Origin of the sequence: Mesorhizobium sp. B3-1-8, assembly GCF_006439495.1 — a bacterium.
In the GTDB taxonomy this organism is placed as follows: Bacteria; Pseudomonadota; Alphaproteobacteria; order Rhizobiales; family Rhizobiaceae; genus Mesorhizobium.
The window spans coordinates 1-41,340 of sequence record NZ_VFTK01000049.1 but is presented as its reverse complement, the minus strand read 5'-3'; the positions used below and the strand labels follow the sequence as shown (position 1 = coordinate 41,340).

Sequence of the window (41,340 nt, the reverse complement as noted above, 5' to 3'; positions counted from 1 at the left end):
TACGTCGACGCCAAGAAGCGCATCACTGTCGCATTTCTAACTGGCTGGCGGTGTCGCGTCTCTAAATCGCTTTGACAGCTCTTGTAGACGCAAAGTTAAAATGTCCCACTTCTGCAAAGTAGGAATGTCGCTTCCGCTTTGCTTGATGCCATTCTCTCAGGCGCTGCTTTTGAGGGACACAGCTGAGCGAACGCGAGCTTCAACGCATAGAGGTGCTGTCGACAGCCGCTGATCGACGGATGAGGACCATCGCAACGTCACATCTGCTTGGTTTGACCAGGCGCCAGGTGCAGAGTTTTTGAAGACGCTTCAGGTCGACGCAGCTTCGGGACTACGCCACAAGGCGCGCGGTGCGGCAGGATCAGCGGGCGTCGGGCGAGTTGTTTCGACAGGTCCGCGATGAGCCATTCATGCCAGATGAGTTCAGTTGATCAACCTCGACGGTCGTGTCGCCGCAAAGCTTCGAAATGTAGTCGCCTGTCTCGGAATCGTTGATGGCGGCGAACGATATCCATGACGCGTTTTCGAACCATTTCGACGAGGCATTCCCCGCCGTCGGTTCTCACGCATTTGGCCGATAGACTGGAACAGCATCAGCAGGCTGATACCATATTTGCGGCCGGCATCGCGTGCGGTCTCCAGAATGCGCATGAAGCAGAGGCGGCCACCTCGTCGAGCAGGAACCGCGCCCGGTCTTTCACATCGCCATTGCGATTGCAGATCGAGTTCATCAGCGCGCCGATGACGAAGCTGGCGAGGCCGGGATGACTTTCCAGGGTCTTCAGGTCGAGATTGGCGAAGATGTCGGTGTTGCCGGAGGCAAGTTCGCCGGTTGTGAAGGTGGTACCCGACACCAGCGCGGCGCAATTTCGTAGAATAGCCAATGCGTTTCCTTCGATGCGGCACCGTAGACGCCGGAGAAGGTTTCCGACGTCATGTTGATGAACGGCGCGACATTCTCGCGGGCGAATGCGCTTGCGCGGGCGACCCGATCGTCTGGCAGCCGCTGGCGCCCTTCCTGCACGGCGTGCTCCATTTCGGGTGTAGGACAGAAGGTGGAGGTCACTACAGCGCCCGTAGTGATCGCAGCCGCCTTCGCCATCTGGCGGCGGGTGCTTAGTTCAGGTGCTGGATATAAGCGAGGATCTGCACCCGCGCGGCGATCCTATCGAGACTTTGCACATGACAACAGATGAACCTTCACCTGTGGGAACGATCATCATCGAGCGGTCCCTCCGCTTCTGATGCTTTCGGACGGCGTCCGACTCGTAGCTGACTTTCCCAGCATCAATACTCCTGACAAGTTAGAACGCAGCCTCGCCGGCTGGCGTAGCCCGGGGAGCGCCGCTGTTCGGGGTTTGGACCGCCGTGGCTCCTCAATCACCGCTACGTACGTTCGCTGATCATTTGCTCTTCGTGCCGTTCCTCATCGAACGCTTGCTTTCCCTTCGCAGCCCATAGGTCGCGCGCATGCCCGCTTTCATGGCTCTGAAGCTTGGCCGCGATCCAGAGGAGCGCGCCGTAGATTGTGGTGCGATCATCGGCCGTGAGCTCGACGATGCCCGCCTTGACGACGAGGCCGCCGAGTTCGATCAGATGTCGGGTGCGCTTGCGGCGCTCGACCTGCCACGTGCGCATGTCATGACGAGCCCGAGCCGCTTCCCGGCGATTGTGGGCTGCCCGGTTGCGCTTGAGCTTGACGCAGGTTTCGCCCAGTTGTCGGAGCAGTTCGCCGGGACCGGACATCGAAAAACATCGCCCCACGCTTGGCCCATGCCTCACGCTTTGCGGCGTCTTTCGTTTCAGCGATTGCAATCAGTGCGCCGGCCAGTTCTTCGGTGGTGATTTGATCGGCGCCGGTGGCGATCACCAGTTCGCCGAGTTGCTGCACCTTTCGCGTTTTGAGTTCTCGCGCCTTGTCTTCCAGTGCCTTCAGTTCCGCGTCGAAGTCGCGTGGTTTACGCATGGCTGTCTCCATCAATTGTCGATGCGGCGATGATAGGCGAGCCTCCGCTGGAAGGCTTCACGGTTGCCGAGACAGCCCGGGACGGGCTGGTCCATCCCGAGAATTTTTCGAGGGAGGGCGCGCTTATACGTCGTGCCGACGTGGGCTTTGTCGTGCAAATGATCCCGTCGCGATGGCGATCTATCATCTTCACGTCAAGGTCATTGGCCGCAAGGCTGGAAGCAGTGCCGTGGCGTCGGCCGCCTACCGCTCGGCCTCGCGATTGCGCGACGAGCGGCTCGACCGCAGCCATGATTTTTCGGCCAAACGCGGTGTCGTCCATTCCGAGGTGATGTTGCCGATGGACGCACCCGAAGTATGGCGCGACCGCGAACGGTTGTGGAACGACGTCGAGGCGTTCGAAGTGCGCAAGGATGCGCAGCTTGCCCGCGAAGTCGAGTTTGCGCTGCCACGTGAACTCAACCAGGCGCAGGGCATCGAACTGGCGCGCGACTTCGTTCAGGCCGAGTTTGTCAGCCGGGGCATGGTCGCCGATCTCAATGTGCATTGGGACAGGGCAGAGGATGGCAGTCCAAAACCGCATGCCCATGTCATGCTCACCATGCGCTCTGTGGACGAGAACGGTTTTGGTGCCAAGGTTCGAGACTGGAACAGCACCGAGCTGGTCGAGCGCTGGCGCGAGCGATGGGCCGAGCTTGCCAATGAGCGGCTTGCCGACCTCGATATCGACGCCCGCATCGATCATCGCAGTCTGGAAGCGCAAGGCATTGCCCTGGAGCCGCAAACCCAGATTGGTGCACCGGCTCAACGCATCGAGGGCAACGGGCTTGCTGCCGGCGACAGTGAAGCCGATCGCGCTGAAATGCACCGCGAGATTGCGCGCAACAATAGCGCGCGCATCATTGCGGATCCGTCCGTGGCGCTGGATGCCATCACACATCAGCAATCGACCTTCACCCGAAAGGACATTGCGAAGTTCTCGCATCGACACAGCGACGGAATGGAGCAGTTCAATGAGGTCGTGGCAGCCATCGGCAACGCACCCGATCTGGTCGAACTCGGTAAGGACAGGCGCGGCGAATACCGCTTCACCACAAGGCAGATGATCGAGACCGAACAGCGCCTTCACCGCGCGGCGGAGCGTATCGATTTGGACGAGCGCCATGCGGTGAGTGACGCACATCGCGAGGCAGCGCTGGCGCGCGCTGTGCAACGCGGGCTTATCATTTCGGGCGAGCAGATCGATGCGCTTGCGCACATCACCGATGGTCGCGGTCTTGGTGTCGTCGTCGGCTTTGCCGGAACGGGCAAGAGCGCCATGCTGGGCGTTGCGCGGCAGGCATGGGCAGCGGCGGGCTTCGAGGTTCGAGGTGCCGCACTCTCCGGCATTGCCGCCGAGAATCTTGAAGGCGGATCAGGCATCCCGTCTCGAACCATCGCCAGTATGGAGCATGGCTGGGGACAGGGCAGGGATCTGCTCAAAGCACGCGATGTCCTGGTGATCGATGAGGCAGGCATGGTCGGCACGCGCCAGTTGGAGCGCGTGCTCTCCCATGCGGCGGACGTTGGCGCGAAAGTCGTCCTCGTCGGCGATCCGCAGCAGTTACAGGCAATCGAAGCCGGCGCTGCATTCCGCTCGATTCATGAGCGTCACGGCGGCGTCGAAATCGCTCAGGTGCGTCGGCAGCGCGAGGACTGGCAGCGCGATGCCACGCGCGATCTGGCAACCGGCAGGATAGGCGCCGCAATCAGCGCCTACGACGCGCAAGGCATGGTGCATCAGGCTGCAACGCGCAATGAGGCGCGAGGTGAACTCGTCGAGCGCTGGGATCGCGACAGGCAGACGCATCCAGGGGCAAGCCGGATCATCCTAACCCACACGAACGACGAAGTGCGCGCGCTGAACCAGGCAGCGCGCGAGCGCATGCGCGCTGCTGGAGATCTCGGCGATGATGTCCAGGTGAATGTGGAACGCGGAGCAAGGACCTTTGCCGGCGGCGATCGCGTCATGTTCCTGCGCAACGAGCGGTCGCTCGGCGTCAAGAACGGCACGCTCGGTGTGATCGAAAAGGTCAGCACACAAAGCATGGCCGTGCGTACCCACGATGGCAGGTCGGTGCGCGTTGACCTCAAAGACTATACCCACGTTGACCACGGCTATGCCGCGACCATCCACAAAGCCCAGGGCATGACAGTCGACCGCGCCCATGTGCTGGCAACGCCGGGCATGGACGCCCATGGCAGCTACGTCGCCCTGTCGCGGCATCGGAATAGGATGGACCTGCATTACGGCAGCGACGACTTTTCTACACGGAATAGGCTGGTCCGCTCTCTGTCACGCGACCGCGCCAAGGACATGGCGTCGGATTACGAGCAGGTCGACCCGGCACAGAGCTATGCCGAGCGACGCGGCATTACCTTCCGTAAGCGTGTGGTCGAGATCGTGCGCCGGATTATTCCGGAGAAACTGCGCGACAGGATCGACGAGTTGCTAGACGGGTTGCGCTCGCCCGGAGACTTCGAGCCCGGCCAGGACCGTCGGAGCAGCCCGGAAAGAGGAGACGGTGGAGGGCAAAACGGCGATGCCGGCGCCACACCAGGACGAGAAGCTTCCGCCAGAGGAACACAGCGCGATACGGATTCGCCGGTGGATGCGGAAGCGGCGCTACGCCGCGCTCGCACGAAGGCGCTTGTGCGCCACGCGCGCGCGCTTGACGCCATCCTGCGCACGGGGAAATGCGGTCGGGCAGGGCAGTCCCGAGCAGATGCGCGAATTGAAAGATGCGCGCAACGCTTTTGAGAAGGTTCGGCCCCATGGCTGGCGCGATGCCGAAGCGGCCTACGCGAAAAATCCCGAGCTTGTCCGTGAGGCGGGCGGTGGCCGGGTCAACCGTATCGTGCTGGCTCTCCAGCTTGAGACGGAAGTCCGCGCCGGCCTGGATACCGATCCCGGCCGCCGCGCCGACCGTTTCGTGGAACGCTGGCAAAAGCTCGACCGGACAAGCCAAGGTCAATACCAGGCCGGCGACATGTCAGGCTACAAGTCGACCCGTTTGGCCATGTCCAACATGGCCAAGAGTCTCGAACGTGATCCGCAGCTTGAATCCCTGCTTGCCAATCATAAAAAGGCGCTTGGTATCCAGGTCGAATCCGGCCGGCGCCTAGGTGTGGAACTCGCCTTCAACCACGGCATTGGCAGCGGGCGTGGCATAGGAATCTAAACACTCCTATTTGCCGCCGTTTCCACGCCGCAGGCGGATGAGACGACAAACCTTATTGCGCCCAGCATCGGTTCGTCCTGTCTGTCCCAGCAGATATCAGCAACAACCAGTGAGGTGCAGGCAAGCTATGTCCGAGCCGGATCGCATCATTCGCCTAAAAACCGTCCTTGCCCGGACCCGCCTGTCCCGCTCTACTATCTATCGCAAGATCGCCGAAGGCACGTTCCCGGCTCAGATCAAGATCAGCATAAACGGGGCGGGTTGGAGAGAATCCGATATCAATCGATGGATCGGCAATCCGGCTGCGTGGCGAACAGAGCGTCAGGTCTGATTGCGAGACAAACGCACGCCAGGGCCGCCGCCATTCTCTGGAATGAACTCTATCCCAGCGGCTTCAAATGTGTTCCGCAGTGCTGCGACGGTAATTCCCTTTAGCTGTTCTCCTGGCACCTTCCGCTCGTGGTCGCGAAGGACGATGTTCGGAGCCTTTGAGGGCTCCGACACATCATGATTTCAGAGCTTACGCCGAGACGGGCGTGGCGGTGATCCCGCGCGTTGAAGATGACATCGTGATCGGGCCGAGGGGTTCGGTTAAGGTGATGGTCGCGACGAGGCCGGTGGACTTCCGAAAGCGCGCAGAGGGGGCGCCATGGTGCGCGAGAGATGGGTTAGGCGGGGCCAGCCTATGGCACCAGGGCGGCAGTTCAAACCGAACTTGCCTAATCTAGGCGCTCTTCGATCTGTCGTTGGTCAGGGTCGCCGCAATCTGACGCCCGGATGATTGCCGTTCGTGAATTCCACCCCCTCCGCCTCAAGAACGGCACGGATTTTGTCCTGGGTTTCAGCAGACACTGCAGCGACGTGCTCACTGTCGCTCTCACAGCGTTTTACAGTAGGAATAGAAACGCCAGCCCGCGTGGCAAGCTCCGATTGTGATAGGCTGATCAAAGCTCGGGCCGCCCGCATTTGTGCTGCTGTCACCAATTTCTGTTGATCCCTTTAGATCATTGCGCTATGATCCAAAGGTATCAGTGGATACCCTTGGCCGGTTGTCGAGGGTGCGGCTAGACGCAGTGTTGACGCACCGTGCCTAGCCTGACCACGCCAAAGCTGTCTGGAGCTCGGATCATGGCTGATTCCGACAATACCACGACTTTGCCTTTCGTCATCGACCGGCAAGGCGATAAGCCGAACGGTCCCGAACGGCAAGCAATAGACGCGGCTTTAGGCCTCTGGAGCGAGTGGCGACAAGCTCGATATGCCTCATTGCTATTGTGTCGGGTGCAGCAACGTTTGGAGGCACGAATGATGGCCAATACCGGAATTCCGGTATTGACCTCAGGCAAATCCTTGTCTTGGCGGATGTCGGTGGCCGCGCCGGGGGGGAGTGCCGAGTATGCGGTGGCTCGCGAGGCAGAGGTGTTTGCCATGACCGAGGCACTCAAATTTCAGGATGCTATCCCCGGCGTTGCAGCTCTGTCGCTCGCTGGGATCATCGCAAAGCTGGAGATGATTGTTGGCGCCGACCGGGACATCGGCGACCCGACGGATTTCCCATGGCCGCACATTGCGTCCGTATTGCGCGACCTCACGGCACTTGCGGGCGATCTGCCAGCCTATCGACCGGACCGCACCATTACCCGTGCTGACGTGACGCGACATTGGAACGAAGCCATCAAGCTCGTGACGGCGCTTTCGGACGAGGATTCCCAGCGGAATGCGCCAGTTTTGTGAACTTCTCGTGACGTGCTCCCCGTCTTGTCCGCGTCTATAAGTTAGCCCCGTTCACGTTGTGATCCTTGACGGATCGGGTTGCATATTCACGCGGGATGAGCCCATCGAGGCTCGTGTGTGGGCGATTCACATTGTAGTCGATCCTCCATTCTTCAATGCTGTTGCGGGCGTGCCGATAGCTGGTGAAGAGCCGTTCGTTGAGGCACTCATCGCGTCGCCGACCATTGAAGCTTTCCGCGAAGCCATTCTGCATCGGCTTGCCCGGTGCGATGTAGTGCCATTCGATATGGGGGTCTTCCTGCCACGCCAGGATGGCATTCGAGGTCAGCTCGGTGCCATTGTCCGACACCATCATGCAGGGGTAGCCGCGATGCTCGGCGATGATGTCGAGTTTCCCGGGCGACACACGTCACCCGAGATCGAGTTGTCGACGACGGTCGCCAGGCACTCCCTGCTGAAGTCGTCGATGACGCACAGAATCCGGAAGCGGCGGCCATCGGTCAGCGTGTCGGAGACGAAGTTGAGGCTCCAGCGCTGGTTGGCGCCCTGCGGTATCGCCATCGGCGCCCTGGTGCCCAATACCCGCTTGCTTCCACCGCGCTTGCGCACCGTCAGCGGCTCCTCGCGATAGAGGCGATAGAGTTTCTTCCAGTTCACCGCCACACCTTCGCGCTTCAGGAGAAGGTGCAGCCGACGGTAGCCAAAGCGCCGGCGTTCAGCGGCCAATTCCCGCAGCCGCTTGCGCAGGCCTGCATCGTCCGGCCGGCTCGAACGGTAGCGGTAAACCCGCGGCTCCATGCCGACGAGCCCGCAAGCCAGGCTCTGCGAATAGCCCTTGTTCTCGATCGCCCAGGTCACGGCAGTCCTCCTCGATCCGGGCGTCGGAAGTTTTTTCCGAGCATCTCGCGCAAGGTCGAGACGTCGAGCATGGCGTCGGCCAGCAGACGCTTCCGCTTGCCGTTCTCGTCTTCGAGGCTCTTCAGCCGCTTCGCTTCCGATACGTCCATGCCGCCATACTTCGAGCGCCACTTATGGAAGGTCGCGTCGCTCACACCGTATTTGCGGCAAAGTTCCGTCGCCGAAAGCCCAGCCTGATGCTCCTTCAAAATGCCGATGATCTGCTCGTCGGAAAATGTCGATCGCTTCATTGCCTGTCCCCTCATCCGAGAAACAGGCTAACCTCAAACCATGGACAATTCAGGGGAGCACGTCAGACGACACGGAACAATAAGGGACGATTTTGATTTTCACTCAGGAAGAAGTCAATAAAATCAATATCTATAGGATGTCATCCGGGCCCACTTACCCCTTTGGGGGATAAAGAATGTCAGCTTGGCCCGAGGTAACGACCCAGAACATTCAAGGCGATTCTACATTGCGTAAGGACGTTGCTCGGGCCAGACAGTGGCCATGAACGTGATACCTATTGTGATACCTATTGTGATACAAATCAAGCACGGAAGAAGAAAAAATACAACAAAACCAATATCTTAAATGGTCTGCTGATCCCAGCCAACGGTACCATCGGGCTATTCGCTAAATCGCTTATTTTGCTGACGAATTTCCGATTGTCGCTTCTGTCCACCTTCCAACGTTTACCGCTCCTCGACCTGGCTTCCCCACACATAGCTCCGTTACATGAGGCCGGAATGCCTGCGATCGATGCATGCGGTAAACGGCGGCAACGGCGTGCATACAGGACGGTTTGCGGATCAGATCACCGCTTCGAGCTTTTTGCAGCCGTCAAACGGTTGTCGCTCGTTCAGTTGATACGGCAATTTCAATAGCCGGCGGGTTAAGGGGCGGCCCAGCAGGCGCGGGGGTGACTTGGACAGCCGCTGGGCCTGACCAGCGTTTTGGGCGGCGCTGGCTAGAACGACCTTTAGTCCCCATTCATGAAATTGCTAATTTAGCCAAAAGGATGCTTTGTTGTGTCAGTCTCGGCTCGGCCAAGGCTACTTGAATTCCTGCGCAAACAATGAGCGCCAGCAGCCAAGGTTTGTGCCTTGGATTACGTCTGACTAATGCGTGTCGCGCAAAAGTGTGCAGCGGTTTTGCGATAACGACATGCATGAAAACAAAGCCCTAAAGCGCGTCGCCTGAATCCGCTTCAGCGCGACGCACTTTTAAGTCGCGTCCTGCCTATATCGCCGTGCACGCAGCGTGGGCAATGCGTTCTCTGACAAATAGACCAGAGCCGACCCAGCGATCCATTGTCACGGCCAAGCTACCCGCCGCGTTCCGCATGACGAGGGAACCGTCAAGTCAGGCGTAGACCTGCCTAAGCGAGGACTTGCCTACTTCCGAAACCGGCAGCGGGAAAGCTTCGACCTGTCCCCCGGTCTTGTCCAGATACTGCATCAACGCCGTGACCAGGTGGTAGAAGATGCTCGCGGGGACCTCCGTCGCCACTGACCTTCCGCGCTCATCAATCCTGTCGACCCATAAGCCAAGCGGTGCGGGATCGATATGCCATCTGAAGAGCCGGGCGACGCGCGCTTCGATCTCGGGTTTCAAATCAGGCCCGCCAATACCATCAAGGGCAACTGCCGCCTTGATCGCCTCGCATTGCGGCCAGCTTCGCGAAAGCCGGTCGAGGGGCAGTCCGTGGCGCGAGACGGCTGCATAGGCCAGACCCGTGGCCCGGTTCAAACCGCTGGCAACCGCCGAGGAATAGAGCTTTCTCGCATATGCTACCAAGTCCTTCTGGCCGCTCGCCCGCGCGAAATCGACGAGGAGAGAGGCCCATTCGAAATGGTGCCCTGGTTCGGTCCACTGTCCATCGTCCCCCGGCAACGGCAGCCAATCGACGTCGAAGCGTTCTCCAACTGTCCAGCTCTCCTGGTCGAAGAAATGGCATCGGAAGAGATCGATGACGCGTGCCGCGCGACGCAGATATGCGCGCTCGCCCGTGACCCCATGCCAGGCAAGGAAGGATTCCAGCATGTGCATGTGCGGGTTCGAGAACCGCGCCCCGCTCCAGACGGGGCTCTCGAGGAAGCCGTTCAGGCTGCCGTCCTCGAGATGCGTGTCGATGAAATGAAATGTCTCTTGTGCAAGCCGCAGGGCGTCCTGGTGGCCGCATCGATGAGCATGGGCAAGCGCCAGCAGCACGCAGGCTTGGTCGTAGGCATCCTCCGCCGGGTCAGCCACGCTGCCGTTGCAATTTAGGGTGCGTACCCAGCCGCCGCGGTCGGTGCGACCGTATTTCGCGATGAAGTCGATTCCGTGGTTGATAAGTTTGTCGGCGGGTCCAGGCCAACCGCGTTCCTTGGCCACCGCGAAAGCGTAGATCTGACGAGCCATCGTCCGCGTGCGCTTGGGCTTGCGTAGCGGCCTCGCGTCAAAACCGAGCGACTCATGGAATCCGCCATACACGTCGTCAACGCCTGCAGTGGACCACACCGGCAGGGTTTCGTTGAAAAGCCAGTGCTCGACGCGCTTGCGCCATGACCCGCTGACGATGACCCGGTCTTCCGACGCTGTTAACTTGGTCTCGAGTCGTCCGCTCTTCTCCAACTGTTCGACAACCTTCTTGACGTTCTGACTGTGGCTGACGGGCGCGACGAATACCGCGTCTGGCGTTGCCACCACGGCCACATCCTTCATTCCAATGACGGTCAGCAGCCTGCCCTGGCTTCGAAGGTAGGAGCTGCTGCAGTCCATCGCGACGACGTCCCCCATCACGACGTTGCCGTCGCTGTCGGTCGGGCTGGCTTCGAGCAGCGACTGCCACGATCCAAGATCATTCCAGCGGAAGGAGGCCGTAACCATCGCGGTATCGTGGGCATGCTCCATGACGGCGTAGTCGATCGAGGTCGATGGGACAGCCGAGTAGAAACTCTGTGGCAGGTAGATGCCCGAAACGTCGTCCCGTGCGGTCTTATGGGCCCGTTCGGCGCTGTCCCAGATGTCTGGCCGGAACTCGAGAAATGCTCGCCGCATCGTGTCTGCTCGAAACAGGAAGATGCCGGCGTTCCAATAGAACCTTCCCGACGACGCATATTGGCGAGCTGTCTCGGCATTGGGCTTCTCGACAAAGCGCGCAACGGCGGCCACGCCGTCGGCATTTGCCGCAACCTCGATGTAGCCGTACCCGGTTTCCGGATGTGTCGGCTTGATGCCGAATATGACAAGGCGTCCTGACTCGGCCACAGGCCGGCCCACCTCGACCGTTTCCCAGAATTGCGCCTCGGTTGATATCTCATGATCGGAAGGGACCACGAGCACAAGCGCGTCGCCGCCATGCTCGAAGATCGTTTGCAGGGTGGCTATGGCGACTGCCGCGGCGGTATTGCGGCCAACCGGCTCGAAAATCGGTCTGCCGCCGTCCAAGCCGAGTGGACCGATGTCGGAAATAACGCGATCGGCATGCCGCTCGGACGCTATCAGGTAGATTGGGGTCTCACCTCCGGGCCGGGCCTTGAGACGCCGGACGGTCTTCGCAAGCATGGATCCGTCGCCGGAAAGGTCGTGGAATTGCTTGGGATTGTCTTCGCGCGAGAGCGGCCAAAGCCGTGAACCAACGCCCCCGCTCATGACAAAACATACGATCCGGCCCGGCATGGTCCAGTTCCTCTCAGAATGTCTGATTGTAGGCGCCGATTTCTGGATTGCGGCACAGGACGGAATCGAGAGCCCGGAACGCCACGGAATGACCGCGGAAGTCATGGACGATGTCAGGGCCTACGCCCATTCGATGGATCATGGTGCCGGGCCCCATGCCGAGCGCCTGTACCTCCATCAAGTTGCGCTCGGGCCCTTCCTCGGAGCCCGGATGCCCGAACCACCAACGCGCGTCGTATTCGCGGAAGCCAGTGGCCCTGATGAGAGCACTGGTTTCGAAAGCGACTATGTTCGACTTGGCCTGGCCGACTATGTTGAGCGTCACGGTTTCTGATCCGCAATTGCGTGCGGTACGATCCTAACATGCAGCCGGGCCCAGGCTCTCTTCATGAATTGGGGGTAGCCCAAATGCCCCGGTTCACACCCCCTCATACAATTGAAGCATGCCTGCCGACGGCCGCAAGGATGTCTCGTGCGCTTTTTAACGGTCTCGCAGCGCTTCCTGCTTGTATTTCGCCAGCGGCGAGAGAAAGTAGCCGATGATACTGCGCGCGCCGGTCTTGATCTCGATCGTCACCGCCATGCCCGGACCGAGCTTGACGAGCTTGTCGTCCACCTGCATGTACGCACGGTCAAGCGAAACGCGCGCGGCATATTCCAGTTCCTGACCCCTCGGCTCACTGTCGCTCTGCTCTGCGCCCGATACGCGGTCGTTCGAATCGCTCTGCCTCTCGCGAGGTATGGCGTCCGGTGACACGCTGAGCACTTCTCCATGAAGAAGCCCGTAGCGGGTGAAGTTGAATGTGTCGACCTTGATTTCCGTCTTCTGTCCCGGGTGGACGAATCCGATATCTCGGTTGGAGAGCATGGCTTCGATTTCGAGATGGCTCTCGCTCGGAACCACCACGGCCAGTGGCTGAGCAGGCGTAACCACGCCTCCCACCGTGTGAATGGCGAGTTGTTGCACGACGCCGTCGACCGGCGCGGTCAATCGTTGGAGCTTCGTGCGCTGCTCTGCCTTGATCTCCTCCTGCTCGGCACTCTCAACCCTTTGGTCGGCTTTCGCGAGTGCGTCATAGGTCGCGCGCCGATACTCCGCGGCGGTCTTTTCCTTCGTCTCCCTTAGCACCGCGATGGCTGCATCGGCTTCGCGCAGCCGGCTCTGCTGCAGGTTGAGATCCTGCTGAAGGCTGACCAACTCCTGATACTCGGAGAGATAGTCGACCTTCGAAGCAAGCGCGTTGTCGACGAGCTTCTTGCGAATGTCGACTCGCTCCTGCAGCACGGGCGTCGTCGCCTGGAGCTTCGCGACGCTTGCCAAGGTAGTCGATCGTTCTGCTTCCCTCTGATTCTGCTGGCGCTCGATCTCCGCGAGCTTGGCGTTCTGTTCGGCGACCTGACTGATCAGAAATTGACGATGCATCTCGATCTCCCCGGCGCCCGCGCCCTGCGGCGGCCGGAAGGCCGCGAGCGGATCCTCCGCGAGCGCCGCGCGCAGCCGGGCGACGTCGAGTTCGGCCGAAAGAAGATCGCTCTTCTGGCGCTCCTGGTCGGCTTCCGTCATGGTCGGGTCCAGCTCGATCAGCACGTCGCCGGCCTTCACGCTCTGTCCATCGCGTACGTTGATGGCGCGGACAACGCCCGTCTCGAATGGCTGAATCAGCTTGCTGCGCCCGTCTGGCACGATCTTGCCCGTTGCGGTTGCGACGATATCGATGCTGCCCAACGATGCCCACACCAGCGCGACGCAGAAGACAGCGACGATGCTCGCCGCGATCGCGCGGCCGATCGGTGACGGCGGCGTTTCGGTGATTTCGAGCGCTGCCGGCAGGAACGCAACTTCGTGCTCCCGGCGGCGAACTTGGGCTCTCGGAAATGGGACGATGTTTCGGCTAGCGGACGTCATGGATGCCAGCTTGCAGATAGTGGAGGTTTGCGTAGCGCCCGTTCGAGCGGATTAGGTCATCATGGGTGCCATCCTCGACGATGCGTCCATGCTCGATCGTGATGATCCGGTTCGCGTGGCGCACGGTCGAGAGCCGATGAGCGATGACGAAGACGGTTCGGCCGGCAGAAATTCGTTTCATGTTCTGCTGAATGGCGCGCTCGCTTTCGTAATCCAGGGCGCTGGTCGCCTCATCGAGGATGAGGATGCGCGGATCGGTAATGAGTGCCCGGGCGATTGCGACACGCTGGCGTTGCCCGCCGGAAAGACTGCTGCCGCGTTCGCCCACGATGGTGTCATAGCCCTCGGGCAGCTCCAGGATGAAATCGTGAGCGCCGGCAAGCGAGGCCGCTGCAATGACGCGCTCCATGGGCATAGCCGGATCAGCGAGCGCGATGTTCTCGCGAATGGATCGGTTGAAGAGCACGTTCTCTTGCAAGACTACGCCGATCTGGCGTCGAAGCCAGGTTAGGTCGACCATCGCCAGATCGACGCCATCGACCAGCACGCGTCCACTCTCCGGCACATAAAGCCGCTGTATCAGCTTGGCGATGGTGCTCTTGCCGGAGCCCGAGGAGCCCACGATGCCGATGACCTGACCGGACTCGACGCTGAACGATACATCGTGCAGCACCTCGGGGCCGTCGACTCGGTAGCGGAAAGTCGCGTGCTCGAATGTCACCTGCCCGCGGATCGCCGGCAGTGCGGCGCGGCCAGGATTGAAGCTTGGCTCGGGAATGGTGTTGAGGATATCGCCGAGACGATCGATCGACAGGCGGGCCTGATGGAAATCCTGCCAGATCTGCGCGAGCCGCAGCACAGGCATGCTCACGCGCGCGGCCAGCATATTGAATGCGACGAGTTCGCCGACGGTCAGGTCGCCGCCGATCACGAGCTTGGCGCCGAAGTAAAGGGTTGCGGCGACGACCAGCTTGTTGATCATCTGCACCGCCTGGCTCGCCGTATTGTTCAGGCTGAGCACGCGGAAGCTTGCGGTCACATAGGCGGCGAGCTGTTCCTCCCAGCGGCGCTGCATCTGCGGCTCGACCGCCATGGCCTTCAACGTCTCAACGCCCGTGACGGTCTCGACCAGGAAAGCTTGGTTCTCCGAGCCGCGATCGAACTTCTCATCAAGGCGCCGGCGAAACAGCGGCGCAGCTCCTGCGGAAATGCCGATGTAGAATGGGAACGACGACAGGACGATCAGCGTCAACGGAGTCGTGTAATAGAACATCACCGCAATGAAAACGACGGTGAAGACGAGATCGATGACAAGCGTGAGCGCCGAGCTCGTCAGGAACTGCCGGATATTCTCGAGCTCGCGGACGCGTGCGACCGAATCCCCGACGCGGCGTGTCTGGAAATATGCGATCGGCAACGCCATCAGGTGACGAAACAGCCGGGCGCCGAGTTCGACGTCGATGCGGTTCGTCGTGTGCGCGAACAGATAGACGCGCAGCGTGCCGAGAACAGTTTCGAAAACGGTCAGCGCGATAAGGCCCGCGACCAGGACGTCGAGCGTGCTCATGCTTCGATGCACGAGCACCTTGTCGATGACCACCTGGAAGAACAGCGGCGAGATGAGGGCAAAGATCTGAAGGAAGAATGACGCGATCAGCACTTCGCCGAGAAGATGGCGGTACTTGTGGACCGCGCCGAGAAACCAGCCGATGTCAAACCGCCGGGACAGGTCCGTCAGGGCTGCGCGCCGGGTCATCAGGATGATGTCGCCGTCCCAGATGGACTCAAGTTCGGCCCGGGTCATTGTAATGGGTTGCGGCGACGATGGGCGCTGAACGAGGAGCTTGTCGTCGACGACTTTGCCGAGGATCAGGAATCCACCGTCCCGAAGCACGGCGATTCCCGGCAGCGGAGTAATCGCAAGCCGATTCCAGCTCGTCCTCTGTGCCCGAGCCTTGAGTCCGAAATCTTTTGCACAGCGCAGGACTTCGGTAACACCCACTCGCGCCGCGCCCATGCGATGCCGGATTTGGTCAGGCTCGGCCGCGATGCCATGGCAACGCAGCAATATCGCCAAGGCGATGAGCCCTGAGTCATCGCCGCTCTCAGATGCAGTGCTCGCCGCCTGGGCGGCCTTATCGCCTTGATCGGCGAAACGAGCACGCATCAAGATATCGCAGGCGCGCCGTGCCAGATCACGCCCACGGCCAATAAGGGCATGAAGCGCCCGCTGCGCAATGCTCTGTGATCCAGCCAAGATCAAACGGCCGTCCCAAATTGCTTCGAATTCCGCGCGGGTGATCAGCTTCGCATTTGACGAGGGCGGATGCAGCACAACCGCGCCTTTGTCGCTGACCTTTCCGAGAAGCAGAAATCCGCCATCATGCAGTGAAGCGATGCCGGGCAACCGGATACCCGCAAGTTGTTTCCACCGTGTCTTGCGCGAACCGACCTTAAGCCCGAACTCTCGGGCGCAACGAAGCATCGCGCGGATGCCGATTGCACCGCCGCCGCCACAGCGATCGCGGATCTGGTCGGGCTTAGCGTTTACGCCATGAAAGCGAAGGAACAGAGCCAAGGCTCGAAATCCAAAGTCTGCGGCGTGGGCATTCTCGTTCTGCATCGCCATTCCGGCTTAACCCTTCGCGGATACGCGTCCGCGTTCGATGTTCCTTCTCAGCACAAACTTGACGGTGCCGCACCCAGGGGCTTCAGCCCCTGGGTGCGGAGGCGATCAATGTTGCGGTCTGGTCAGGTACGAGTCGTGATTCCAGTTGGCTCCATTCGACAAGGACGCCACGATCTGACCGGGGTCGACGTGGCCCGAGTGGCCGGCCAGGTACTGGTTCAGCACCGCAAAACTCTGGCTTGCCAGGGACGCCGTGGCTGTGCCGGTCGCAAGCGGATGATCCGCCATGGCACTGTTTCGCGGCGCAAAGGTCGTAGTGGGGCCGGCGACCAGGTTCTTATGCTCGTGCAGCAGCGCAAGGCCCCGGGTTGCCGAGGACCCTAGCGACGTAGCGGGAGCATGCTCATGATCCGTCTGGGCGATCACCCGCGGCGAAGTCGTGGTGGCCGCAGGCCGAGGATCCGTTACGGCGATGGTCCGCGGCGAGGCTGTCGCGACGGCGCCGGTGACCGGATCCTTCGCCGTTGCAGTCAGCGTGAGTGTCGCCACCGGATGAGCCGCGCCCTTATAGTTCGATTGCAGCGTCAATCCGCTGTCGACCTGCGCGGCCGTCAAGGTGATGTTCTTGCCGGCAAACGTCTTGCCGTCGAGTTTGTCGGTGATCCTCTCGTACCTCGGCAAGCCCGTCACCTTCACGGTCACGACATCGTTGGGGTCGGTCGTTGTCACCTTGACCCCTAGGTCGACCGTACCGCCCAGCCCGCTCACGTTGAGCGTGGGATCCGCGATGGTGAGGACCGGCGCGATCGATGGTGGTGTGGTTGGAGTGGCTGGGGTCGTTGGCGTCGTTGGCGTTGTGGTTGGGGTCGATGGGGCTGTCGATGACGTCGCGACATGGAGACCGGAGAACGTCTTCACCGCGCGCGCAAGATTAGCAGCGACACCGCTCGCGTCCTTGATGCTCGCACCGTTCGGCAGATTGACCCCGGTGATGGCGAGCGCCGAGGTATTGGTGTCCGTCGACGCGACAGTTGTGCGAAAGTTGAGCGCGCCCGTTCCGGAGCCGCCCACATAGGTGGCGGTCGCGCCATTGTTGAGAGATAGCGTCGGCGTGCCCGATACCGCCACTGCCTCGTTGAAGCCGAGTGTCAGCGTGACCGCGTCTCCAACGTGCTCGGTACCGGTTCCCGGCGAGGCTGTGGCCTGCGTCACCGCCGGCAAGACCGGATCGATCTGGAGACCGGAGAACGTCTTCACTGCGCCCGAGAGATTCGCCGCAATACCAGATGCATCCTTGATGCTCGCGCCGCTCGGAAGATTGACTCCGGTAATGGCGAGCGCCGAGGTATTCGTGTCCGTCGGCGCGACGGTGGTGCGGAAGGTGAGCGCGTTCGTGCCCGAGCCGCCGACATAGCTGGCCGTTCCGCCGTCATTGAGCGACAGTGCAGGCGTACCCGTGACGGTCACCGCCTTGTTAAAGCCGACCGTCAACGTGATGGCATCGCCGGTATGCTCGATCCCCGTTGCCGGTGAAGCGGCGACCTGCGTCACTGCCGGCTGCGTCACCGCCGGCTGGGTCACTGCCGGCTGCGTCACTGCCGGCTGGGTCGTTGACGGCGTCGTGGAGGTTGACGATATCGTCTGGGGACTGACATTGGCACCCGTGACGGTGTCGCCGCTGCCCGCTTTTTGATAGAGCTGGACCTGGTCGATCTGCATCTGCATCGACGAAGGGGTCGAGCTATCCAGCGCCGTATGCCATCCGGACGCGTTCGAATTCGCGACCCCATTGTTCATCATCAATTGCATCGGTTCATCCGGGATCGCGACCTGTGCGCTGGTCACTTGCGCCATCTGCTTCCCGTCGAGATACCAGGTGATCGATTTGCCAGGATCCCAGTAGATGCCGTAGGTGTGGAAGCCGGCCGTGAGGTCGATGCCGCTGTCGATGGTGTCGCCGACCCACCCTGACGGCCCGTGGAGGTGCCAGGAGAAATTCTGGTCCGCCGGTCCCGAACCGGTAAATCCACCCTCCTGTATATCGAGCTCGAAATTGTCGCCGCTGCCCGAGCCATTGCCGGGCATCAGCCAAAGGCCCGGCCATGCGCCGTCGCCGCTCGGCGCCTTCATACTGATCTGAAGGTAGCCCCCGTTGAATTCGAAGTTGCCGTAGCTGCTGACGGCGCCGGACGTGACCGGGAATGTCTGTGCCGTCCCCCCCTGATTGACACCGCTGATGGATTGTCGGATCGCCGTGAGATCCAAGGTCCCGTTGCTCACGGACACCTGGCTCGGCACATCGTAGTCGGCATTATACGGGCCGCCCGGCGTACTTCCTCCCGACCCGTTGGTATTCCATGGCCAGCCGTTGGCGGCTTTGCTTGTGATGTAGGTGTGCCAATCGCTGCCGAGCGCCGTACCGGAGAAGTTTTCCTGATAGACGAGGTCGCTAGAGGCAAAGCCTACGGGTGCGGAGAGAGCCATTCCGTGATCCTTCTTTGGCGTTGAAAACAGAGAATTCCACTGCCGCGCATCGCCAAGTGCGCGACATGTCGCATGTTCGCAGCTAGGCAACGAACTGATTTCAAGCTCGCAGCCAGGCAACGCGAACGGATTTCAAACTCGCAGCTAGACAACGCGGACTGATTACAAAGTAGCGGAGATTTGGATGTCCTCGCCCCAGACATCCTGGTCGAGCGAGCTCAACGTTGAACCCACCATCGAAGGCGACTTTTGTCGACGGAAATGCTCGTCAGGCGCTCGCCTTTGAGCCCATAAACGGTGTCGCTACCAACGCGCGAAAGGAGTTCAACGGTTTGAGCCGCAGCCGGATAAAAGTTGAGCGCATCCCTCTCGGCGGACGTGCCACCGAGCGTGCTATCTAGTATAAGCACAGCAGTTCCTTAGTTCATTGCGTCTTTTTTTGTTTTCATTCCACCCGCGCCCCTAAGCAAACACAGGCATTTCCGCATTCTAATTTACGCACGCACACCATCTGTACCAGCGTGAATTGATCACTTGAGGACGATGTACGTGACATGAGCGACCATACTACCATTTGCGGCGAGAATGAGGCTCGGTGCGGTATTGTTAACACATTCCTAATGTAACTTATAAACACATCCTAATATAGAAAGTGATCGAACGGCCGCACCGAGACAGCCTTCCGGACGCCCTACCAAAACCGTGTCCGTCCGCTGAGATGTCGCGCTCGCTGGGCGCCCGTTGGTTCGAGCGGGCCGTTCGCATTTGAGGTCGTCGAGAGGGGTGGGCGGGATTGTCTTCCGATGCTGCATGGCGGACGAGCCGTCGAGCCTATTGCTGGAGCTGCCGACCCGGATGTTCGACCACCGTTGGCGCGCCGATGCGCTTGGCCGAGGTCAGCCGTTGCGGCGTTGATCACGCTCCAGTCTCTACACGTGTTGCCGAGCGACGTCGCCAACACACAGCGGCGATGCCCGCGTCATCCGCTTTCAATGATCGAAGGCGGAATGCCTGGCACCGTTATCGGGCGCGGTCTCTATAGCGCTGGACAGCCGTTCAATCGCAACGCCAACGATGCCTCATCGACATCGTGTTTTTCAAGATCTGAACAGCGCCAAGACGTGCAACCGCATCCAAGGGGAGAGTGCGATCGCTTGGGTGGCTTGTTGAAATGGCTGGAACGTGGCGCTACGGCGCGAGGGCGCTTCGTCGCCCCGGGACCGCCCCGCGGATTGTCAAATTTGAACCGCGCAACCAATCGCCAAAGCTCCACCTCATGGCCCTCTGCTAACCGCCTGGCCTGCTCTTTCGCCGCAACGTCGTCTATGCAGGCAAGGTTGATCCCGCCCTTGAACTGGCCGCGTTCGTCCAGAACGTAGAGCCGATAGTGCTGCATCGCTTGTTCTCGATCAGGATTGCCAGTTCGTCTCGGCGCCAGTTCCATTTGTATTGAGACCTCCAGCAGCGCGGCGCTGTTGTCGCCGATCGCTCCACTTCTGTGTACTTGCAGAACAAAGACGCTGCATAACGACATGCCCGAACATAGAATGTATATCTTCCGCTAGTTGCATGTCATTCACATTGACCCAAACCACGTGTTGGGCGATCTGCCGGAGTGTTCCTCCGCCATATCCACAAAGCCCTAACGTAACTGCGCCATGATCATTGGCGTATCGAACAGCGCGCAAAACGTTTTCTGAGTTTCCGCTTCCCGAAATTGCGATAACCAGGTCGCCCTCGTTCAGGATGTTCTTCAGCTGCTCGACGAACACATCTTGGAAAGAAACATCGTTCGCGTACGCGAATGTGAGGCCCACATTGTCGACCAGCGTTCGGCCACGAAAAGGAAGCTTCGTAGAGAGATAGATGCTCTTATTCCAATCCGTAATGAAATGTAGCGCCGTGAGTGAACTGCCACCATTTCCAAGCGTGATTATCTGCTTGCCGTCCTCTTGTGCCTGCGCGACCAAGGCCACTGCATTATCGAAGCTTTGGTGGTCTAACGAAGCCAGGACGATCTCGAGTTTCTTGAAATAAGCTTGAGCGCTGCCGTCAAGATTTTTTGGGTTGGCTCGGATGTCGGTTGATTGAGCACTGCCGCCAAAATGTTTCATTGGGTGGCCTCCGATGTTGGTTGATAATGAACGATGCGACTACCGGCGAAGTCAAACTTCACAGGAAAGTGCTTTAGCTCCCCGAGAGCCACTTTGATTGCGTCGTGGCGGTCGAGAGGCGCGAAGAACAGGAGAAAACCTCCTGCGCCTGCTCCGAGTAGCTTGCCGCCCGTGGCACCTGCCCGTAACGCAGCTCGGTACCAGCCATCGATCGCATCGTTCGTGATTTCTTCGGAGAGGCTCTTTTTTAAGAGCCAGTTCTCGTGGAGGATTTCGCCGAAGGCGTTGAGGTTACATCGATGCAGTTCATCACGAAGGCGGTACGTGAGCTCGACCATCTGCCTCAGCGCTTTTCGCTTGTCCGGTGCCCTTGCGATGCCCTCCGATTGTCGGACGAGAATGTCTGACGCGCTGCGCGTCATGCCGGTGTAAAACACAAGAACTTGCTTCTCGATGGAAGCGATAAAATCACGTGGGCATATCAGCGGCGACACCGAGACGCGATCATCAGAGTGAAACTCGATAAGATTCAACCCGCCGAAGGCGGCGGCGTATTGATCTTGCCTTCCAATGGGCGCGCCACAAAGTTCGATCTCTATGCAACAACTGTCAGCACCGAGCTTTGCCTTCGAAACATACTGCCCCCGAAACGCGTTCAGCGCATGCAGAAGGCCAACAGTAAAAGAGCTCGATGATCCAAGTCCTGTTCCCATCGATGGAATATCGGCGATGGTTGTTATCTCGACACCTCCGCGAATCCCGAGGTATTCCATCGTAGCTCTTACAATTGGGTGCTGGATATTCTCGACGCTCTCTACCTCTTCTGTTTTTGAGTAGGCGATTCGAGTGCCGTTATCGAACTTACGGTTCACGTTAACGTAAACGTACTTGTCGATCGCAACGCTTAGGACGGCGCCACCCTCCTGCCGATAGAAGGCAGGAAGATCGCTGCCACCTCCCACAAAGCTGACTCGAAGTGGCGTCTGACTGATAATCATCCGACCGCCTCAATCAGCTCGATCGCCCGCAATCGGACGCAATGATTGGCACTCGTTCGCGATGCCAGCACGATCGGTGCCTCATCCTCCTGGCGCGAACGGTAGATACTCGCTGCAGCCTCTCGATCCACACCTCGCCGCGAGTATTCTCGCGTTACTCGGCACCTCCTCAGCTCCTCATCGATATCGACGAAGAACGTGTGTGCACGACTGGGCAAAACCACATCGGAGAGCGAGAGAGCGACGGCCCCTTCCACGATCAGGACGGTTTCCGGAGAAATGGTTATCTTTTCTGATTTCGGATGCGATATGCGGCCCAGCTTTTCGTAGTAGGGCAGATCGTGCGTCTCGCGAGAACGAACTCCCACCAAGCGGCTTAGAACCTTCCTGATCTCGCTCACATCATAGCGACCCATCACCGTTGGTTCGCGATTGGCGACGGACCGTATCCAGCGATCAAGAGCAACGACCTGCGCATCAAAGCCGCGCCCGCGAAGAACCTCCGCGATAGCGCTGGAAAGGACGCTCTTTCCGCTCCGGGAGAGGCCCCCCACGAAACAGACGTCCCCCGGCTTCACATGCGCGATCAGATCAGATGCTGTATCTATCAAGATCGGATGACCAGTGAGAATGAACTTGGCAGCCTCGAACAAGTCCGAGACGGTATAATCGGGCATTACATGATACTTGCTGTCCAACCCGCCTGCGCCCGTCTCGACTAGGATCGACCTGATGCCAGATCGTTTTGCGAGAGCAACGTCCGTAGAGGAATCGCCGATGATCCAGGACTGACTGCGATCGATATTGAATGTTTGGACCGCCTCATCAACCAACCCGGTAGAAGGTTTGCGGCAATTGCAGCGGACCTTCAGCGCTTCCACCTCACCGATGAAGCCGCGGTCTGGATGGTGCGGGCAGAAATAGATGGCATCGACAAAAGCTGCACGGCGGCCAAGCTCAGTCTCCATCTTGTTATGGATCATCCGCAAGTCTCGTACAGAGCAATCGCCCCTCGCCACAACGGGTTGGTTAGTGACGACGATTGTCCGGTATTCGGCCCGGTTGAAACTGGCGATCGCGGCCGCGGCCCCCTCAATCAGTTCGAAGCGTTCGGGACGATCGATGTGTCCATGGTCAACATTGATGCACCCGTCCCTGTCCAAAAAGACTGCTTTCTGCGGAGAGGTGAGTGAAGCCCGCGCTATGAGGCCCGATTCAAAGTCGGCGCAAACCTTGTCGAGTCTCGCCGGAGTTCCCGCGTCTTTTATGTACTCGGGGCTGCCATAGCTTCTGATTTCCGCGCCGGCCCGAAGCATTTCGGGAAACAGGTCCTTGCCGAAATCGAGCGGAGTTGCTGCCGCGCGCCAACGGAGAAGAGCTTGTTTTCGAATGTAGTAAAGAGCCGCGCTGACTTTGTTTGGATAATAGCAACCCGGGTCGCGTGGATATGGATGGAACGCGGTAACCACGCCGTCTTCCGACGTTTCTATCAGATCGGAATCATGCGGGTGATCATTCGGATGGGTGAAGACGGTTGCCGCCGCCTTGTGCTTTTCATGGAAGCACTTAAAGCGGGTCAGATCGATGTCGAGCATCGTGTCGCCGTAGATCGTAAGGAAGTCGTCGTCGAGCAGATCCAAAACGGCCAAAACTGCTCCAGCTGTCCCAAGCGGCGCACCGTCATCTATGCAACGAACGTCAATCCCCCAATTTTTGCGCTGATTGCAAAACTCCACGATTTGCTCGGCTGCGTGGTTCACCAGGATCAAGATCCTCTCAATCCCGTGTTGCTTGGCGAGGACGATTTGATGCTCAAGAAGTGGCTTGCCACCAATGTTGGCCAACGACTTAGGCAAATCACCTATCCGGCCCCTGAGCCGCGTCCCTCGACCACCCGCAAGTACAACGGCCTGGGCCTGCATCACGGGTGTCCTTCCTGCCGCACGATTTCTACGACGGCTTTTCGAACAGCGTCAGCCGAACCAAGCTGGGGCCGCCAACCGAGCGCACGGAGTTTTGCTATGTCATAGGAAAATCGGGGAACATCTCCCGTCCAACCGCGATCTTCAAATCCGTATTCGATCCCCGCGCCCGGTGCGACAGCCTCGACAGTCGTTTCCGCTATAAAGCTAACGGTTACCCCTTTGTCCTCAGGACCGATATTGTAGCAGCCAAGCCGCTCGGATGCGTTTGCACGCAAGTAGACAATCGCATCAATCAGATCATTGACATGAAGATATGCCTTCCGTTGCCGCCCCGATCCCAAAACATTCAGCTTGCTTGGTGAAACCCTTAACTTTCTGACGAAATCCAGAATGACACCATGTGTTGCTGGGACACCGATCACGTTCGGAAAGCGAAAGATCAACGCCCGAGCTAACCAGTTCTCGACGGCAGCGCTGATTAGCGCTTCCGACGCGAGCTTCATGGCACCGTAATTGGAAATCGGCAGCAGCGGCCCGACATCCTCTCTAATCGGAGCCTCCCCCAAATCGCCGTACACGGCTGAGCTGGATGCAAAAGCAAGGAACGGAACCCCCGCTTCCTTCATTGCGTCCAACACGTTGAACGTCGACAGAAAGGTATCGCGTAGATCAACAGAGGCATCGGCGATTCCCGCAGGAATGTCCGAATTGGCAGCCATGTGCCAGACTTCGGAAATCGGAATGCGTCTGTGACAATTCATAAAGCGGCTTCTCACCGCACCCGCGTCTGAGAGATCCACTTTCTCAAAAATAAACCTCTCATGCGTGAGAAGCTCGTTCAGGTTTTCGCGAGAACCGCGCGACAGGTTGTCAAAGCCAAAGACCGGATATCCACGATCAACAAAGATCTTTGCAAGCCTGCTTCCTACAAAGCCCGCAACTCCCGATACAAAAATAGCGCGCGATTCAGCCAATGGGATTGCGCCTTCCTCTAGTGCGCAAGCTTTCGCTGGGGCCGGGAGTTCGATCGAGCTGGGCGTTAAGCTCTTCGCTCGTCGTTAAGGTCATGCGTCTCATGCGTCTTTCTCAAGCATCGCATGGTTCTCTCCGATCCGCGATCATTCCTCAGGAGTAGCCCCATTTTGCAGATCCGGACTGAATCGCACCGCGCTTGCCTTTGCGGCGACGCCAACGACCATCCCAAGGACGGTCGAGGCGCTCTGTTCACGCGAAGCGCGTGCGCGGCAGTTCGCGCAGATGTCGACGCCGCGGATCCTTGCGATCGTGCCGAACCGCACAATTTCGCCGTCCGTGTCGCTGGCGCATCGAGACGGGTCTTCGATCAGGGATATCGACGCAACGTCCCTGATGAGGGTCGGTCGCGGCCCAGCGAGAAGCTCCGAAACTCGATTCCGAGCTGCTTGAGCTGTTCTACGCCGGGAACCTCCGCCGCCGGGTGAACAAGCCCAAGGATGGAGTCGGATCGGAAGGGCAGGGGGACATGCAGGGTCTCAGCTGCCTTTAGGACCCCACTGACGATCTGCCAGGGAACGGGAGCGGCGCGCAATGTTCTGCCTTGTGACGCTGCGATCTCTTGCATGAGCCTTCGAAACGGTACCGGTTCCGGATGGGCCAGCCCCACTGGTTCCGGCAGGGGCATGTCCGACTCGGCAATACGCACCATGGCGGCCGCCATATCCACTTCATGCACGGTGAACTGATGGGAACGTGCCCCGATGAGAGGTGTCATCGGCAGGTTGGTGAGCTTACGGAGCGCGCCTGCCATCCCGCCCCAACCGGGGCCGTACACCAGTCCGAGGCGGGTGGAGACACCTCCCAGGCCGCTGGCCGTGCGCTCGCAGGCCAGTTTCGCCTGACCGTACAACTGCCGGGTTCCCTTATACGCGGACATCGAGGAGATAAAAATGACCCGGCGAACCCCTGCGTCGGCGGCATTGCGGAGCAGGTGCTGCGAGCCGGACACATTGACACCCCACACTTCACCGGTGCTGACGAGAGTCAGGTCCCATGCACCGTGGATGAGCACATCCAGGTCGCTGAGAGCAGCCCCCGATGGCGGGCGCCTGATCTCGTATGGGCGCCACTCGGCGACGCCGGCGGCAGATTCGGAGGTCACCCGGTTCGAACGGGCGAAGCCGATGACCTCATGCCCTTCTTCGGCGAAGGCGGCGCGCAGGATGGTCCCGATATATCCGTTGGCTCCGGTGATACCGACCCGCATGGAACGCTCAACCCGTCAGCTGCATCGCTTCGCAGGCGATGCGATGGGAATTGGCCATCACAGTCAGGGTAAAGGTGGTAGCTGGAACATTCGGGAAAACCGATCCGTCGATGAGATGGATCCGGTCCCAGCGCGCCAGCCGCCCGAGGCGGTCTGTCGTCGCACGTCCGCAATCCGGCTCTCTGGCATGGGGAAAGCTGCCGCCAAAGTGGTAGCTCTTGGCCCCGCCCGACCACAGCATCTGCGGCGTGACTGGCCACAGGTCAAGGTAGGGTGCAGCCTTGCGGATCCGCTTAATTACGTCAGGCAGCATCGGAGGCACGTTCTTGCCCCTGACCTTGGCCTCGCTGAAGCCCTCCGAAGTGAGGGTGATCTGGGGTAGCTCATCAGGAGCTGCGGACACCTGGGCGCTGACCCGGACCTTGGGTGACGCCCAGGATGGCAAGTAGCCCAGGCCTACCGTCAACCGGCTCAGGAGCCGATCCGTTGCGAAGGCGGCAGCGCGGTGTTGGAGGAAGCCGGGAAGCGCATCTTGGTATGCCTGGTTGAACGGATAGAAGTGAATCAATGAGACATCGAAGCCCTCGTCGTCCTGGACGATGGCCATGGTGAATTGGTTGAGCGTGAACTCGCGCCTTGTGCGTGGGTCGGGGGTCGGCTTCATGGACATCATTGGAAGAACGAACTGGGCCGATTCCGAAAGATGTACCGGCTGGCCAGATCCGAGCGAGCCCAGGATCAGCCGGGTGGTCCCGATTGCTCCGCAGCCCACGAAGACCCGGTCGGCTGTGAATCGCCGGATCCGGCCGCTGGACAGCTCCCGGGCCTGCACGACGGCCGTGGCGCCCTCCTGGTCGACTCGCACCGCAAGCAGCCCGCTATGGTAGTCGATCCTCCCGCTGCGCCTGAAGCGATCGAAGCTGTGCGAGGCCGAAAAGATCAGCGACCGCGGGCACCCGGTCATGCATAGGCCGCAGGGCTGGCATTCGGGCGCCGAGAAGGCGAGCCGGGCGCGGCCTATCGTTATTCCAGCGGAGCGCACTCGATCGCGGTGCCTGTCGTAGTTGGCCAGGACCATCTGCGTGCGCGGCGCCAGCGGCGGAAGCGGGTCCGGGGATCCGATGAGCGGGAACCACTCCTCGAGATCGTCGGACTCTCCAGCGAAAGGAATGTGACCCAGGATCGTCCGATAGTGCTCTTCCATATCCGAGAAGTCGAACGGCCATCCCTTCAACGTGGCGGCGCTGAAGGGCATGATCTGGGCCCCCCAAACATTGCTGAACCCCCCGTAGGCGCTTGATATGACAGCCGAGTTGACTCTACCCTCGGAGTGGACGCCGTCGAGCTGACCCTTGTTGGCAAAAGGGAAATCGGATCCGTAGCTTCTCTTTTCAGGCAGCGAATCGGATTGGAGCCGCTTGGGTTGCAGGCTGATCCGGCGGACGTCCTCCTCGTCCCAGTCGTCGACACGCAGCTTGGACAGCCTGGAGATCACCTCCTGCGTCTCCGCCTCCAGCACGGTGCCCGGATCGAACACGGTTATCTTCTCGTCCGGTTTCTCGGACAGCGCCAACACGGCGGCGGCTGCAGCCGGACCCGAACCAATGATTATCGAAGACGGCATCTACTTCCCGCGGCCACCGCCTTGCGCGGCTGTGTCCAGTATCTGCTTGGTTGCCTGTTGGCGCCGCCGGCGAAAGCGCCGCACCAGCTCGATCCGGCCGGCGACGTGGCCTGCCGCGGCCAGCCCCACGCCAGCGACTATTGCTGCGGACCGGGCCAGTCCGGCGGCGTCACCCTTGGCCGCTTGCAAAATCTCCCTCGGCACACCCTTGGTCAGCGCATGCCAGACGAAACGGGCCTCTGCACTCAGCGTGGCGGCGTCGCCCATCTGGGCAAAGGCCTCGACCTTCCCCTTGTTGACGAAGAAGCAGCGACGCCAGAAGTACTTCCAGGTCGCCCGTGAGGCGGGTACGAAGTGGCGGACGGTCGCCGCCGGTTCATAGATGACCGCGTCACTGCCCTTGATGTGCGCCACGCGGTGGCACATGTCCATGTCGTCGTGCCTGTCGGAATGGAACCCTCCCACCTGCTCGAGGAGGATCCGCCGCACCGACATATTGGCTCCTATGAGGCGGGCCAAAGGGCCTCGGCCGGTCGGAAGGCCATCATAAGCACATCCGAACACCCAGTCGAACTGCACAGGGAACCAGGCCGGGCGGCCGGTCTCGAAAACAGGTATGGGGCGCCCGCCGACGGCGCCGATGCGCTCATCCTGGTACGGGGCGGTGAGAATCTCGAGCCAGTCCTTGTCGGCCGCTGCATCGTCATCCAGGAACGCCAGGATATTTCCGGCAGCGGCTTCGGCTGCGGTGTTTCGGGCCGACCCCAGATGCCCGTCATGCTTGTTCTGGATCACCCGTACCGGGGGGGTGGATGCGGCGAAATCAGCCCACTGCGCGGCACAACGGCGAAACAAGGGCTGATCGACGCATAGGATGATCTCGCAGGGCTGCAAGGTCTGCTCCTGTGCCGAGGCCACCGACTGGAGCATCAGCTCCCATCTTTCCTCAGTGTAGGCACAGATAATCACCGAGATCGTGGGGGAAATCTGCCGACGCTCGCTGCCGACGCCATCCTCGGGCTGCTCGGTTCGCGATCCAGGCTGACCGGTTGTGGCAGCGGCAACGTCAGGTTTGCGGCGGGCGAGACCGATACTTGGCTTGCGGACGTGGCTTTCCTGGCCAACGCCGATCGGTGGACCCGATTGCGCAACACGCATTTAGGAATTCTCCCGACTTGAGCTGCCAATGTGTTCCCAAACTCTTCGATAAACCGGGCGATGGTCCGGCGGCGCACCGCCGCGGCGTCGTCGTTCAAATCGTCCGAACGATCGAGTGTGGTCGGCACAGATCACGACGCTGGCATCGCCTTCAAGCCGCCAATCCCAGATCGTAGCGACGCTTCCATCGAGCGACCCGATCACCGGATGGACGAAGATGCGGACCACATTGGCGCCCATCGCTACCGCGTCATCGAGAACGCGGGTGACCTCGTCCTGCGATCCGTAGGTCAGATAGTGGTTGTTTACGCCGGTCACGAAGAACGGCTTGCCGTCCAACGTGAAGTTCGTTCCGGAAGCATTGCGCAGCCAGTATTTCGCCCGTTGCCAGCCAGCCATCATCCCTGCATGTGGCTCTCGCCGGGCGCCGAGTGCAACGGCCCCTAAGGATTACCTCCTCTGGCCTCGCACAGCCCCGCATCGATCGGGCATAGTGGTGCCTGGCTGCGGGTGCTCGTCAAAGCTGTCGTCTGCTTGAAATTCGCCGTGAGAACAACAATGCGCATTTGCTTGAGTCTCGATCCGTCGCGGCTGCTGCGCTGGCATCTGTGGCTGGCTGAGGCGCTTGCTGAAGTGCCCGGCAACGATGTCTCCTGCGCTTTCGCGGCTGGCTGCCGCCCGCTGCCGTTGATCTTCCGCCTGTTGATCGAACTCGAACGACTACTCTATGGTTACCGTGTCAACGGTGTCACCGGCTCCGTCGAGGCGGAGCTGCGATCCCTGCCGCCGCCGCCGGCCGACCAAGTGGATGTAGTGATCAATTTGAGCGGCGAAGAGCCGCTCCCGTCGGGACGGCGCGTGCTCACTCCACTCTTCAACGGGCTACCGAGCGAGATTGGAGTCATGACGGCCTTGGCGAATGATCAGGACCTTGTCGTTGACCTCTACGATACGGCGCGCCCGTCGCAGCCGTGGATGGCGCGTCCGGCCAGTGTGGACCGTAAAGTGTTCGCAGCCGGTCTCGACAGCGTCCTCTCCTGCGCTGTGGCGCTGATTCTAAAAGCCTTGCGCGAGGAAACCAGTTCAGCTCCGTCCGGTGTCCCCGGTCCGCCGACGGCCGCGCCTTCGCTCGGCGCGCTTTCGGCCATTGCATGGGAGACTGGCACGGCGGCATCGAAGGCAATCGCGTTCTTGGACAGATTGGCGAGAGGCGGCAGATCGTGGGGGATCGGCTGGCGCTTCGACCAGGCGGCGAGTCTGCTCGACAAAGGCGAAGCAGCTTTCAACGTGCTCACCGGAGACACCGGCAGCTTCCTTGCCGACCCGTTCCCGTTCCGGTATCTGGGGCAGGATTTCATCTTCGTCGAACAGTACCTCTATTCAAAGAACCGGGGGTGCATTGCGGTCGTGACAGCTGACCGGAGCGGGACCGCCGGCGCACCTCAGATCGTCTTGGAGGAGCCGCACCACCTCTCGTACCCGTTCGTGTTCGAGCAGGACGGGCAGGTCTGGATGATCCCCGAATCGGGGGCGGCAAGGAATGTCAGTCTCTACAGGGCAGTCGAATTCCCGTACCGGTGGAAGCGGGAGGCCTGCCTCCTGGAAGGCATTGAGGGCTACGACACCACGCCGCTGCGCCATGAGGGCGGCTTTTGGTTTTTCGTCAGCCCAAGGCTGTGGAGGTCCACGTCCTGGGATGTCCTCAGCCTCTACCATGGCGAGAGCCTGACGGGGCCTTGGACGCCCCATGCCGCAAACCCCGTCCTGCTCGATGCTGCGCTCAGCCGTCCCGCAGGCGCTGTCATCCGACACGGCGGACGCCTGCTACGCCCGGTCCAGGACTGCGCTCGCAGCTATGGCGGCGCGGTGACGTTCTGCCGGATCGATGCGCTCGGCGCGTCGGCGTTTGCCCAGACCCCGGTCGGTGGCATTTGGTCCGAAGCGTTCGGGTGTCACACCTACAACCGCCGGTCTGGCCTGGAGGTGATCGACCTGTTCGGTCATGTCCGTGGTTTGCGCCAGGTCACGACCTCGTATCGGCCGCTTGCACCCGAGGTGCCGGCCTCAACGTCGCATGGGTGGCCCGTCTCTCGTCCGGGACAGTTGGCGTGGCCAGTTGATCGGGCCCACGACGCCGCCCGCGAAGGGCCGGGCGGCCTCGACCCTTCTCGCGCGTAAGATTAAGGGGTAGCCCCGGAAATCACGGCCGAATGAAGAAGCGAGCCCACATGCGGAGCCTCGCAGCTTCTGGCCAATGGCAATGTCGGCGTTGCGCGCGAGGTTCATCGCGCCGGCGATGTTCGCCGCATTCTACACTGCTTGCTCGGAGAGCCTGTCGCCCGGGATCCCGGCCGCAGGTCGATGATTGTCCTCGCTGGCGTGAAGGCATCGCGCTGCTGTCGGCGCCTCAGGTCTGGCAGCGCTGCCGACGCAACTGGTGAAGGTGATCGTGCCGCCACCGTGCCATCTGCCTTGGTTGCTTGGCCCCGAGCTAACCTGAAGGGATAACCACAAAGAGCTAATCACCTATGGTGCTTTCTAACCATCTATTGGAGCTTCCATTGCGGGGTCCCATCAGCAATGCTCACTTAACTCACGTTCTTGTTTCATCTGATCTTTTCAGCATGTCTGGGAGTCTGCGTATGATTAGAACAGTTGCACCCGGGGGCGTGGCTGCAATTCTGTGTCGGTTCCTTTCCGGAACCTATCGTTCGGCCCATCATCGCGCCGGGCGCCTGTCGGCAGTCTTGGCGCGTTTCCAACCCGCCCCCTGCGGCCCATCGCTCGACCGTGCAGCGCTGCCATGAATGCCGGTCTCTCCAGTGTACTCACCCCCGTCAGTGCCGTATCGCCGCCTGACCCAATTAAGTTCGGGCTGCGGCAATCGCTGGCTCTACCCCGAGTAAGCTTCATCGTGCCGACGCTCAACGAGGCCGAGAATCTCCCTTGGCTTCTGCCGCGCATCCCCACCTGGGCGCACGAGATCATCATCGTGGATGGCCGTTCGACCGACGACACCGTCGCGGTCGCGCGCCGCCTACGCGAGGACGTGAAGGTTGTCATGGAGCCTCGGCGGGGCAAGGGCGCCGCACTGCAAGCGGGATTCCGGGCCGCCACAGGCGACATCATCGTCATGCTGGACGCTGACGGCTCCATGGTCCCGGAGGAGGCGATCGTCTTTGTCAGTGCGCTGATGGCCGGCGCGGATCTCGTCAAGGGTTCACGCTTTATCCAGGGCGCCGGCACCGACGACATGTCGCTGTTCCGGATGTTCGGCAACAGGGGGCTGACCCTGTTCGTGCGGCTCCTCTATGGCGGTTGGTTCTCCGATCTATGCTACGGATACATCGCCTTCTGGACCAAGCACGTCAGCACGCTCAATTGCGACTGCGATGGGTTCGAGATCGAGACCCTCATCAACGTGCGGGCCTTGAAGAACCACCTCAATATAGTCGAGGTGGCGAGTTTCGAGGCTCCGCGCATCAGCGGTGTGAGCCATCTGCGCGCCATCCCAGACGGCTGGCGCGTCCTCAAGACCATCTTGCGTGAGTGGGTGTACCAACAACACGGGCGGGGCGCGACAGCCTGTGATGATGGCGGGTAAGCCTGATGCGAATCCTGATGGTTGCCGCTCGCTGCTACCCCTTCATGGGCGGCACTGAAACTCACATCCAGGAAGTCGGTCCCCGCTTGGCAGCGCGTGGCCACGCGGTCGACGTGCTCACTACCGATCCCTCGGGGGAACTGCCGGTTGAGGAGGAGGTGCGCGGCATGCGTGTGCGGCGCGTGCCGGCCTGGCCAAGGGAACTAGACCTCTATGTGGCACCCGGCATTTATACCGCGATCCGGCGCGGGGCTTGGGATCTGATCCACTTCCAGGGTTATAGCACTTTCGTGGTGCCGATCGGACTGCTCGCGGCCGTCCGCGGGCAGCTGCCGTTCGTCCTGACCTTCCACAGCGGCGGGCATTCCTCCCGGCTGCGCAACGCCATACGCAGCACCCAGCATATGCTGCTCCGGCCGCTGGTAGCCCGGGCCGCGCGGCTGATCGGCGTCTCCGAATTCGAAGCCGACTTCTTCAGCCGGAGGATGGGCGTGCCGCGGGAGCGGTTTGCCGTCATCCCGAACGGCGCCGCGATGCCGGCTCCGAGCCCCGGCGTCAAGGTCGATCCGCACCTGATCGTCTCGGGCGGCAGGCTGGAGCGCTATAAGGGCCATCACCGGGCGATCGCAGCCTTGCCCGAACTGATCCGCCGGGTACCGGACGTGCGACTGCACATCGTCGGTACTGGCCCATACGAGGGAGAATTGCGGCGCCTCGTCGCGACGCTCGGCCTCGAGAGGCGGGTCACAATTGCCGGTATCCGCGCCTCAGAGCGGCAGGAAATGGCAGATCTACTGGCGAGCGCCGCGCTGTTCGTGCTGTTCAGCGAATACGAAGCCCATCCGGTGGCCGTGATGGAAGCGCTGTCGCTGCGCCGTCCGGTCCTCGTCAGCGACACGTCCGGTCTGCGGGAGCTGGCCGCCAATGGCCTGTGCCGGGCGATTCCGCGCAACGCCGATCCGCGAGAGCTGGCCGCCGCCATGGCCGAGGAACTGGAAGCCCATCGGGAGATCCCGGATTTGGCGCTGCCCGACTGGGATGCCTGCGCGCAAGCACTGAGCGACGTTTATTGTGATGTCCTGAGCAGCCGATCCACGGTTCGCTCGGCCCCCGGTGGCGTGACATCCTGGCCTCCCGCGACGAGGGTATGATGCTGATGACGCAGGCTCATTTCACCGCGAGAACCAGGATCAAACCACTCCAGGCCGGGATACGGCTCTTATCGGCCGTTATCGGTCCCGATCTTCACGGCGGCAGCGCCGATGCCCCGCCGCAACGGGCCAAATACGGTTGGATCGCGATACTGTGCCTGACCGTCGCTACGGCTCTGCTCCTGGTCGTGGCCGGGCACGCAGCCGGGCGCCGGGGCTATGACGTGGCGCCCGCGCTCTTTTGGTCCGGTATGGTCCTCCTGGTCGTTCCGACCAGCCTCCGCATCGCTTGGCCGACGACAGCCCGAGGTGAGCGCCTGTTCCTCCTGTTCCTGCTTGTCGAAGCTCTGTTCTATTGCAAGAAGGTCTATTCCCCGACGAGCTTCAGCGGTTACGACGAGTTCTTGCATTGGATCGCAGCCGAAGATCTCATCACTGCTCGCCGGCTGTTTCTGCCCAACCCGCTTTTCCCGATCGGGCCAACGTATCCCGCCCTGGAAATCGTGACGACGGCGATCGTCGATCTGACGGGACTGCCCTTGTTAGTGGCGGGAATGCTCCTATTGGCCATCCTCAAGGGCACGTTCATCGGTGCCCTGTTTCTGTTCCTCGAAAGCATCGTCGGATCGCCGCGTATCGCGGCTATCGCCTGTCTGGCCTACATGGGCTGCTCAACCTTCTTCCTGTTCGACTCAAGTTTCTCCTACCAGAGCCTCGGCATCGTGCTGTGTGTGCTGGCTTTCGCGGTCGAAGCGGCGTCCAAGGATCTCGTCGGGAGACTGAGGCTCAAGTCGCTGGGGCTGATAGCCTTGCTGCTGGCAAGCCTCGCGGTCACACATCACGTCTCGGCCGCCTTCGCCGCCATCTATTTCGGAGCGCTGGCGGGTCTCGAAGCTTTGCGCCGTCACGATCCCATGCGGATTGAGGCCAGGATCGGCGTGGGTCTCACGGCGATCCTGGCCATAGCCCTGCCGCTCCTGTGGATGCAGTTCCGTGGCATCCCTCTCGCAGGCTATCTCGGTCCGGTGATCGGGGCCGGCTTCCAGTCATTGCTTGGCATGATCCTTGGCACCGCCACCCCGGCGTCGGAACATCTTCAAGCGCCGGCCAAGGCCTTCTACCTGCAACTGACCACCTTGCTGGCGCTCCTGCTGCTGGCACTCGGACTGTCAACGGGATTCTTTCGGTCACTCGCCATCGCAGCGCTCGGTGGTGCGCGGCCGGGTTGGCTTCCGATCCGGGACATTCTCAAATGCCGCTGGCGTGACAGCCGCCTCCTGCTCCTCACCTTGCTGGCCTTCGGGCTCCCGATCTCTGTGGCCTTCCGACTGACCGCCACCGGATGGGAAATCGGCAACCGCATGGGAACGTTCGTGTTCATCGGCGTTGGGCTGGTCGTCGCGGTGAGCATCGTCCACTTCTGGCAGGGCCGCGCGCCGCGCGGGTGGCGCCGCATCGCGCCCGCCGGTGCTCTGGCGGTCATCGTCCTGGGCGGCGTCGCGAGCTCCACGATCAATCCGATCGATGGGCGCTATAGAGTGGCGGCCGATCAGGAATCAATCGAGCCCATGGGGATCGAAACGGCACGCTGGGCCAAGGAATGGCTCGGTGCCGGCAACCGCTTCATCTCCGACCGCATCAATAGCATTCTGCTTGCGAGCTACGGCCGGCAGGACGTCAGGGTCAAGATCAGAGAAGGCATCGATTCCGCGAGCATATTCGAAGGCGAGACATTGGGGCCAGGGGAGTTTTGGGCTTTGGCGGAAAGCAACATCGATTTCCTGCTGGTTGACCGGCGCCTGAGCACGGCTCCGCCAGTGCTCGGCTTTTACTTTCAGCCGTGGCAACGGCGGCAGGGAACGCCGCTCTCGGGTGCAGCGCTCCTTAAGTTCAATGACGTCAAGGGCGTCACCCGCATCTACGACAATGGGTGGATCGTCATCTACGACGTGAGGGAATTGCATGAGAACCATTAGCAAGCGGGACCTTCTGGCCGCATACCTTTGGGCGGGGGCCGCGGTGGCGGCCGTTGCTTTCAGCGACAGCGCGCTCCTCCGAGTTGCCCTGGGCGCACCCGTGGTGTTCCTCGTCCCGGGCCACACGGTGTTGCGGGCCATCGGCGTCAGTACGACCTCCGCGTTGCAACACATCGTCTACGCGGTCGGAGCAAGCCTCGCCGTCGGCATCGTTGGAGGCTTTGCACTGAACGCCGCAGGCTTCCTGACGCCGCTCGGCTGGGCGCTGTGGTTTTGGATCGTGACGGCCGCCGCTGCACTGGTGGCCGCCGTCCGCCGCGACACTCCCGATCTGCCAGCTTGGCCGGCTTTGGCGAGGGTCCGGGTTTGGCAGGGGGCCGTGCTCATGCTGGCGGTGCTTGTGGCGACCGGGGCCTATGCGTTTGCCGTCAGAGACGAAGCGGCCCACCGGGAATTCAAATACACCGAGTTCTGGTTGTTGCCATCAGCCAGTGGCGAGCGCGACCGGATCACGGTTGGCATCAGGAGCGCCGAGACCCAAACTCAGCGGTTCGACGTGGAAATCACCCTTGATGGGCAACCGTTCGCCGTTTTCCGATCGGTCGCCGTCGCGCCGGGCGATACTTGGGCGCGAGAAATCCCAGTGCCCGCCGCAGCAATCCGCCAGAGGGCCGAAGCCCGGCTCTATCGACCGCAAGACAACCGGCTGTATCGCAGCGTTTCGACGCTAGTGCCGCGCTTCTGAAATGAAGGCTCGATCATGCGCATCCTGCTGCTATCGCAATTCTATCCTCCGGTAATCGGGGGAGAGGAGCGGCACGTCCGCAATCTGGGCGCGGCGCTGGCGCGGCGGGGCCATCATGTCAGCGTCGGGACCTCGATGCATCCCGGATCGCCCGAAACTGAGCTTGACGGCGCGGTCCGCGTGCATCGCCTGCGCGGCACGCTCCAGCGTCTGTCGGGCCTTCACGCCGATCCCGAGCGCCGCCATGCGCCGCCCTTCCCGGATCCCGAACTGGTGCTTGCCCTGAAGCGGCTGGTAGCCCAGGAGGAGCCGGACATCGTTCACGCCCACAACTGGATTTACGCGTCCTTCCTGCCGCTCAAAGGTCTGAGTGGGGCACGCCTCGTGGTTACGTTCCATGATTACGGCCTTGTCTGCGCGAAGAAGAACTTCATGCACTTGGGCGCCCAGCTCTGCAGTGGCCCCGCGGCGGCCAAGTGCCTGCCTTGTGCCACTGGGCATTACGGAGCGGTGAAGGCAGCTGTGACCACCTTGGGTAATTGGGCGTCGAGCTTCGCCGCTCGGCGCGTGGTGGACCGCTTTATCGCGGTGAGCCACGCGGTGGCCCGTCACAACGGACTCACCCAAGGCCACGCCCCTTACGACGTTATCCCCAACTTCGTGCCCGACGATGTCGGGGTGCTTGGCCCAGAAGATGCCTGCCTGCGGGAGCTTCCCGGGGATGGATTCATCCTGTTCGTCGGTGACTTGACGCGCCTCAAGGGCATTGACGTTCTCCTGCAGGCCTATGCCAGTCTGGAGCGGGCGCCACAACTTGTCCTGATCGGGCGCCAGGTCGCCGATACGCCAACCAAATTTCCGCCGAACGTTCGAGTCTTCAGCATGTGGCCGCATTCCGCCGTCATGCATGCGTGGCGGCGCTCACTGTTCGGCGTGCTGCCGTCGGTGGGGCCAGAAGCCTGCGCGACAGTGATCATGGAAGCGATGGCGTCCGGAAAGGCAGTTGTTGCAACCGACATCGGCGGCATGCCGGATATCGTCGATCATGGCGAAACAGGCCTTCTCGTGCCGAGCGGTGACGCGCGCGCCCTCGCCAGCGCAATGCAGACACTTATCGAGGACCGCGCCTTGCTCGCCCGCCTGGAGGCGACAGGCCTCGCCCGGATCGAGCGCCTCAAGGCCGGAGTGGTCGTGAACCGGATCGAGCAGGTGTACCGGGACGTCCTGCGCCCAGCCCCCGGAAGATCCGCGGTGCCGGCACAGCAAGGTTCGGGATAGCAATGACGTCGGTAGACCACTCCTGGACGGCCGTTGCTCGCGTGCGCCGAGAGCTTCGAAAGAGCGCCGCGTTCGTGATGAATTCCGGCGCCATGGCAACCGGAACGGTTGCAGCGGCCGGTCTCGGGTTTGTCTATTGGTGGCTTGCAGCGCGGCTGTTCCCGCCGGAGGTGATCGGCTACACATCTGCCCTCCTGTCCGTGATGGGGCTTATCGGCACGCTCGGCGAGGCAGGAATCGGGACCATGCTGGTGGGCGAGATCGTCCGGAATCCCGGCAAGGAACGCGGCCTGGTGGCCGCGGCAGCGTGCGTCGGGGTGACACTGGGGGTCGGGCTGGCCCTGTTGTTCGTCTTCGGGCATGCGTGTTTCAGCAGCTCTACCGAGCTGATCGGCGGCTGGTTCGTGGGTGTTGTGTTCGTCCTCGGCTGCGGTCTGACCGTTCTCGCCATCTTGGTCGACCAGGCGTTCCTGGGCACCCTGCGCGCCACCAGCAGGATGATCCGGCAAGTGCTGTTCTGCACGTTGAAGCTGATGCTGATCGCCACCGCCGCGGTTGGCGGCTACACCTCCCATACCGCGCTTCTTCTGAGCTGGGTGGCCGGTCTTCTGGCGTCCATCATCGGCGTGGACCTGTTGACCCGGGGCGGTGCGCGTCGCCTCGTTGGGTCTCCCGATTTCCAACTGCTCCGTACGCTGCGGGGCAAGGTCTTCGACCACTACGTGCTCGACGTGGCCTTGCAGGCTCCCGGCATCATCATGCCCTACGTTGTGCTCGTTCTCCTGTCTCCGGCCATCAATGCCGCTTTCGTATCCCTATGGATGCTGGTCACCATCGCCTCGTTGATTCCCGCGGCCATGGCTACAGTCCTGTTCCCCGTGGTGAGAGCGAGCCCGAAACAATCCAGACACGACATCCTTGTATCGGTTATGGCGTCATTGCTTTTTTCGCTGGTCTGCGCCGTTTTCATCTTCACCTATTCGCAGAGGATCCTTGCGGTCTTCAATCCGGCCTATGCTGAAATCGCCGGTTCGAGCCTGCGCTTCCTTGGCTTCAGCCTGCTGGGAACAGCGCTTAAATTTCATGCCTGTACGCTGGCGCGGTTGGGCGACAGGATGCGCAAGGCATCTCCCTGGTTCGCGCTTGGCGGATTGCTGGAGCTGGGCTTGGTGATAGCTGGAGCGAGGCTCGGTGGACTTGAAGGCCTGGTTCTGGGCTGGACGCTCGCCACCAGCATCGAGGGCGTGTGCGCGGCCTTGACTTTGGCCTTCGCCATAAAATCTGGTTCTGCCGCCGGCCTCGTGCACGAAGAATCGCCCCCGTCGCCGCTCCAGACTTGAAAGACGGATCGCGTTGTGCGGACGCACTTGAGATGCTCGAACGCGCAAGCCTGAGCGACGCGGTCGAAGCTTCAATTGCCGAAAGTGATGTGATGACGTCGCCGGCGCGAAGGGCTGGGGTCCGCAAGCGGTTTGATGTGATGCTGAATGGCGTCAAATCGGTGCGCGCCGCGCTTGAGGATTCTATGCCACGCTGAATGACCAGCAGAGGGCGCAATTCGAGGCGATCCCTGAGCCAGCAAGGATCCCTGAGCCAGCAAGTGTGAGCGAGCAAGCGCGACCGGGAAACCAACATCCAGCGCTACCTTACCAAGGCGCTGCCAAGGCCGCCATGGAAGTCGCGATGAAATTCTCGGACGATTCCTCCGTCACTCAGAAGTACGACGAAGCTTCGCAGCGGGGAAGCCGGTTTCCGAAAGAGGCTAACGAACGGCGTTCAGTTCAAGGCGCTGTGCGAAGCGCTGATCGCCGGCCTGTCAGGAAGAAACAGCACATCGGCAGATTTGGTTCCGGTTGTTCTGGCCTCGATCTCGGATTGGCTTGCCTTTCGGCGCCCGGTCCGGGTCAGCAAGTATCCCTCGTATCCGTTATCCGACAAGAGGCGCAGGACTACCAAAACCGCCCCGAACTTGTTCAATCCCTGGTCGGAAAGTTCGACGAACAGGGCCGGCCGGGCGAACCTCAGGATCTCGATCATGCCCTGAAGCGTCAGCAGTTCGGCACCCTGCACATCGATTTTTACGAGCGCCGAGCGCCGGGGTCCCTTGTCCGCAAGCAGCCCGTCGAGCGTCACGGCGGTGACCGGCACGCCGGTGCCGTTCCGGGAAAGCTTGTGGTCGGCCGGGTAAAGCGGGTTGATTTCGAGAAAGGTCGTGCCGGGCTCGGCGGCGGCGACCGCCCTCAGCGCCTCAACGCGGCCAAGGAACCCTGCGTGCTCGATCGCGGAAATCAGGCCGCTGTAATTCTGATCCTCCGGCTCGATGGCGATCACCTTTCCGCTGTCGCCGACCCATTCGGCAAAGCGGAGCGTGAAGAAGCCGACATTGGCGCCGACGTCGATGACCAGCGATCCGCCTGGCACGAATTCCCTGAGCTGATCGATCGGGCCTGCTTCAAAATACCTTTTGTAGAGGGGATAAAGCGCAAGATAGGCGCGGTGGAAAATCGGAAGACGCTGCAGGCCGAGCTTGGCGGTCAGCACATACAGCTTGATAGCCCGAATCTCTCAGCAAAACTATGAGCATTCAGGAACCATCCAATGACACCGGTGCAGGATTTATTGCCAGTGGCTTGTCGAGGGGCCCGCTCGGAGGGGGCGACTCGGACGGCGGCATCACAACGATCTTCGTTCAGTTTTGCAGACCTTATCACTCGATCAAGGTCTGATCGCGGAATTAAAGAGGTACCACCCCGAAGATCAGCATCGACACGCCGCCCCAAGACCACTTGGCTGGATAATGCCGCCACCGCCACAAGCCGGAGGTTTCCCAACTACGAACATCAGGAGCACTTCCTCGCATCACCGGCTGGCGTGGCCCCATGGTCGCATCGAGGCCCATCTGCCGCGCCGCAATATAGTCGAGGTATCCTCTTTTGGTCACGGTCGACTATCCGGTCCTCGTCATTTCGCTTTAGGATTGGTGAGCGGCGGTGACCATTGCAATCGCATCCTGGTCAAGCCCTCGTTACGAGGGGGGCATATGAAAAGTATCTCGAAGTACATTTCATTGATAACGCTCATGATCGTCTCGTGCGACACGAGTGGTGGAGGCGGTGGGTCGTCGCTGCCCCCGCCAGCTGGGTACACTACCAGTCAGCTGATATTCGAGGATACCTTCACCGGGCACTCGCTCGATTCCACGAAGTGGATACCTGCGATCGCGGACCAGAACGGTATCTGGCAGCAGAGCGTGCCGTCGCCGTACTCCGCGATGAACGCTGGCGGGTTCGACGCCGAGTACTTCGACCCGGCTCAGATCAGCACTGGTCCATCAGGCTTGAAGATCGTTGCGACGAGAAGCAACCGGTTCGCGGGGTACACGTGGAAGTCGGGCGCTATCTGCACGCACGGCAAGTTCACGTTTGCCGGTGGCTACGCCCAGATACGCATGAAGCAACCGGACGTCAGCACTGGCGGATGGCCAGGCTTCTGGCATCTCGAGGGCGGGGCCGAGATCGACACGCAGGAGGGCGGGTTCCTCAGCAGCTCCGTGTCGGCCAACGCAGTGCTGGCAAACGCTTTGTTGGCTGCCACCAACGAGCAGCGGTTCTTCGATGCTGGTGTGGACCTGTCGGCCGGCTATCACGTCTGGGGCATGGAGTACATACCGGGCGTGTCAATCAAGTTCTATTTCGATGGTGTGCTCAAGCGAACCGTCACTAAGAACGTGCCGGCCGGTGCCATGACCCTGCTCATTAGTCTGAGTATCGCCAACAGCAGCGCGTCTGGCTGGCACACGGCCTACGACAGTTCGACCCCGGCAACGCTCGTACTGGAGGTGACCGACGTTCAGGTCTACCGCCTGAGCATGGACCGACAGCATTGAGGCTTGACGACACGAAGGTGGGCGTTACGCACCGCTCGACAGACCGGAGCAGGAACTCGCGCTGAAGCGGATTCCACAGTACACGACTCATTGGGTTTTGATGGTCTTAGGGAAAGCGCTGAGCCATGCGGTT

Annotated in this window: 25 protein-coding genes and 5 pseudogenes; 13 read left to right on the top strand and 17 right to left on the bottom strand. The window is 61.0% G+C overall.

All coding sequences use genetic code 11. The features are described 5' to 3' along the window. Positions 1–350: 350 nt before the first annotated feature. From FJ424_RS30425 to FJ424_RS30415, 3 genes and pseudogenes are all read right to left on the bottom strand, one after another. Positions 351–976 (bottom strand): annotated as a pseudogene (locus FJ424_RS30425) (type IV secretory system conjugative DNA transfer family protein); the annotation flags it as partial. Between the two features lie 410 nt (positions 977–1,386). After that, entirely contained in the window at positions 1,387–1,638 is a 252-nt protein-coding gene (locus FJ424_RS30420; RefSeq protein WP_140659309.1) for a conjugal transfer protein TraD, read from the bottom strand. Between the two features lies 1 nt (position 1,639). Continuing rightward, the gene (locus FJ424_RS30415; protein WP_140659310.1) at positions 1,640–1,966 is read right to left on the bottom strand and encodes a conjugal transfer protein TraD; all 327 of its coding nucleotides are present in this window, start codon (positions 1,964–1,966) and stop codon (positions 1,640–1,642) included. Positions 1,967–2,138: 172 nt separating this feature from the next. Between FJ424_RS30415 and traA the strand changes: the two are divergent. The 3 genes and pseudogenes from traA to FJ424_RS30390 all read left to right on the top strand — a co-directional run bounded on the left by traA (position 2,139) and on the right by FJ424_RS30390 (position 6,921). Beyond that, a pseudogene (gene traA, locus FJ424_RS30410) lies at positions 2,139–5,187 on the top strand (Ti-type conjugative transfer relaxase TraA). 127 nt (positions 5,188–5,314) lie between these two features. Continuing rightward, positions 5,315–5,518 (top strand): AlpA family phage regulatory protein, encoded by a 204-nt coding sequence (locus tag FJ424_RS30405; protein WP_140659311.1) that lies wholly within the window; start codon positions 5,315–5,317, stop codon positions 5,516–5,518. A gap of 797 nt (positions 5,519–6,315) precedes the next feature. Beyond that, entirely contained in the window at positions 6,316–6,921 is a 606-nt protein-coding gene (locus FJ424_RS30390) for a hypothetical protein (protein ID WP_246677394.1), read from the top strand. Positions 6,922–6,955: 34 nt separating this feature from the next. Here the strand turns inward: FJ424_RS30390 and FJ424_RS30385 are convergent. From FJ424_RS30385 to FJ424_RS30315, 14 genes and pseudogenes are all read right to left on the bottom strand, one after another. Further along, positions 6,956–8,069 (bottom strand): annotated as a pseudogene (locus tag FJ424_RS30385) (IS3 family transposase). Positions 8,070–9,186: 1,117 nt separating this feature from the next. Further along, complete coding sequence (locus FJ424_RS30380) at positions 9,187–11,487, bottom strand: mannose-1-phosphate guanylyltransferase/mannose-6-phosphate isomerase (protein WP_140659314.1); 2,301 nt, start codon at positions 11,485–11,487, stop codon at positions 9,187–9,189. A gap of 55 nt (positions 11,488–11,542) precedes the next feature. Next, positions 11,543–11,812, bottom strand: a pseudogene (locus tag FJ424_RS30375) (phosphomannomutase/phosphoglucomutase); the annotation flags it as partial. Between the two features lie 156 nt (positions 11,813–11,968). After that, on the bottom strand, positions 11,969–13,393 hold the full coding sequence (locus FJ424_RS30370; RefSeq protein ID WP_140659316.1) for an HlyD family type I secretion periplasmic adaptor subunit: 1,425 nt from the start codon (positions 13,391–13,393) through the stop codon (positions 11,969–11,971). Further along, positions 13,380–16,022, bottom strand: a complete 2,643-nt coding sequence (locus FJ424_RS30365) for a type I secretion system permease/ATPase (protein ID WP_181182215.1) — start codon at positions 16,020–16,022, stop codon at positions 13,380–13,382. The genes FJ424_RS30370 and FJ424_RS30365 overlap by 14 nt, the downstream gene beginning before the upstream one ends. A 105-nt stretch (positions 16,023–16,127) precedes the next feature. Further along, positions 16,128–18,506 carry a glycoside hydrolase family 16 protein gene (locus FJ424_RS30360; protein ID WP_140659317.1) on the bottom strand — a complete coding sequence of 793 codons (2,379 nt, stop codon included), beginning with the start codon at positions 18,504–18,506 and terminating at the stop codon, positions 16,128–16,130. A gap of 1,409 nt (positions 18,507–19,915) precedes the next feature. Beyond that, the gene (locus tag FJ424_RS30350; protein ID WP_140659319.1) at positions 19,916–20,620 is read right to left on the bottom strand and encodes an SIS domain-containing protein; all 705 of its coding nucleotides are present in this window, start codon (positions 20,618–20,620) and stop codon (positions 19,916–19,918) included. Continuing rightward, positions 20,617–21,618, bottom strand: coding sequence for a GHMP kinase (locus FJ424_RS30345; protein ID WP_140659320.1), 1,002 nt, complete (start codon positions 21,616–21,618; stop codon positions 20,617–20,619). Before FJ424_RS30345 ends, FJ424_RS30350 begins: the two co-directional genes overlap by 4 nt. Next, complete coding sequence (locus tag FJ424_RS30340) at positions 21,615–23,540, bottom strand: HAD-IIIA family hydrolase (protein WP_181182216.1); 1,926 nt, start codon at positions 23,538–23,540, stop codon at positions 21,615–21,617. The genes FJ424_RS30345 and FJ424_RS30340 overlap by 4 nt, the downstream gene beginning before the upstream one ends. Next, a complete protein-coding gene (locus tag FJ424_RS30335; protein ID WP_210239449.1) occupies positions 23,540–24,517 on the bottom strand; it encodes an NAD-dependent epimerase/dehydratase family protein in 978 nt (325 codons plus the stop codon). Before FJ424_RS30335 ends, FJ424_RS30340 begins: the two co-directional genes overlap by 1 nt. Positions 24,518–24,885: 368 nt before the next feature. Further along, the gene (locus FJ424_RS30330; protein ID WP_140659323.1) at positions 24,886–25,785 is read right to left on the bottom strand and encodes an NAD(P)-dependent oxidoreductase; all 900 of its coding nucleotides are present in this window, start codon (positions 25,783–25,785) and stop codon (positions 24,886–24,888) included. Positions 25,786–25,792: 7 nt separating this feature from the next. Beyond that, positions 25,793–27,361 (bottom strand): GMC family oxidoreductase, encoded by a 1,569-nt coding sequence (locus FJ424_RS30325; RefSeq protein WP_210239448.1) that lies wholly within the window; start codon positions 27,359–27,361, stop codon positions 25,793–25,795. A gap of 48 nt (positions 27,362–27,409) precedes the next feature. Further along, the gene (locus tag FJ424_RS30320) at positions 27,410–28,567 is read right to left on the bottom strand and encodes a glycosyltransferase (protein WP_140659325.1); all 1,158 of its coding nucleotides are present in this window, start codon (positions 28,565–28,567) and stop codon (positions 27,410–27,412) included. A gap of 138 nt (positions 28,568–28,705) precedes the next feature. Then, positions 28,706–28,912, bottom strand: a pseudogene (locus FJ424_RS30315) (beta-mannosidase); the annotation flags it as partial. A 213-nt stretch (positions 28,913–29,125) separates the two neighbouring features. Between FJ424_RS30315 and FJ424_RS30310 the strand changes: the two are divergent. From FJ424_RS30310 to FJ424_RS30270, 10 genes are all read left to right on the top strand, one after another. Next, positions 29,126–30,745 (top strand): hypothetical protein, encoded by a 1,620-nt coding sequence (locus tag FJ424_RS30310; RefSeq protein ID WP_140659326.1) that lies wholly within the window; start codon positions 29,126–29,128, stop codon positions 30,743–30,745. Between the two features lie 625 nt (positions 30,746–31,370). Continuing rightward, complete coding sequence (locus FJ424_RS30305) at positions 31,371–32,171, top strand: glycosyltransferase family 2 protein (protein ID WP_140659327.1); 801 nt, start codon at positions 31,371–31,373, stop codon at positions 32,169–32,171. A 5-nt stretch (positions 32,172–32,176) separates the two neighbouring features. Then, positions 32,177–33,322 (top strand): glycosyltransferase family 4 protein, encoded by a 1,146-nt coding sequence (locus tag FJ424_RS30300; protein ID WP_140659328.1) that lies wholly within the window; start codon positions 32,177–32,179, stop codon positions 33,320–33,322. Then, complete coding sequence (locus FJ424_RS30295) at positions 33,322–35,298, top strand: hypothetical protein (protein ID WP_140786392.1); 1,977 nt, start codon at positions 33,322–33,324, stop codon at positions 35,296–35,298. The genes FJ424_RS30300 and FJ424_RS30295 overlap by 1 nt, the downstream gene beginning before the upstream one ends. Continuing rightward, complete coding sequence (locus FJ424_RS30290) at positions 35,285–36,043, top strand: DUF1616 domain-containing protein (protein WP_140659330.1); 759 nt, start codon at positions 35,285–35,287, stop codon at positions 36,041–36,043. Before FJ424_RS30295 ends, FJ424_RS30290 begins: the two co-directional genes overlap by 14 nt. A 15-nt stretch (positions 36,044–36,058) precedes the next feature. After that, positions 36,059–37,321, top strand: coding sequence for a glycosyltransferase family 4 protein (locus FJ424_RS30285; RefSeq protein WP_140659331.1), 1,263 nt, complete (start codon positions 36,059–36,061; stop codon positions 37,319–37,321). Between the two features lie 2 nt (positions 37,322–37,323). After that, positions 37,324–38,661 carry a hypothetical protein gene (locus FJ424_RS30280; protein WP_140659332.1) on the top strand — a complete coding sequence of 446 codons (1,338 nt, stop codon included), beginning with the start codon at positions 37,324–37,326 and terminating at the stop codon, positions 38,659–38,661. 32 nt (positions 38,662–38,693) lie between these two features. Then, the gene (locus tag FJ424_RS33750) at positions 38,694–38,858 is read left to right on the top strand and encodes a hypothetical protein (RefSeq protein ID WP_181175553.1); all 165 of its coding nucleotides are present in this window, start codon (positions 38,694–38,696) and stop codon (positions 38,856–38,858) included. 146 nt (positions 38,859–39,004) lie between these two features. Further along, positions 39,005–39,901: a hypothetical protein gene (locus FJ424_RS34190; RefSeq protein WP_246677393.1), complete on the top strand. Its 897-nt coding sequence runs from the start codon at positions 39,005–39,007 to the stop codon at positions 39,899–39,901. 460 nt (positions 39,902–40,361) lie between these two features. Beyond that, complete coding sequence (locus tag FJ424_RS30270) at positions 40,362–41,207, top strand: glycoside hydrolase family 16 protein (RefSeq protein WP_181167090.1); 846 nt, start codon at positions 40,362–40,364, stop codon at positions 41,205–41,207. Positions 41,208–41,340 lie beyond the last annotated feature (133 nt).

Bases quoted from the DNA above. Each gene is read 5' to 3' on its own strand.
- FJ424_RS30420 (WP_140659309.1), bottom strand. From the start codon at position 1,638: ATGCGCACGTGGCAGGTCGAGCGCCGCAAGCGCACCCGACATCTGATC.
- FJ424_RS30415 (WP_140659310.1), bottom strand. From the start codon at position 1,966: ATGCGTAAACCACGCGACTTCGACGCGGAACTGAAGGCACTGGAAGAC.
- FJ424_RS30405 (WP_140659311.1), top strand. From the start codon at position 5,315: ATGTCCGAGCCGGATCGCATCATTCGCCTAAAAACCGTCCTTGCCCGG.
- FJ424_RS30390 (WP_246677394.1), top strand. From the start codon at position 6,316: ATGGCTGATTCCGACAATACCACGACTTTGCCTTTCGTCATCGACCGG.
- FJ424_RS30380 (WP_140659314.1), bottom strand. From the start codon at position 11,487: ATGCCGGGCCGGATCGTATGTTTTGTCATGAGCGGGGGCGTTGGTTCA.
- FJ424_RS30370 (WP_140659316.1), bottom strand. From the start codon at position 13,393: ATGACGTCCGCTAGCCGAAACATCGTCCCATTTCCGAGAGCCCAAGTT.
- FJ424_RS30365 (WP_181182215.1), bottom strand. From the start codon at position 16,022: ATGGCGATGCAGAACGAGAATGCCCACGCCGCAGACTTTGGATTTCGA.
- FJ424_RS30360 (WP_140659317.1), bottom strand. From the start codon at position 18,506: ATGGCTCTCTCCGCACCCGTAGGCTTTGCCTCTAGCGACCTCGTCTAT.
- FJ424_RS30350 (WP_140659319.1), bottom strand. From the start codon at position 20,620: ATGAAACATTTTGGCGGCAGTGCTCAATCAACCGACATCCGAGCCAAC.
- FJ424_RS30345 (WP_140659320.1), bottom strand. From the start codon at position 21,618: ATGATTATCAGTCAGACGCCACTTCGAGTCAGCTTTGTGGGAGGTGGC.
- FJ424_RS30340 (WP_181182216.1), bottom strand. From the start codon at position 23,540: ATGCAGGCCCAGGCCGTTGTACTTGCGGGTGGTCGAGGGACGCGGCTC.
- FJ424_RS30330 (WP_140659323.1), bottom strand. From the start codon at position 25,785: ATGCGGGTCGGTATCACCGGAGCCAACGGATATATCGGGACCATCCTG.
- FJ424_RS30320 (WP_140659325.1), bottom strand. From the start codon at position 28,567: ATGCGTGTTGCGCAATCGGGTCCACCGATCGGCGTTGGCCAGGAAAGC.
- FJ424_RS30310 (WP_140659326.1), top strand. From the start codon at position 29,126: ATGCGCATTTGCTTGAGTCTCGATCCGTCGCGGCTGCTGCGCTGGCAT.
- FJ424_RS30305 (WP_140659327.1), top strand. From the start codon at position 31,371: ATGAATGCCGGTCTCTCCAGTGTACTCACCCCCGTCAGTGCCGTATCG.
- FJ424_RS30300 (WP_140659328.1), top strand. From the start codon at position 32,177: ATGCGAATCCTGATGGTTGCCGCTCGCTGCTACCCCTTCATGGGCGGC.
- FJ424_RS30295 (WP_140786392.1), top strand. From the start codon at position 33,322: ATGCTGATGACGCAGGCTCATTTCACCGCGAGAACCAGGATCAAACCA.
- FJ424_RS30290 (WP_140659330.1), top strand. From the start codon at position 35,285: ATGAGAACCATTAGCAAGCGGGACCTTCTGGCCGCATACCTTTGGGCG.
- FJ424_RS30285 (WP_140659331.1), top strand. From the start codon at position 36,059: ATGCGCATCCTGCTGCTATCGCAATTCTATCCTCCGGTAATCGGGGGA.
- FJ424_RS30280 (WP_140659332.1), top strand. From the start codon at position 37,324: ATGACGTCGGTAGACCACTCCTGGACGGCCGTTGCTCGCGTGCGCCGA.
- FJ424_RS33750 (WP_181175553.1), top strand. From the start codon at position 38,694: ATGCTCGAACGCGCAAGCCTGAGCGACGCGGTCGAAGCTTCAATTGCC.
- FJ424_RS34190 (WP_246677393.1), top strand. From the start codon at position 39,005: ATGAAATTCTCGGACGATTCCTCCGTCACTCAGAAGTACGACGAAGCT.
- FJ424_RS30270 (WP_181167090.1), top strand. From the start codon at position 40,362: ATGAAAAGTATCTCGAAGTACATTTCATTGATAACGCTCATGATCGTC.